Here is a 57,671-nt window from a genome sequence, read left to right as displayed (position 1 = left end):
TTCTCTGCAATGTCTTCAAACCACTGGATGATCTTGTTTGCTCCGGTGATATGAGGAAAGAATTTCCCGATAGTCCATAAGACCAGTTTTTCCAGCTGTGGAACTTCCTGTCTCGCGGCCAGCATTTCAAAATTTCCGAAACGGAGAAAACTCGGTGCGGTGCGCATTACGATAGCTCCTTTCTCGTAGGCACTGCGGCCATCATAAAAAAGATCACGCATGACCTGATCTCCCGTAGTGACCAGAGCCAGAGCCCTTGTGGTAGGGATGCCAAGGTAAAACATACTTTCGCTCATCAGGTATTCGCGGACAGATGACCTGAGAACGGCTCTGCCGTCTCCTCTGCGCGAATAAGGGGTGGGGCCTGCACCCTTGAGCTGTAGTTCATAGTCAGAAGCGCCCTGAACGCTCCATTCACCAAGAGTGATTGCCCTTCCGTCACCCAGTTGTCCTGCCCAGTTTCCAAACTGATGACCTGCATAACATGCCGCATAAGGGTACATAGAAGGGGTAGTGAGGTTACCTCCAAGGATACTGATGTCTTTTTCATCGGGCTTACTGATCTGAAGTACTGCGGCCAGTTCGTCAGACCAGGCTAATAGCTCCGGTTTTTTAACGGGGGTGGGAATGGCTTTACTATACAAAACACCCGGAGTCTGACGGGGTTGAAGGTTTCCGGTTTCATCTCCGTCAAAGGTGGTAACAAATTCGTTTTTAAAGGTTTTAGTGCTTAATCTTTCCATGCTGATCCTGATGCTGTCTGAACAAACAAAGTTAGGTTCATTTTACTATTTAATGGTTTTAATTCTGTAAAATCAGTAGTTATTCAGTTAAATTTTTTGTAAATTAATAATGTGATTTAAGTCACTAAGGAGAAATATTTTTTAACCTATATATTATTGTTGTTTTTTTAGTGTAAAAATCACAACCTGTGTGTTTTATCCGGATTCAGAATTATCGTTATAGAAAATGAATGGAATGAATGGTAACATACTCTTGTGAGTCTTCTTTCAAGAGGGTAAATTTAAGTAGATTCTCAGGTTAAATTAATTAATGATATGGACAGGGTGCACGGTCATAAAGTTATGGTAATTGCCAATGGTGACCAGAACCCGGGTCAGCGGGACAGCTTTGATGTTGAAATTGTCAGGGAACTTAAAAAACAGACTCAACAGTCTTTTAATAAGTTATATCTGAGATATGCTTCACTGCTGTTCGGGGTGATCTTAAAGCTGGTACCCTCCAGAGAGGCCGCTGAGGATATTTTACAGGAAACCTTTGTTAAGATATGGAAATCAATTGATCAGTATGATGCTGATAAAGGCAGATTATTTACCTGGATGTCCTGCCTGGCCCGTAATACTGCAAAAGATTACCTCAAGGGCAAAAATTTCGCCAAGAGCAGCAAAAATGATGATATTGACAGTGTATATGCCCAGGTTAATGATGCTCATTATTTCCGGTATAATACTGATATTATCGGTTTACGTGAGCTGATAGCGGTATTGTCTGATTCGCAGAAGCAGATTGTCAATATGGTTTATTTTCAGGGTTATACCCAGGTTGAAGTCTCTGATGAGCTTCATATTCCCCTGGGTACAGTAAAATCTAAAATCAGGCTTGCTGTAAAAGCATTGCGCTATTATTTCGTATAGGCTTAACGGTAAACTTCAATTTCCGCAATCCGCAGTAAACTGGCATTTTTGTTCTCTGAGCTGGTTTGCCCTGGCAGGGCTACTGTCTGTCCGGCTACCAGTCTTACATACCTTGCTGTGATTTTTCCGGCTAATGAAATACGCTGTAAAATAGGATTGGCTTTGATATTCGAAAATTCGCCACTGGTTACCGACTTCCAGTTCTGGCCATCCTCACTGGTAAATAACTCATATTTTTCTATAGCACCGGCGCTGGTGTCATCCTGTGCAGGCAGATATCCAAGGCCGGAAAAGGTAAGAGGCCGGGAGAAATCCAGATCAATATAGTTGCTGGTTTTGGTCTCAAAAATGGTAGATGGATTATTATCTGTTAAATTTTTCAGCTGAAGTGCTTCTATAGCTGGTAATGCAGAATTTATTGCTTTCCAGTTTGTTTTAGGGTAGCTGTTTCCAGTGGATTTTGTCTCTGCTGATTGAATTTGCGGTTCCAGATACAAACCGATTTCGCTTAAGGCAATGGCTACAGGAGCGTAGATACGGATGCGGATCTTTGCAGCTGTCTCCGGCTCCGGAAGACGGATAATTCTGTTTGCACCGATACTGGTTGCCCGGGCCAGCTCCTGCCAGGTGTTATTTTTAAAGATATCGATACCTACGCTGTCTATCCGTTGTCCGAGTTTAATGTTTTCCCGCAGCTGGATAATGCTGAAATGTGCAGGCTTTTTAAAATCAAGTATAGCAGTGGCCTGATGAACATTGTCATCCGTAGCCCAATAACTGTATCTGCTGACGTCTGTCAGGTTGGGTGATCCGAATGCTTGCTGCTGTTTATTTCTGACGTTAGAGAGGCTTATTTTAGCTTCTTTAGCCAGGTTGTGTGCAAATACCTGTTTAAGCAGTTTTCCAAATGCGGCCAGGGTGTTTACGTCTTTGGGGTGTAGTATGCCTTCGGTAGTTGGTGAAAGGCCAAGATCCAGCGATCCGCCATGGCCTACTGATTTACAGTAAATGTTGAATAATTCAGCAACGGTTTTTACTTGTCCGTCCTGATCAGGATGATAAAACCATCCCGGACGGAGAGAAACATCACCTTCAAAGGGAATCCATTGTTTGCCTCCTCTTGTACCACTGCCAAGATTCGAATCATCCATGAAACCTGGCATTGCGGGCTTATTTTCGTTTCCTCTGATGGTTATAGTCGACCAGCTTGTTTCTGGTGAAATTCCTTTTTCGTTACCTACCCAGCGTACATCCAGACCAATATCACTGAAAATACTGGCGTCCGGCTGTAGTTTCCGGGTGATTGCCCAGGTATTCATCCAGTCGTAATAACTGGACTGGTCAACTTTGCGTTTTTCTTTTTTACCGCCATAATAGCCGTCTCCGCCATTGGCTCCGTCATGCCAGCTCATAAATAAATCGCCATAATTGGTATATAATTCCCTGAGCTGATTCTGGTAAATGTTAAGATAGGCAGGTGTTCCGTAGTTGGGATTATTTCTATCCCATGGAGAACAGTAAATTCCAAATTTCAGTCCTGTTTGTCTGGCTGCCAGCTGAAATTCTCTGACCATATCTCCTTTACCTTCTTTCCAGGGGCTTTCACTAATGTTATAAGCAGCAGTTTTGGTTGGCCAGAGGGCAAAACCATCATGATGTTTAGTCACAAATATGATCCCTTTAAATCCGCCGGATTTAGCTGCACTGACAATCTGTAGAGCATCAAATTTTGTAGGGTTGAACAGAGAAGGGGCTGCATCTCCATAACCCCATTCTTTATTTTGAAAGGTGGTGGGAGTAAAATGAATGAGACAATACATTTCTATTTCATGCCATTTGAGCTGTCTTTCTGTAGGAATTGCCCCATAGGGCTGAGGAGCATCAGTTAAATGCTGGGCATAGGTAACTGTTGAGCATAGCAGAGCTGATAAAATTAAGTAGTGCTGTCTGTTGAATAATTTCATTGGTTGGTTAGATTGATAGCGGTAAAATACAGTTTTTTTATGTTTACCAAAGCTGATCAGGAAAAATCAATTGTCTGGTTTTCTGTAAAAAACACGCTACAATCTGATGCTGATCAGCAGGTTAATGGATCAGATTATCATTATTGTGTCAGCTTTTAGTTAAAAAATAGCTGATAGAAAATAAGGTTAATCCTTTTGATTTGCTGAAAGTCATAGAGTCAAATATATTGAAATGAAAACTTCAAATTTTAAATCGTTAATAGTTGTAGCTGTTATATTGATATTTAGTGGTTTTACAACAAGTGTTTTTGCACAAAGAGGCGGGCGTGGTGGCGGAAGGTCTTTTCATGGTCCCTCAAGAGGTTCTTTTGGAGGCGGAACCTCAGTGCATATCGGCGTTCGTGCCGGTTATCATTACCGTCCGGTTGGTTGGGGGTTTAGAAGACCATATTATTCATACCGCAGTTTTTACAGACCTTATCTGGGTTTTGGTATCAGTGTACTGCCTTTTGGTTATTACCCGTTCTTTTACGGAGCTGATCAGTTTTATTATTCAGGTGGCTTGTTTTACAGACAATATGATGATCAGTATAAGGTAGTAGTGCCGCCAATCGGGGCTTCTGTTCCGAGTCTTCCTTCAGACGCACAGCAGGTTGTGATTAACGGTCAGACTTATTATGAGTATAAAGGAGTTTATTACAGTGAATCGCAGAATGCAGATGGAAAAACTGTTTATATCGTTGCCGGGAAAGATGGGGTGCTGAATACGGATAACGGAAATGATAATCAGGCTGATAATGGTCCCCAGATTGGAGATGTGGTGAGTCAGCTACCTGAAAACTATAAGGAGGTAATGGTTAAAGGAAATAAATATTATGTTTCTGATTATGGAGTTTATTATGAACAGATTTTTGATGGAGGAAAGGTTTCCTATAAAGTGATAGGGAAATAGTGTCTGATCAGCTCATGAAGGAGTGGAGGATGCTTAATTAATTTTTCATGCCCTGCTCCTTTATAATTTTCTGATTTTATCCAGGGTCTGTCTTTTAAAAAGGCAAGGAGATAGGTCGAATCCACAACGCTGTCATCTTCATCATAGGCAATCCAGTGATTCAGATCCTGATCAAAATTATAATAGGTATCCAGGTCATAATCTGAAGCAGGCCGGTTAAAAACAGCTTCAAATGATTTGAAGAAGTCTGCCTGCAGGTGTTCAGGGACACTGACGCTGTTCATCATATTACAGAACAGGGCTTTCAGTCTGATCACCGGTGCAATACTGATAAGCAGGTCTGGTTTGATACCGGCCTGCTGCAAAGCGATTACATTTGCCATTGCTCCTAAAGAGTGTCCTATAACTATTGCTGGTCTTCCATATTGATTGATAATCTCTCTGATAGCTTCTATATAAAGGATCAGATTTGATAATTCTGCAGGTGAACTTCCGTTTCCCGGGGCGTCAAATGCTGTAATTTCGACATCATCGAGCTTGAGCAGTTCTTCAATAACAGCAGAAAAATCGGCTGCTTTTGAACTCCATCCATGGGTTAACAGGATCTTCTTTTTGCCGTTACCCCATTTAAATCCGTTAAAAACGAGTTGCTTTTTACTGAAATAGGTGTCGGTAACGGTAAGCTGAAATGGAGTGGCCTTATTTAATAATTCTTCCTGTGCCAGTCTTAAGGGCAGTTTTGGTGCATAACAAATCAGTTTCCAGAGTAAATCATTAATCGCTGCGCTGTCCAGTTGTGTAAGGTCTTTTGCCTGCTGATAGATTTGTCTGTAGTGTTTCATCCTGAATTTATTGAATGATGGCAATATAGGGGTTCTGGCTGACCGGCAATTCAAGTGAATGTCAAAATTGAGGTAAACTGCTACCTTTGCAGCAATGGAATATTTCAAAAAACTTCTTGATTTACTCAAAACTGAACGTGAAGAAGATCAAAACGCTTATCTAAAACTGACTGAATCTTCTTCTGTAGCAGATCGCCGGGAAAATGGTTTAACCTGGTATCCTATTGCAATCAGAGGATCTGAAATGAGCCGGGGGGATTATCTGACCGTGGAAATGGAGCGGACTTCTCATCAGGATGTCAGTCATCAGCTTCGGTTTGGAGCATCGGTAGTCTTGTTTTCTAATCATGACCCTAAAGCAGACCGGATAGAAGGAGTGGTTTCTCACCAGTCTGGAAATAAAATTAAAGTTACCTTAAAAACGGATGAGCTACCGGACTGGTCGCGGGACGGAAAGCTGGGTTTGGATGTGCTTTTTGATAACAATAGTTATGATGAAATGCAAAATGCACTGAAAACGGCTGCTGCACCTTTCGAGAAAGAAGAGGACGGCCGTATAGTTCGGATCCTCACCGGGGCTTTATCACCATCGTTCAATAATCAGGAATATCGTTATACGATTCCTTCTTTAAATACTGTGCAGCAGGCTGCAGTGGATAAAATTCTTTCTGCAACTGATCTGGCAATTGTTCACGGCCCTCCCGGTACGGGCAAAACAACTACGCTGGTTCAGGCCATTAAAGCCCTGATTAAGCAGGATCATCATCAGATTTTAGTGGTTGCACCTAGTAATACGGCAGTGGATTTACTGAGTGAAAAACTGGCGGATGAAGGGTTGAATGTATTGCGTGTGGGCAACCCGGCCAGGGTTTCTGAAAGACTGACTGCTTTAACGCTGGATAGTAAGATGGCTGAACATAGCAGTATGAAGGAGATGAAGAATCTCAAAAAGCAGGCTAATGAGTACAAAAATCTGGCGCATAAATATAAAAGGAATTTTGGCAGGGCTGAACAGGAACAGCGTAAGGCTCTTTTTACTGAGGCGCATAAGATCATGAAAGAGGTAGGCAATACTGAACAGTATATTATTGATGATCTGGTTACAAAGGCTCAGGTCATAACTGCTACGCTGGTTGGTTCTAATCATTATACAGTCAGAAACCGTAAGTTTCATACCGTTGTGGTGGATGAGGCGGGGCAGGCCATGGAACCTGCTTGCTGGATACCTGTTCTGAAAGCTAAAAAGGTGATTTTTGCGGGGGATCATTGTCAGTTGTCGCCCACTATAAAGTCTAATGCTGCGGCCAGAAACGGGTTAAGCACTACTCTGCTGGAGAAATGTGTAAATCTGCATCCTGATGCTGTCGTGCTTTTAGAAGAGCAGTACAGAATGAATGAACTGATTATGGGTTATTCATCGAAGGTATTCTATGAGAATAAAATGAAGGCTCATGATTCGGTAGCGAACCGTGTTTTGATGGAAGGGGAAGCTCCGGTAGAGTTTGTAGATACTGCTGGCTGTGGTTTTGAAGAGAAAACTGAAGGTACCAGTACAACCAATCCTGAAGAAGGAGTATTTTTAATCCGGCATCTGACCGGGCTGGCAGATAAGGTCAGAGAAAGTGGAGTGGCAGTAGCTGATTTTCCTACGATAGCGGTTATCTCACCTTATAAACAACAGGTTTATCTTTTGAAAGAGCTTTTACTGAACTCTACAGAGTTGCAGCAGTATGCTGATAAGATATCCGTGAATACTATTGATAGTTTCCAGGGACAGGAAAGAGATGTTGTATATATCAGTCTGACCAGGAGTAATCATGATGGAGTGATAGGTTTTCTTGCTGATGTGAGACGGATGAATGTGGCTATTACAAGGGCGAAGAAGAAACTGGTAGTGATAGGCGACAGCGCAACGCTGGCAAGATCCCCGTTTTACGGTGATTTTATAACTTACGCGGAAGCGTGCGGTGGTTATCACAGTGCATGGGAGTTTAGTGAAGGTTAAGGTTTGCAAAATTGTTTTAGTTTATATTCTACTATGTTTTTCTTAAAATATCCTCAAAAGATAATTTTTTGATGATTTCTTTTTATTGCCTTTTATAATTCCATATATTAGACCTGATTGTTTGGTAATCTTGTCTTGTTGCTGAGGCTATGCTTTGAGCCTGAAAATATATTTATATGGGATTATTCGATTTTTTAAATACCAATGAAAATAATGCTGGCGAACGCGGAGATGAACGTTCTAATTATTCTAAAGGTACTGACATGGGATTTATAGAGAACCTGGTTAGTTTGTTTACGACCAAGCCAGCTGTGTTAAAAGCTTATTTTGGTTTGTTGTATGATGAAGAAAAGGATGGTAATGATCTGTTTTTAGCAATTGACTATATGGGAGAGGTTAATGGCCTTAAAAAAATGACTCATTTTATCAAAGAGACTTTTTTACCTGATATTCCAATGTATTATACTTCTACTGATGACCAGCCGGAATTACTGCACTTTATTGAAGAAACTAATTTTCCCTTCTATATAAAAGAAAAACCACAGCCTTTAAATATACTGGTCATGAAACAGTGGTTTGACCCTACTTTTAAAAAGAGTTTTGTAGAGCAGATTAAAACCTCCAAAGTAACCTCACTTTTTAAGGATTTTGATCCGCTGGGCAGGGGATTCGATTTCCAGACTTTTGTGAGGGATGGCAAAGAGTTTATTCCTTTGTTTTCCGGTAAGGAAATGGTCTTTAAAAGTGGAATGACCGAAGTGCCCAGCGATCTAACTGTTGCTGAGTTTGACTGGCAGAAAATTGATGATGCCATTGACGGGAGCCTGAAAGAGCATTTCTATGTGCTTAATCCCGGAACTTCTTTCGAAGTTGAGTTTCATGCCTGAAAGGGCCGGTTATTTTTGTGATCAGGTATAATCAGATTCTGATCTGACATAGCTATGATACCTTTTCGTTTTGAACAAAAAAATAGATATGTATCTTTAAAAAATATTGGAGTCTGCTTGATTTTATCTGATAAATTTCAAGCAGGCTCTTTTTAGTCTAACCTCTAATCAACATTACGTTTATTCAAAAATGAATAGAATTGAAAGTTATATTGAAGTGTTTTCTGATAAAATTATCAGTGGTTTACCCAACTTCATCCTCGCTGTAATAACCCTTCTGGGTGGAATATGGCTAATCAAGTGGTTCCTTGGTTTTATTCACCGCCGGTTTCAGCGCAATACTGTAGATGTTTCTCTGAGTGAATTCCTGATCAGTATTATCAGGGTTGTCCTTTATATATTGCTGATTATCTCGTGCGCTTCAATGATCGGGATTCAAACCAGTTCATTTGTTGCGGTTCTGGGTGCCGGTGGTCTTGCTGTTGGTCTGGCGCTGCAGGGAAGTCTTTCTAATTTTGCTGGTGGGGTATTGATTTTGCTTTTTAAGCCTTTTAAGGTTGGGCATTTTATCAGCTCGGCCAACAATGTATCGGGTACTGTATTGAAGATAGATATTTTATATACTACCTTAAAGGCGGGTAATGGTACAACTATTTATGCGCCTAACGGGCCGCTGGCAAATGCCGTAATTAATAATACATCTGATAATGAAAACCGCCAGGCAGAATATAAAATAAGTATCTCTTTTGATACCAATATTGATACGGCGCGTAAGGTGATACTTGCTGTGCTGGAAAGTGATGAGCAGATACTTAAAGATCCTAAGCCTGTGATATTGGTGTCATCACTGGAGGACAGTGCAGTTGTATTATTGGTCAGAGCCTGGGTAGCCAACGGGAATTTCTGGCCTGTTTATCATGCTAATTATCAAAAAATAAAAGAGGCACTGGAAAAAAATCAAATAATTTTATCAAAAAAAGCGGAAATATATGTGATGGCAAATCGCGTATCTTAAACATTTTAAAATCCATCTATAATGAACGAAGAATTTTATCTTCATATCTACAACAAACAAAGCCAGATTGAAGCCATACCGTCTAATCTTGAAATAGCAGAATGGGCAGTTAGCCTCCTGAATCTGCTTTATCCTGAGCGATTGACTAATCCGGCGCATACTTTAGACGAAATCAAAGCTTATTTTGCGCATTCGGAGCAGGAGTTGCTGAATATTCTGCAAAAAACAAAGGCCTGCAAAACTTTTAATCATCATTTAATTGCCGAGGCTTTTTATAATGAACTGCCTGAATTGCTGCGCCAGATGAATACGGATATTACTGCTACTTTAAGTGGCGATCCGGCAGCAAAAAGTGAATTTGAGATTATCAGAAGTTACCCTGGTTTTCTGGCTATATCTATATACAGAATCGCCCATAAATTATTGAAACTTGGTATTCCGCTGATTCCACGGGTACTGACCGAGTATGCACATTCGGCAACCGGTATTGATATTCATCCCGGTGCTGAAATTGGTGAATATTTATTCATTGATCATGGTACAGGTCTGGTTATCGGTGAAACAACAAAAATCGGAGATCATGTAAAGTTATACCAGGGAGTAACTCTTGGTGCTTTAAGTGTAGAGAAGTATATGGCAAATACCAAAAGACATCCTACAATTGGTGATTATGTAATTATCTATTCGGGAGCAACAATTTTAGGTGGTGATACACTGATTGGTGAAAATAGTGTGATAGGTGGAAATGTCTGGCTGACAAAAAGTGTTCCGGCAAATTCAACGGTTTATCATCAGTCGGCAATGAAAGTTATAGAAACTAAAAGCAAAATTTAAAATGGGAACACTGATAGATTGTATAGGAAATACACCTTTAGTTGAAATTACAAAACTCAATCCTAATCCGGCAGTCCGGATTTTTGCTAAACTGGAAGGTAATAACCCCGGGGGTAGTGTAAAAGACCGTGCTGCTTTAAATATGATCCGCAGTGCGATGGAGCGGGGCGAGGTGACAAAGGAAACGAAACTCGTAGAGGCTACCAGTGGAAATACCGGAATTGCACTGGCCATGATAGCTTCAATTTATGGACTCGATATTGAATTGGTCATGCCTTCAAATTCTACGCAGGAGCGTACTTTGACGATGGAGGCTTTTGGTGCAAAAGTTACCTTGCTTGAATCTATAGAGAAATGCAGGGACTATGCGGAAGAAAAAGGAGTTAAACCTGGATATTTTCTGCTGAATCAATTTGCAAATCCGGATAATTATCTGGCGCATTATAAAACTACAGGACCAGAAATCTGGACTGATACGGCACATCAGATTACTCATTTTGTAAGCTCAATGGGAACTACCGGAAGTATTATGGGGAATTCCATGTATTTAAAGGAACAGAATCCTGAAATTCAGATTGTAGGGTGTCAGCCTACTGAAGAATCTTCAATCCCTGGAATCAGAAGATGGCCGAAAGAGTATCTGCCTAAAATATTTGATGCCTCAAGAGTTGACAGGGTGATGGATGTTTCGCAGAATGAAGCTTCGGAAGCAACCAGGAAAATGGCAAAGGCAGAAGGTATTTTTGCCGGCATGAGCAGTGGTGGAGCGCTGGCCTGTTCGCTTAGGTTAGCTGCTGAGTTAAGTTCAGGGGTAATCGTTTTTATTGCTTGCGACAGGGGAGACCGGTATCTGAGCAGTGACTTGTTCTTAAATAAATAGCCGTTTAAAAGAGAACAATGAAAAGCCTCAGCAGAAATTAATCTGCTGAGGCTTTTTTTATGATTTAAATTGATCTTATTGTGCGTCTACGACAGCAATGGTGATCATGTTCACGATTTCTCTGACAGAACTATCCATTTGTAAAACGTGTACCGGTTTGTTCAGACCAAGGAGAATAGGACCTACGGCTTCAACATTTCCCAGTTCCTGTAATAATTTATAGGCAACGTTTCCTGATTCCAGGTTAGGGAAGATCAGTGTGTTAGCCGGATTTCCTTTCAGACTGGAGAACGGATAATTACTTTGCAGTAATTCTGCATTCATTGCAAAATTGGCCTGCATTTCACCGTCAACAATCATATCAGGATACTTCTCTTTCAACAGTGCAGTTGCAGTTCTCATCTTTTCAGGAACCGGACCACTGTTGGAACCGAAATTAGAATAAGATAATAAAGCGATTCTCGGCGTAATATTGAACCCTTTGACGGTTTCATTAATCATTCCTGTGATATCTACCATATCTTGTGCTGTAGGATCAGGATTAACGGTAGTATCACCCAAAAATACAGGTCCTTTTTTAGTCAGCATCATATACATACCAGCGATTTTTTTAACACCTGGTTTTGTACCGATAACCTGTAATGCAGGTTTTAAAGTAGATTTGTAGTTTTTAGTTAATCCTGAAATCAGTGCATCTGCCTGTCCGAATTCTACCATACTTGCACCGTAATAGTTACGGTCACGCACCAGTTTTTTAGCTTCGTAAAGGGTAATACCACGTCTCTGGCGTCTCTGATATAAATGTTCCGCAAATTTATCAGACAGTTCTGTTCCCTGCCATGGATCAATGATTTCTACTTCACCGAATTCAATTCCATGTTCCTGGATGATTTTCTCGATTCTGGCAACGTTTCCTAATAATATAGGAGTAGCGATACCTTCGTCTTTAACGATCTGAGCCGCTTTTAATATTTTATAGTTATCGGCTTCTGCAAATACCACACGCTTAGGTGCCGATTTTGCTTTGTTAGCCAGATTTCTTAAGATCTTATCATCAGCACCTAATCTGACTTGCAATTCTTCCTGGTAAGCATTCCAGTCTGTAATCTGTTTACGGGCAACACCAGATTCCATCGCCGCTTTGGCAACAGCTGTTGAAACACTGCAGATTAATCTAGAATCAATTGGTTTTGGAATAATATAGTCTTTTCCGAATTTCAGGTTCTTGGCTTTGTAGGCAAGGTTTACGATTTCAGGTACGGGAAGTTTAGTCAGCTCGGCAATAGCTCTTACTGCAGCGATCTTCATTTCTTCATTAATCGATGTAGCACGTACATCAAGGGCACCTCTAAAGATATACGGGAACCCTAATACATTATTTACCTGGTTAGGAAAATCTGAACGTCCTGTAGCCATAATGATATCTTTACGACTGTTAATTGCCAGATCATAAGCAATTTCAGGGTCAGGATTAGCCAGTGCAAATACGATTGGATTTTTAGCCATCGACTGTACCATTTCTACTGATACCACATTGGCAGCTGAAAGACCTAAAAATACATCCGCACCTTTCATTGCTTCGGCCAGTGTACTGATGTCTTTTCTTGGTGTAGCGAACTCCATACGCATTGGATCAAGGTCAGTACGATCAATATTGACGATACCATCCTTATCAAATACCAGCATGTTTTCTTTTTTCACACCTAACTTAAGGTATAGTTTGATACAGGATACTGCTGCAGCACCGGCTCCACTTACCACAAGCTTTATTTTTTCTATTTTTTTATGCTGTAACTCACAGGCATTCAGTAATGCTGCACTGGTAATGATAGCTGTTCCATGCTGATCATCATGCATTACCGGGATATTCATTTCTTCTTTTAAGCGACGTTCGATTTCAAAACACATCGGCGCTGCTATATCTTCCAGGTTAACACCTCCGAAAGTTGGTTCCAGTGCTTTAACCACATTGACAAACTCATCGGCAGTAGTGGCATTGATTTCTAAATCAAAAACATCAATATCGGCAAAGATTTTGAATAACAGACCTTTACCTTCCATTACTGGTTTACTCGCTGCAGGACCGATATTTCCTAAACCTAAAACAGCGGTTCCGTTACTGATTACTGCTACTAAATTACCTTTAGCAGTATATTTATATACATCCTCAGGGTTTCTGTATATTTCCATGCAGGGTTCTGCTACCCCTGGTGAATAGGCAAGTGCTAAATCTCGTTGTGAATTTGTGGGCTTGGAAGGGACTACTTCAATCTTACCTGGCCGGCCATCAGAGTGATAATCTAATGCGTCCTGTTTACGGTTTGTTGCTTTGTTCATCTTGTGTGTGTATCCTTGATCTTTGTTATGCTGCAGGAGTAGAATACTCCTGGTAGCTAATAAGTGGTCGAAAGTAGGTATATGTTTAAAATAATACTAGAAAATAATGGGGAAATTACCTGAAAGTGACCATTAGATGCAATATTTTTTTATATAGTAGCTGATATGTAAAAAATCCAACGTACTTTCACTGAAAAAACTAAATACAGTCTATGGCATTTTTGAGTATAGTATTGGACCCTCCGGCTTATGGATGGGCTGATACTAATGGTAATCTATCGAAGCCGACGACTGGGCAGTTGTTGCAGGAATTCTTTAAACGTCTGAATATTTTTAAAACCCGGAAAAACTGGCTGCCATTAATGAGCTGGTCCAAAGTTGTTCTGACCATCCCTTTTCTCTATTTTTTTATTTTCGAGTATTTTAGCTGGAGCTTATTAATTGTTGCTTTCTTATATAGTATGATAGTCATGGGAACGCATGGGACTATATGGCATCACCGGTTTTGTACACATAATGCTTATGTGTTTCGTAATAAATTCTGGAGGTTCTTTACACAGAACCTGACTATATCTATGATTCCGGAAGAAATTTATGTGGTTTCGCACCATGTGCACCATGCTAAATCTGATGCTCCGGGTGATCCCTATAATGCTTCAGGCGGATTTCTATATTGTTTTCTTGCAGATGTCAATCATCAGCCGATTGCGAAAGATCTGTGTGAGCGGAATTATCACCGGGCCACAAGACTGATGAAACATACGGGTGTACAGCCTAATACTTATGAGCAGTACCTGAACTGGGGATCTATTGCTAACCCGGCCAGAACTTTAATGGCCTGGACTTTAAACTGGGGATTCTGGTATGTTGTATTATTCTTTATTGGTGGTCATGCACTGGCCTGTACGGTTTTTGGAGCAGCGGGTATCTGGGCAGTAGGGGTGAGAACTTTCAATTACGAAGGACATGGTAAGGGAAAGGATATGCGCCGGGATAATTATGATTTTTCGAGAGAAGATATGTCTATTAATCAGTTATGGCCGGGTATAGTGGCCGGTGAATGGCATAATAATCATCATTTATATCCGAAAAGTGCCAGAACAGGATTTTTACCACATCAGGTAGATATTGCCTGGTATTATATCCGTTTTATGTATGCTATCGGAACGGTTAAGTCTTTCAAAGATTCTAAAACCGATTTTCTGGAGACACATTATAATAAGGTTGCTATAGAGGAAGATGAAATTGATCTTTTACAGGTGGAGGATTTACTGATTCTGCAGGAGGAAAAGATTTAAAACTATAATAAAACGAATAATAAGGATTTTTAATGTATTCTAAAGATCAGGCTTCAAAATTGAAGCAGGCCTTCTGGACAGCCTTTGGCCAGTATATTGCACCTCAGCTTTCTGCTGAGGGTTTAAGAGTGAACTGGGTAAACTATAAAACAGGAATTAAACATCTGCATTTTAAGTTGCACGCAGACAAAAAATCAGCTTTTATCGGAATTGAGCTTTCTCATCCGGATACTGGTGTACAGGAACTCTTATTTGAACAGTTTAAGGAATTCAGAAATATCTTGAATGGTTATTTAAATGAGGATTGGGAATGGCAGTTGCACATGACTGATGAAAATCATAAAATAGTAAGCCGGATTTTTACAACTTTACCTGATGTCAGTGTTTTTAAAGAAGAGGACTGGCCAAAGCTGATTTCTTTTTTTAAACCAAGGATCATTGCTCTTGATGAATTCTGGTGTGATGCAGCACAGAGTTTCGAAGTGTTTAAATAAAATTACATATACAAATTAAATCATTTGATACATTTGCCCTTTGTCAGCGGTTAGGCTGATCAGTTTTTTTATTAAAAAAGGTATATGTACGATATTTGTTGTATAGGTCATATTACGCTTGACAGAGTGGTTACACCCACAACGGAAAAGCATATGGCAGGAGGAACGTCATTTTATTTCTCAAATGCTATTCGTAAAATGGGAGTAAATTATGGTCTGGTAACGGCTGTAGGACAAAGTGAAATGCCATTTGTACTGGAGTTACGTGCAATGGGTGCAGAGGTTAATGTTTTTCCAAGTGCAAAAACCGTTTATTTCGAGAATATCTACTCTGGAAATCTGGATCACCGTACACAAAGGGTTTTACAGGAAGCTGATCCTTTTACTGTAGAACAGCTTAAGCCTGTTCAGGCGAAAATATTTCATTTGGGGCCTCTATTATCAAATGATATTTCTGTTGAGCTCATACGTGACCTGGCAGGCAGGAGTAAGGTTTCACTGGATGTACAAGGTTACCTGCGTGAAGTAAGGGGAGAGTGCGTCTGTGCAGTAGACTGGCCACAGAAAATGGAAGCGTTGCAGTATGTTCATACTGTAAAGGCTGATGAGGCTGAGCTGGAGGTTCTGACGGGCGTTACTGGTATTCCTGAGGGGGTAAAGATTCTAAGCGACTGGGGAGTTCAGGAAATTGTAATTACCCGGGCAAGTTTAGGGTCTGTGATTTACGCTGATGGTGTTTTCTATGATATTCCTGCTTTCAGACCTTCTGCCGAAGTTGATGCTACAGGTTGTGGCGATACCTATATGGCCGGATATTTATATCAGAGAGTAAAAGGAGCAGGTATACAACAGGCGGGTGAGTTTGGTGCGGCCATGGCGAGTTTGAAAATGGAATCTTACGGACCTTTTGATGGTACAGAAGATGATATATTTCAATTATTAGTAGCTGATAGAGGCTGATCTGAAATTTTTTAATGTTTATTTCCTGATTAATATGGCTGTTTTTGTCGATAAATCGTCATAGAAGTGTTTTATTTAAAATATTTGTTAGTGTAATTTGTACACTATACAAAAGTTGTATATATTTGTATCAGAAAATAAGTCATAAATATTTTCCGGATCAAGGATGAGTCATCAGAGGTGACAGCAACCTACTGGAAATTTAAAGAGAAAACCCGTTCATACAGGTTTATATTTGGTTAGAATAGGGATGTGTCTGGATGGAACAACCCTTTCTTTTTTTAAGACCTTTTGTAAACCAGGTTATCAGGTTCTTTTCACAGATCAATCGTTTTTAATTCAGTTATCCAGTTTTATCTTAAAGATACGTATTCACGATATTTTCAGTGTTTTTTATTTTTCAGCAGCTGAACTTCATTTTTAAGTATATTCATTTCTTTTTCCTGTTTGATCAGATGTAAAGTCAGTTCTTCAATTTTCTTTAACAGTTTTGCGTTCATTTCACTAATGGCAATCCCTTCTTCTTTTACTTGTGCAGCTGAGGGTATTTCAATTCTCAGGCCTTTGTAATTGTAACGATTCATTGATGATTTTGTGAGATGATTAATTTGATCAGGGCACTATTACCGGTTATCTGTCAATGCAACTTTAATCCCCAAACCGATTAATGTTAACCCGCATATCTTATTGATATAGTTTGATACCTTTTTATTCCCTTTTAACCTTTTTAGTATAGTGTATGAAAAGAAAGCCAGTATCAGACACCAGATTGTTCCGGTTGTAATAAAGGTTAACCCAAGAGTAAGAAATGGCAGGACGGTATCTTTCGAAGATTTCTCAATGAACTGAGGCAGAAATGCGATGAAAAACAAAGCCACCTTAGGATTTAAGACATTGGTGATAATTGCGTCCCTGAAAATCTTCTTATAGTCTGCAGCTTTATTCTCTTCGGCAAGGTCTGTATTGAGTTCTGTCTGATTGGTTAACATCTTGTAACCGATATAAAGTATATAAACTGCTCCTGCGTACTTTATAATATTAAATAGGAGTAATGATCTGGCTATGATAACAGAAAGACCAAATGCAGCTAAAACTGTATGTATTATACTCCCGGTTCCTATGCCCAATGCTGAAACGATTCCGGCCATTTTACCTTGTCCCATACTTTTGGAAAGAATAAAAATAGTATCGTTGCCCGGAGTAAGATTTAGTAAGATTGAAGCAAGTAAAAAGGTTTCAAAATGTATAATTCCAGTCATGATGAGGCCAAACATTTGTTTGGTACTGCAATTTAGCGAATTTAAAGCTGGATTGTTTGATCAGATGACCGTACCGGTGATTTAATTATCAATGTTGAAATCTGATTTCATAGATTTTATAACCAGAAGACCTATAAGTCCAATCAATATTACCATAATTACTTCTCCTATGTTGAGTACCAAATGGGAAAGAGGGAACATTGCACCAGTGAATTTAACAAAGAATGATAATAAAAGCAGAGCAACTTCTATAATGGCTGTAATTAAGATAGCTTTTGATAGATTTCCCATGTTCAGTATCCGTTAGGTATGCACTGTTATAATTAATAGGCTTAAATTATTTGGTTTTTAATCGGATATTATCAGTGTTTAACAGTATCTGAATACCCGATGTCTTCCTTAATAATAAGTATATAATATAATTTGTGCGATTTTATTACGTGAACAAACGTTTTATCAATGTGAATTTGGGTTTGCAAGGGTATTTAAAAAATGAAAATATATACCGTGGTGTATTGCAAAGGCTATAAGTACTGGTAAGAGACGACCTGTTTTAAATGATGTTCCAGGTGCTGGACGTAATCATTAAATATAAAAGCCAGTGTTACACTTTCATCGCCACCGGCAAAACATCTTCTCATTAATAACTCCTGTGGTATTAACCGGATTAATTCCAGAAGCTGTTTGTTGTAAACTGTCCAGAAGGAGATCACCTGATTCGAATCAATCTGATTATAATAGTTGAATGTGTTACAGTTGTTCTGATCGTAGGTTATTTTAGGCGTGTCTTCAAACTGCGCCCTGACAAAACGCTGATGATTAGCAATCGCACTGTCAATCAGATGCCCGATAATTTCTTTTTTACTCCATTGATGAGCGGCAGGTTTTAAAGAAAATATATGATCATCAATCTCATTTAAAAGCTGGGGTATGGTTTCGCATAAAAAATGTAATCTCTGAATAGATTGGGCAATCATATATTTTCTGTTTTATTCTTGATTAGGGTTTAAACCGGATCTTGTTTCTCCGGGTTATCTTTTTGTATTCCTTTAATTTTGATTCTTTTGGCACTTTTAAGGCTATGATTCAACATCCATTCAATCTGTCCATTAACACTACGAAATTCATCAGCAGCCCATTTCTCTATAGCCTTCATTGTTTCTGAATCTATCCTTAACGCAAATGATTTCTTTTCTGACATATTTATTGATTTAATGTCCCGGTATTGATAACGGGTTTTGTTTCGCTATCTCCACAAAGGACAACCATTAAATTACTTACCATAGTTGCTTTTCTGTCATCATCAAATTCAATGATTTTTTTATCAGCCAAAAGCTGAAGTGCACTCTCCACCATTCCAACTGCCCCTTCAACTATTTTATGACGGGCAGCAACTACGGCTGACGCCTGTTGTCTTCTCAACATAGAATGAGCAATTTCCGGAGCATAAGCTAAATAGCCAATCCTGGATTCTATAACTTCTATACCTGCAATTTCCAGTCTTTCTGCCAGCTCTTGTTCCAATGCGATGTTCACATCATCAAAGTTGGTGCTTAAAGTGATTGTAGCAGTCTCGTCTTCAAAATGATCATAAGGGAAAGAGCCAGCAAGTTTCCTGACTGCTGAGTCTGTTTGGATTTTGATAAAAGTTGTATAATTATCTACTTCAAAGGCAACTTTAAATGTATCTTTCACTCTCCAGACCAGGATTACGCTAATCAGAATAGGATTCCCCATTTTATCATTTACTTTGATCTTTTCACTTTCAAAGTTCCTGGCACGCAGGGAGTAAGTGAATCGGGTATATAATGGGTTGACCCAGAACATTCCGTTTTGTTTGATCGTTCCTTTATATTTCCCGAAAAGTAAAAGCACTTTTGAGCTGTTGGGGCTGACGATGATCAGACCTTTCCCTAAAATGATGAAAACGGGGATACAGGTAATGATTAAAATGATTTGCTGTGCGCTAACGGCAAAGGCTAATACGGCTGCGGTAACGACTAAAAGGAAAATAACCAGATAACCATTAAAGGGCGTAACAATCTTTTCTACTTTCATATGTATAGTATTTAAATGATATTAAATTGATATCATAAATTTAGCTATAAAAGAATGGTAATACCAAATATTCCGGCTTATTTTCTGACAGTTAATAAAGATTGTCTTATGCTTGTTTTTTAATCACGTTTAAATGATCAATTTTTTCAGGAAGTGAATTTGCTGAACAGGGTTGATGTAAAAACATCCCGGTAACCTAATTAATCATTCTAATAATCAGAAATACGGAAAATGTGATTGCTCCGATAACAAGCATTGTTTTCCCGTTTTTTCTGTCAAATTCTTCATAGTGATAGATTTTTCCACCATCTGGCAAGAGTTTTTTGTAGGTGTAAATATGCCATCCTATCAATATCCCAAATAATCCTCCCAGTATGGCACTTATATACCCTATATATATCCATCCTTTTTCTAATTTCAATGGTTTGCTTAGTTCTATCAGATTTTGTTTTTTTAATTCTTCAATTGTCTCTGGTCTGATTTCTGCACCTCTCTCTTTTAATAATTTTTGTGCGAGCTGAAAATCAAATTCATTCCATTCATTTTGTTTTGCGATCACATTGTAGAGCTCTTCATTAGTGAAATGGACTAAATAATAATCTTCACCTATTGTTCGTGGATTTTCGGTCGGGTTTTGAAGCAGGAGATTGTCTGCTTTTATAAACTCATCCGGTTTGATTTTGATGCTGTATTCTTTAGCTGGTTCATTACTTGAGAAAAATGAGTCAAACTGAAGAGAAGTATCTTCAATGATATAATCGATCTGGTTATCTTTAAATAAAGTGCCAAATTCAGAAGCTGTGGTGTAATCACTAAATTTCTGATAAGTTATGTATTGATTTTTAGTCATATTTGTGAGTTGAAATCCATTACACTATCTAACCCTCTTTTTAAACCGGTAAAAGAATCTACTTTCCGGATGGCCAGTAAAGCACCTTGTACATAAGGTTTTGCACTGCCTCCGGCTTCATGTTTGATGATCAGTTTTTCATCGGTCATACCAAAAATCGTTTCCAGAGAAATGATAAACCCGGGTAATCTTACTGCATGTACCTGCATGCCATTAATGTCTGCACCTCTTGTTTCTTTAATTCCTTTAGTCTCTTCTACAGGAATTGTTTTAACTGATTCTCTCACCTTTGATAATCTGTTGGCCAGCTCCAGTGCACTTCCGCTCGGTGAATCAATTTTACGGTCACTTGCATAATCTATAATCTCCCACTGAGGCATATAGCCCGCAGCCATTTCTGCAAATTTATTCAGGAGTACAACGCTGATTGCAAAGTTTCCGACAGCGAGTACAGATTGTTGTTTTTGTTCAGCTATTGATCCGATCTCCTGATAATCTGCGTCTGAAAGACCTGATGTACCAACTACTACATTTACTCCTTTATGGATTGCGGTAATTACCTGGTGTTTGGCGATATCTGGTTTTGTATAATCGACTAAAACATCACAAGGCACAGCTAAAGCTTCTTCTATTGTTCCAAAAACCGGTATGTTATTATCCTGAGATAAGTTTAGGAGAACATTCAGATCTTTGTTGGCATTGGTGCGCGAAACCGCAGAAACCAATTCCAGATCCTCTGTTAAAACAATTCCTCTGCAGAGTTCAGAGCCGGCCCAGCCAGTTGCCCCTGCAACGCATATCTGTATTTTTTTTGTTTTCGTCATCTTTAAGGATTATTAATTAATAAGGAAAAATTATTTACCCCAATCTAATGTTTTTTTTCAGTCGATGTGATCATGTTTAAGTCAAAAATATGTTAGCTTTGATTTAAACGCCAGATAAATTTCATGAAAAAAATTACCTTATTACTCTTTGTATTGTTGTGCTCAAACTTTTGTTTTTCACAGGATATTATTAAATTATTTAACCGCTCGAGTGACTTTTTTGATTTATTGGATCAGAAGAAATTTACTGAAGCGCAGGCTTATTTTGATGCAAGTGTGTCATCAAAGATTTCTGCCGGAGATCTGCAGAAAATGTGGGAGAACTTCAATGATAAGCTGGGTAAGTTTGAATCTGCAAGTGGCGTTGAAAGCAAGACTAAAGGTGATTTTTTTGTAGTCACAGTTGATGGGAAATTTGCAAAAACTACACAGTCATTTTTACTGGCTTATAATAAAGCCGGGAATATGGTTGGTTTTTTTGTTGCACCAAATAAATCGGCTTCTGCTTATCAGAATCCTGTTTATGCTGATACGACATTGTATACAGAAAAAGAGGTTTATATTAAAACTCAGGGACATAGTCTGGTTGGAAAACTAACTATACCAAAAAATGTAAAAAACTTCCCTGTGGTTGTACTCGTACATGGTTCCGGACCAGCAGATATGGATGAAACTGTTGGGCCTAATAAGACCTTCAAAGATCTTGCCGCTGGCTTTGCTGCTAAAGGAGTAGCCAGCATCCGTTATGTAAAAAGAACAATGGTTTATAGTGGTGAATTTGGAGGTGCTTTTACCGTGAAAGAGGAGGTGACTGATGATGCACTGGCAGCTATTGCTTTAGCCGGTACTATTCCTGATGCTGATAAGAAACAGATTTATTTAATGGGACATAGTCTGGGAGGGATGCTGGCTCCAAGGATCGCCGCTTTAGCACCTGAATTAAACGGGATGATATTGGCTGCCGCACCAGCAAGAACTTTAACCGATATTCTTATTGAACAAAATAAATACATGTTTGATTTGGCAAAAGATACTACACAGTCAATTAAAAGCCAGTTTGATGCACGTATTAAAGAGCTCGATAGAAGTAAACTGACCGCTGCCGGGAATATGAAGCCAGATTCTGTGATTCTGGGGTTGCCGGTTTCATACTGGGTGGACCTTAATAAGTACAATCAGGTAGAGGTTGCGAAAAAGAACAGTAAACAACGTATGCTGATTATACAGGGAGGAAATGATTTCCAGGTATCAACCCATGATTATGAGCTTTGGAGTGCCGCATTGAATAAAAAACGTAATGTCACTTTGAAATTATATCCTGATTTGAATCACCTGTTAAGTTCTCAGGTCGAAAAAGGCCCTGTAAGTCAGTACGATGTTCCTTCTAACGTATCTGAAACATTAATTAATGATCTGGTAGCCTGGATAAAAAGCAAATCTTAATGACAAAATTTAAAGCACTCCTTTTTGATTTAGACGGTACTCTTGTTGATTCAGAACACTTTCATTATAGTGTATGGAACGAAATCCTGGCAGAATCTGATGTTCAGCTGGAATACACTGATTTTCTTAAAAATTTTGCCGGTGTTCCTTTGCCTGGAAACGCTAAAAGGTTAAAGGAATTATATGAGATAGCATCGCCTCTTGAGATCTTAATTTCAAAAAAAGAAGAACTGACCAACCAGCGGCTGATTACCAGTACGATTGAACTGATGCCATATGCTGAAGAAATATTGGACTACTTTTTTTCTAAAGGAATTGCAATGGCTCTGGTTACGGCAAGTAAAAGAGCTGATGTAGATGAATTATTCAGGAAAAACGGGCTGGGAAAATACTTTAAATTACTCGTAACCAGGAGCGATGTGACAAAAAGTAAACCTGACCCTGAATCTTATGATCTCGCCGTTAAGGGTATAGGTTTCCAGAAGAATGAATGCCTGGTATTTGAAGATACTTTGAATGGCTTGCTTGCTGCGAAAAATGCTGGTCTAACTTGTTTTGCCATTCAGGGCGATAGGGAAAGTCACGCTAAATTAGCTGGTGCAGATCATATTTTTACTGATTTCCGGGAAGCAAGGGATTACATGGAAGAAAACAAACTCATCTGATAAAGGCCGTCTGAGTTAGGGAGCCTGATAATGTCCGGTAATGAGTGTAAGCAGATCTTCGTTTATTCCTGTGCCATTGTCAGCTTTCCATTTGTTGTCTTTAGTCATTCTGATCTCGAAATTTTCATAGTCGTCTATAGAAACTATATGGTTTGTTTCCTCGCCATCTGTTACTGCATGTACAGCAACAGCAACAGGTTTTCCTTCAAAAACCAGATCAAATTTGGTTACTTTATAACTCATTGAACAAATATAATAAATTTAGAATCATGTGCGCACGCTATACGCTGACTAAGGCCCAGAAAGAATTACTGATCCGTTACCAGGTGAAATTACCAGCAGACTATAAGCCGAATTATAATCTTGCACCTACACAGAAGGGTTTAGTCATTACTGCGGACGAACCTGATATAGCACAGCTGATGCATTTTGGACTTGTCCCATACTGGGCGCAGAGTACGAAACTTGATTTTTCTACGCTCAATGCCCGTTCTGAAGAAATTATGGGGAAGAAAACTTTTGCTCCTTTAATTACGCACCGCAAAACCTGTCTGGTACTGGCTGATGGATTTTATGAATGGGATAAAAAAACAGGAGATACGCTGCCTTACCGTTTTGTGTTAAAAGACAGAGATTTATTTGCCTTTGCTGGTCTGTGGAGCCAGTGGAAGGATCAGTTTTCCGGAGATGTATATCGCTCCTTTACCATTATGACTACCCAGGCCAATGAAATAGTTGGTAAAGTTCATGCACCGAAATTCAGAATGCCTGTCATACTAAACAGGGAAGAAGAAGCACTATGGCTAAGCAAGGATTTGGGGACTCCTGATTTACTTAATCTGTGCAAAGCTTATCCTGATGAACTGATGGATTGTTACAGGGTAGATAAGGCCGTAAATGCGACGGTAGTGAAAGGTGTGGCTAATAACAGGCCGGAGTTAATGCAGGCCATAAATTAACAGAGGACACAGATCTTTGTCTGATCTCCGTCCTCCTGATTATTTCTAGCCTTTTTTATTTTTCAGATATACTGTTAAAATACTTTTTAAATATAGCTCAGGTTTAGGCATGGTAATCACCGTGCCGGGTTCTTTATCCTGCGACTGTTTGATATAGTTAGCTTTGATTTTTCCCCAGTCTTTTGAATAAAGCTGGATGAAAGTTTCCACAAACTGTTCATCGGTATAATCTTTTGGAAGCTTACTTAGCACAACTTCTATTTTCTCTTCTTTTCTATGTAATACTGCCATAATAAATTTTAAATCTCTGCAAAGCTATGAACTAAAAGCAATTTATGTAAACTTTTCTCAGTTCTGATTGTTTTAATCCTGTTATTCCTTACGGGGACGTTCCTTCAAGAAATTAAATCATCGCCTTATGGTGGATCAACTCAGAGAGCAAGGCTTATTAGATTTCTTTGTCCAGTGTTTGCAGGATTTATATATAGCAGAAAAAAAACTGGTCAATTGTGCAGCAGCATTGTCTATTGCCGCATTTACGGAAGAATTACAACGTGCATTAATTTCACAATCGGATGTAGCGGCCAGGCATGTACGGCAGTTAGATGCTGTATTTGATATGATGAATAAGCAGCCTGGAAAAGGGAAATGTAATATTATCGAAATCTTAAGTGATAAAGCTGCTTCTATAGTAAAAACTGTGGAAACAGGTACTGCATTGCGTGATGCGGCTATAATCTATGCAGTACAGCTCATAGCGCATTATAAAATTGCAAGTTATGGAAGTTTGATTTCATTGCTCGCCGAGCTGGATCATTCTAAGGCCAAGTTTATTTTGAAACAGAATCTTGCCGATGAAAGAGCTGCAGATACTTATCTTACGCAGATTGCGGTAGACTTTATTAATCCGGCAGCACAAAGAGAATCTGAATAATCGATTTAACTGATAGACCTAGGGCTTTTCTTTCTTATAGTTATCTGCTACTTTCTCCGCTAAATCCAGAAATCTGGAGCGCCAGTAATTTCTGTCTTTTTCCATTTCTTCGAATGTCGTAATTTCACGGGTATCATTAACTCTGGAGGATCTTATTTCCGGATACTCATCAGAGAAATCGTGATGCAGTACTTCGCCATATTTAGCGATTACCTTATAAGGTAGATGAGGGTCCATAATATGATGATAATAGGTAGTCCGGTCAAATCCTGCAGATGCAGTTAATGCCTTAATCGTTATCCCGGTTTTACGGACAACGGAGTCTAAATATTCACCTTTATGTTTCTTAAAATCCTCTTTTTTCACTAAAAACAAGGTAAATCAATAATGTTTAAAAATATTCTACATTTTATTAGTATTATTCTACAATAATGTTGATATTAGTGTTTATAATGTAGAATATTAATAGAATTTGAATAATTAATCAACATATTTGTTCACTTGATGCCAATAATTATTATGCTATAAAAAAATAGATTTAAACAAAATTTTTAATTTAGCAGTTCTTCAACTCGACATGAAGCACTGCTTGATGAGCCTCGTAACAGAAATCTGGTAAATTTCAATAATACCCTACGAGATAAGTCAAGCAGCCTGAACTCATAAATATGGGGTCGGTTGCTTGCTTAAGTTTATTGTAGGGTATATTTTGAAAAAAATATTGGGTTTACCAGAACCACTGTTACATTAGACGAGCAAGTAGCCGACCCTATTTCTTTTAGATCCAGCCTATTTGTTTTCGCAGCTCCATATTAACACAAACCACCAATTGGGAAAATGGTATGTGCGGCCGGCGAATTTTCCTGGTCAACGCATAATGCTGGCCGCCATGCCTTTCCTTTTTAGTTTATTCCTAAATTAAAAATGTGCTTATGAATATTTATGCAGGATCTAAGAAAACCAAATGGGATATTGGGATGGCAGAAACAGTTTTTCATATCAGGGGAGCTATAGTTGTTACTGATGATCTTTCCTTGCCAGTTAAAACAACCAGGAGAATGTGGGTGAACGGAATTGAAATATTCCCTGAGCAGGCTGGTGTAGTACGCCCATTTTATGAATGTAATTTTGAATGGGGTGAACTGGGGCAAAACGCTTCCTATACCACAGCTTTATCTATATGTTTAGCCATATTCAAGAGTGAGAGACTAGCGGAAAATTTATTTGTATGCTTTAAGGAAGAGTTTGTTCAGAATTTTCCCGATGGAAATTTTGAACTTGTGCTGGAAATCACCAGATTTTTAAATAAACACAATAACAGATTGCATCCTGATTTATATAGTCGGTTCTGTTTTTCTGCGATAACCAGTTCCAGGGAGATTCTTTTATATAAGAACCCTAAAACGGGATTAATTACAGCGAATCTGGCTGAAAATTACGCGATGCATAGAGAAACTATGCCTAATATCAAGCTTCGTAAATTAAATGAACGTAAACAGAGATTGTTATTCAGACTGTTTGCAAAAGATAATTACTTGATTACAGGATATGAATTTACGGAAGTTATGTCAAGGGCAGAAGATCTGATGACCAGATTTTACTGGAGATCTGTTGAGAAAATTATTACCAGCCAGATCGAAGATAAATATGAGGAATAAGTATTTAGAACTTATTCCTCATCCAGTTTAGCGTGTATTGGAGGCCTTTCTTTACATCAAATAATGGTTCATAATCAAGATCGTGGCGGATTCTGCTGATGTCTGCCAGTGAGTCATGAATATCTCCTGTCCTGGAGGGGCCGTAAGTTTGTCCCGGATCTGTGCCATTTAGTTCTTTTATGCTGGCCCATAACTGGTTTAACGAGATACGTTCACTACAGGCAACATTGTAGATTGAATGTGGTGAATTGCCAGTAAATAAAAGCGCTTTGATGTTGGCCTGTATTACATTTTCTATGAAAGTGAAATCACGCGTCTGACTTCCGTCACCATTGATTACGGGCGGCAGACCAGCTAAGGCAGCTTTCATAAATAGTGGGATAACTGCTGCATAAGCTCCCTCTGGATCCTGATTGGGGCCAAAAACATTAAAATATCTTAAACCTATGCTATCTGTTCCATAAGTTTTTCTAAAAACATCCGCATATAATTCATTAACCAGTTTGGTTACCGCATATGGGGAAAGGGGAGTACCGATACGATCTTCTGTTTTGGGTAATTCCTTGCTGTCTCCATAAGTGGAAGAAGAAGCTGCATAAACTATTCTTTTGACCTGCTGATCTTTGACAGCAATAAGCATATTTAAAAAACCTTCTATGTTTACCTGACTGGTTGTTGAAGGATCATTAACAGAGCGTGGAACCGAACCTAAAGCAGCCTGATGAGAAACATAGTCTATGTCTTTACAGGCAGTCAGACAGGTATCAGCATCACGGATATCGCCTTGGATAAACTCAAAAGCAGGATTAGATTCAAATTCCTGTATATTCTTTAAAAAACCCGTTGACAAATTATCCAGTACCCGGACTTTCGCAGCACCATATTTCAATAAGTACTGAACCAGGTTGGATCCGATAAAACCGGCTCCCCCGGTTATCAGAAAAGATGATTTACTTAAATCCTGGTTATGGTAAGGTTTAAGATACAGTTGATTTTTAAAGTCTTCCATGAGTAAGTTCTTCAGGTAACATACCTTTTATATCATATACTACAGTGTTTTCTTTACAAAGCTGCTGAATATCAAGATCTTCAAATTCTGTGTGGGCAACAGCTGCGATTACAGCGTCAAATTTGCGGTCTGTGATCTGTTCATTCTGACAGGTAATGCCATATTCCTGATATACATGTTCGGGATCTGCCCATGGATCAAGGATACATACATTAACGTGGTATTCTTTCAACCGGGTCACAATATCAATTACCCTGGTATTACGTACATCGGGACAATTTTCCTTGAAGGTGAAACCCAGAATCAGAACTTCGCTGGCAGTTACCTGTATTTGTTTACGAACCATCAGTTTAATTACTTCATCAGCAATATATTGTCCCATACCATCATTTAAACGTCTTCCTGCAAGGATAATTTCAGGATGATAACCTGCTTCCTGCGCCTTTTGGGCAAGGTAGTAGGGATCTACGCCAATACAATGTCCACCTACAAGACCAGGTTTGAAATTCAGGAAATTCCATTTAGTCCCGGCTGCTTCAAGTATCTCGAGAGTATTTAAACCGATCAGGTTAAATATCTTAGCCAGTTCATTGACAAAGGCGATATTTATATCTCTCTGTGCATTTTCTATGACCTTGGCAGCTTCAGCTATTTTAATGCTTGGAGCTCTGTAAGTTCCGGCTGTAATGATTGTACGGTACAACTCGTCAACACGATCTGCAGTTTCTGGTGTTGAACCTGACGTGATTTTTAAGATTTTAGTTAGTGTATGCTCTTTATCACCCGGATTTATTCGCTCAGGTGAATAACCGCAAAAGAAATCCTCATTAAACCTGAGTCCGGATGCACGTTCCAGTACTGGGGCACATTCTTCTTCTGTAACACCAGGATATACCGTTGATTCATAAATTACAATGTCGCCGTGCTTCAGATACCTGCCAACAGTTTCGCTTGCTTTATATAAAGCAGACAGGTCAGGATGATTAAACTTGTCAATCGGAGTTGGAACAGTAATGATATAAATACGTGCCTGCTGTAAGTCATCAGCATTATAAGTGAACGATAGGCTTGGTTTCACTTTGAGTAAATGACTTTCAGTGATTTCAAGCGTATTATCGTGTCCGGTATTTAGTTCCTCTATACGTTTTTGTTTAGTATCGAAGCCTGTTACTTTGAAATATCTGGCAAAAGCTACTGCCAGTGGTAAGCCAACGTAACCCAGGCCAATAACAGCTATAGGTGTGTCTTTATCAATCCTTGTCATCTATAATCTTCTATTCTGCAATCTTTTTCAAGCAGGGCGCAATTTATTGAAATAAAACTGAGAAGCATAAACAAATTATCAGATGGATTATAAACGGCTGCCTATTCTTAGTAGATTTGGTTAAACTAAAGAATAAGATATGAATAATTTAAAACTCTCATTGGGTGTGCCATTGATAGCGGGTTCCCTGCTGATCAGTGTAGCATTCCATTCGTTTCGTTCGACAGACGATCCTAAATCGGGGATAATTCTCGAAAATATGGATAAACAGGTTCTTCCGGGAAACAACTTCATGGAGTATGTGAATGGTAGCTGGATTAAAAAGACCGAAATTCCGTCAGATAAGCCTTCAGCAAGTGTAGGTTCGATGGTGAACGATAAGGCACAGGAAGATGTTAAAGAGATTATAGAAAAAGCAGCTGCAGGAAAGTTTGCAGATGGTTCAGAAGAACAGAAGATTGGTGATTTGTATGGCTCCTATATGAATATGACTGCAAGGGATGCAGTAGGAGTGAAACCACTTGCCGGAGAGTTTAAGAAGATTGATGCAATCAAAAATCAGAAAGAACTTGCCGCTTACTTTGCTTATGCAAGTAAAATAGGGAATGCGGCTCCTTTTAGTGTGGCAGTTACAGAGGACTTTAAGGATCCTAAAAATTATATGTTGTTAAGCTGGCAGGGTGGTCTGGGGCTACCTGACAGAGAATATTATTTTACAGACAATGCTAAGTCCAAAGAAATCAGAACTAAATATGTAGCACATATTGAAAAAATGCTGATCCTGGCAGGTGTTGCTGCTGCAAAACCCAAAGCAGCAGAAATAATGGCTTTGGAAACCCTGATGGCTTCTAAACAAATGAAAAAAGAAGAAACCAGAAATATGGCTGGTTTATATAATAAATATGCAGTAAACAAGCTGAATACTTTAATGCCTGATTTTGACTGGCAGGCTATGCTGAATGAAGCTGGGGTGAAAAACGTAGATAGCGTTGTTGTTGCGCAGGTGAATTATACCAAAGATCTGAATGCTGTTATAAAAAACACTCCGCTTACTACCTGGAAGACTTATCTGAAATGGAGTTTGGTTAATGGAGCTGCCGGTTCGCTGAATACTGCACTGGATGAAGAAAACTTTAATTTCAACGGAACTATTCTGAATGGGGTGCCTAAACAGCGTCCGCAATGGCGCAGAGCTGTAGGTGTAGTCAATAGCTCTTTGGGAGAGATGGTAGGAAAACTATATGTAGAGAAACATTTTTCACCGGAAGCAAAGGCAAGGATGCTTGTACTGGTAGGAAATCTGCTTAAAGCTTATGAAGCAAGTATTCAGAATCTGGAATGGATGAGTCCGGAAACCAAAACAGAGGCATTGAAAAAGATCAGCAAGTTTACACCTAAAATTGGTTATCCTGATAAATGGAGAGATTATTCAACACTTAAAATAGTTAAGGATGATCTTTATGGAAACATGACCCGTTCAACAGCTTTTGAATACAATCGGATGATGAAAAAACTAGGTACTCCGGTTGACCGTTCAGAATGGGGAATGACTCCGCAGACGGTTAATGCTTATTATAATCCGCCATTGAATGAAATTGTATTTCCAGCAGCTATTCTGCAGCCACCATTTTTTGATATGAATGCAGATGATGCTGTTAATTATGGTGGTATTGGTGCAGTAATCGGTCACGAAATCGGACATGGCTTTGATGATCAGGGCAGTACTTTTGATGGTGATGGGGTAATGCGTAACTGGTGGACAAAAAATGACCTGAGCGAATTTAAGAAAAGAACAGGTGCTTTGGCAGCACAGTACAGTGGATTTAAAGTTTTGAGCGATCTGAATGTAAATGGTGAATTTACTTTAGGGGAGAATATTGGTGACCTTGGCGGACTGACTATCGCCCTGAAAGCTTATCACGCCAGTCTTAATGGTAAAACTGCTCCGGTTCTGGATGGCTTTAATGGTGATCAGCGTGTGTTTATTGGCTGGGGACAGGTTTGGTTAAACAAGTCAAGAGAACAGGCACTGAGAAAACAGGTAGGAACAGATCCGCATTCTCCTGCAAGATTCCGTGTGAATGGAGTGGTAAGAAATATCCCTGAATTTTACACAGCTTTTAATGTGAAATCTGGTGATTCATTATACCTTGCTCCTGATAAAAGAGTGAAAATCTGGTAAACATATACCAGTTTAAATGAAAAAGCCACTGTCCCTTAAGGAGCAGTGGCTTTTTCTATTCAGTCAGGTCTGCCTGAAATAATATCTTTACTAGTTTTTAACAAACTCAGTATTTGCGTTAAGTGTGATTTCATCGCTTAACATTGCACTTGGATATTTTGAACCTAAAGCAAAATCAGCTCTTTTAATTGTTCCGGTTACTTTGAAGCCAGCAGTAGCTTTTTTAGACATTGGGTTAGTAGTTACACCTCTTAAGGTAGCATCTAAAGTAACTGGTTTAGTTACACCATGTAAACTTAACAGACCACTTACTTTGAATTTATTACCAGCTAATTTTTTTACTGAAGTACTTTTGAAAGTTAATTTAGGGAATTTCTCTGCGTCAAAGAAATCTGCACTTTTCAGGTGACCATCTCTTTTGTCATCTTCTGTATTTACTGAATTTACATCAGCTGTTAAAGTAACAACTGCATCAGAGAAGTCATCTTTAGAAGCAACAATTGTTGATTCAAAGTTTTTGAAGGAACCTTCAACGTCAGTAATCATCAGGTGGGTAATAACAAATCCTAATTTTGAGTGCGCTTTATCTGCAGTCCACGTATTGGCCGCCGGCTTAAAAGCAAATAGTGCAGCAGAGGCTGCAAATAATAATACAAGTAGTTTTTTCATGTCTGTAATTTTTTTATACGACAAATATGGTATAATTAAATTGTTGTTGTATTGATGTATGGTAAGAAAAACAAAGGGAAGGCAAGAATATAAAAAGATTAAAAGATCTTACAATCTTAAAATAGGTATTTAACACAGAACTTTCAGGTGTTTATACTGATGGTTAGTTGAAAAATCGTCTTAATTTTGATTTAAAATTAATCTCTCCTCAATATTATGAAACAGAATATGGGTATGGCACCAAAGAATTTGCTTTGTTTCTCGCATCTTCGCTGGGACTTTCTATTGCAGCGGCCGCAGCAGCTATTACTGCGGTTTGCTAATGATACCAATGTGTTTTTTGTCGAAAACCCTGTTTTTGATGCAAAGGAAGGCCCTTATTTATCTTTTGGAACCAGATCTGAAACACTGTGGAAACTGGTACCTCATTTAAGACCAGGATTAAGTTCTGGTCAGATCACCAAATGTATGACCCGGTTAATCGATGAATTTCTCGTAAATGCAGATCTGGATAACTGGACATTCTGGTATTATACTTCTTCGGCTCTGGCCTTTACTAAAAAACACAAACCTAAACTAACCATATTTGACTGCATGGATGAAGTTTCCATGTTCAGGCGTTCACCAGAGGAGATGACCATCTTAGAAAAGAAACTGGTCGAAAAGGCTGATCTTGTTTTTACACAAGGATATTCACAGCATGATAACAGGAAAACTTTTCATGCCAATGTACATTCGTTTCCATGTGTGGATCCCTATACTGATACTGTCCGGACTTTATCCTGGGATGACACTTACACTGCTATGTTTCGCCTGATCAGGCATGCTGCAACCGGCAAGAGTAATCACCGCAAACTTCTCCATACCATATCTTATAGTGATCAATCAACAATGCTTTCCAAAGGAAATTAAATCTTACGATTAAGTAATCTGTTGTTATATTATTTTTTTCATCCGGGTGGATACCTGTTTGTATTTCCTGTCAGAGATAAATTTCACAAAAAAAAGAGCAGGATTCACCCGATGTCAATTGACAGAATAATAACGATTTAGCGATGATTCATGCAAAATTGATTTAATAAGTTTATCTTTTAATATATTTTTGTAACCGGAAACTAGCAACTTTATTTTAGCTTTATAAGATTTATTGAGAGAAAAATAATGATTCCACAAACATCCAAATCAAAAACAACCGAACAAAATAAATCATCTTTCCCAATCATCGGGATGGGTGGGTCTGCAGGTTCATTTCATGCTTTTGAAAAGTTCTTTTTACATATGCCGGTCAAAAGCGGGATGGCATTTGTGATTATTATGCACCTCGATAATTCCCATCATATTAATGTGGCAGCCATGCTTCGGCCGGTGTCATCTATGATTATCGATGAAGCAACAGATGGTACGCAGGTTGAACCGGATCATATTTATGTTATTCCTCCGGGTAAAGATATGGGTATACACAACGGACGTTTATTGTTAATGGAAGCTTCCCGTTATAAAGGTGCACACATGTCTATTGATTATTTTTTGCAGAGTCTTGCCGAAGACCAGTGGGGCAATGCTGTTTCTATTATTTTTTCGGGAATGGGTGCCGATGGAGAAACCGGTGTGAGAATGATCAAGGAAAAGTTAGGGATGGCAATGGTACAGGATCCGGCGACAGCTGAATATCCGAGTATGCCTAATGCAGCTATAAAATCCAACATGGTGGATTATGTACTTGCTCCTGAAGATATGCCCGTAAAACTGATACAGTATATTAATCATCCGGCATTAATGGACGCTAAGTCGGCTGATGATATTGCGATGAATAATACTAACCAGACACATCTGCAAAAGATATTAATGCTGTTGCGTTCCCATACAGGTCATGATTTTACATTGTATAAGAAAAATACAATTATCAGAAGAATTGAAAGGAGAATAGCCATTAATCAATTACATGATTATGTAGACTATATCAATTACCTGAGAGAAAATCCTAACGAAATAGCTTTATTATTTAATGAATTACTAATAGGTGTAACCAAGTTTTTCAGAGATCACAGTGCATTCGAAGTTTTAAAAAGTAAATTATATGCCCACCTGGCTAACAGAGGTATCGGTGATCCTATTCGTGTCTGGGTAGCAGGTTGTTCTACAGGTGAAGAAGCTTATTCTATTGCGATATTACTAATAGAATATTTCGAATCAGCAAAGATAGACAGAGTACCAAAACTGCAGATCTTTGCCACAGATCTTGATCCTATTGCTATTGATCATGCCCGGTCTGGAAATTACTTTGCCAATATAAGTTCAGAAGTATCTCCTGAAAGACTGGAACGATTTTTTGTTAAGGTGAATGACGGATATATTGTAAAAAAAGAGGTTCGGGAAATGATTGTATTTGCCCAGCATAACCTCATTAAGGATGCACCATTCACACGCCTGGATTTATTATGCTGCAGAAATGTGATGATATATCTTACTTCAGAGCTGCAGAAAAAAATCATTCCTGTTTTTCATTATTCTCTGAATCCTAATGGGCTTTTATTCCTTGGCCCGGCAGAATCTGTAGGGACTTTTCATGATAGCTTTACTAACTTAGATACGAAATGGAAGCTTTTCCAGCGTAAAGAAGGTGCTTCTCTCGGGAATATGCTTGATTTTCCATTTCATGTTGCCAATCAGCATAATAAAAATGTGAAGATGCAGCTGCCGGTTAAAAACATTAAGAATCCTTTAGTAGAAACTTTTCATAAAGTCCTGCTGGAAAACTATACGCCAACATCGTTATTATTGAATGAACGTGGCGATATCCTTTATATTAATGGTAAAACCTCAAAGTTTATGCAGATTAACTCTGGTGAGGCCATATTCAATATTCACAGGCTGGCCAGAGAAGAACTTAAATATGCCCTGGGGAATGCTCTGCATCAGGTTTGGGAGCAAAAAGAGAATATAGAGGTTTCTGATATAAAGATTAAGGAAGAAAACGGGGTTTACCTGGTGCGTTTTAAGGTCACCTACATGACAGAGTTGCCGTTGCAGGATTTGCTGCTGGTAACCTTTTATGATCTGGGACCGCTCAAGAAAAAGAGAGTGACCAAAGGCCTTAATATAGATCCATCAAGAGAGGGAGCGGTAGAGGAGCTGGAAAAAGAGCTGATTTATACCAAACAACAGTTACACAGTACTATTGAGCAGATGGAAACCTCGCTGGAAGAATTGAAATCTACCAATGAAGAGCTGCAGAGTACCAATGAAGAATTACAGAGTACTAACGAAGAAGCCCTGACTACCAAAGAGGAAATGCAGTCGCTGAATGAAGAGCTCATGACCATCAATCTCCAGTATCAGAATAAAGCAGAGGAATTAACTCAGCTGAATAATGATATGAAAAACCTGCTGGATAATACTGAAATCGGGACTATATTTCTGGATAACCAGCTTAATATTGTTCGTTTTACTCCTCAGGTCACTAAACTGTTTAATGTTATTCCAAGTGATGTAGGCAGATCTATTACCCATATCGTTTCCAATTTTGATTATCCTTCCCTGGAAGATTCAATCAAAGAAGTAATTGAAAAACTGGCCGGGAAAGAGCTGGAGGTTACAACGAAAAAAGACGAGTGGTATAATTTAAGGATCATGCCTTACCGCACAATGGATAATTTTATAAGCGGCGCTGTAGTTACTTTTACTAAAATTACCCCGGTAAAAGCAATGGAGAACAGATTAATATCTTTACTTAACTATGCAAAAGGTATGATCAACCTGAATTCTGAAGCTGCGGTAGTACTGGACAGAGACCGAAAAGTTCTGGTTGCCAATAACCAGTTTTTACAGAAATTTAATTTAAAGGAAGATGAAATTCTAGAACAATCTTTCATGGAGATTGTTCACAACAAATGGAAAACAAATAAGCTCGATAAGCTGCTGTTGGAGACCGAAGCGACAGAAATGTTTATTCAGCATAGTTTTCAGGGTTTAGGGCTAAAAGATATGTTTGTAAAGAGTCAGCCGGTCAATAAGGCCGAATCAGAAGTAGGTTTGATATCATTAATCACTTTTAGAAATCAAAGCAGTGGATAAAGATCATAGTTCAGAAAGAGAAAATAGTATATCATTAATCAGTAAGTTATCAGGAAAGCTTAAATATAAGAATGAAGATTTTTCTGCGAAGACAAGACTGACTCCTGATGATGTTAATGTTTTGCTTAATGAACTTCAGGTCTATCAGCTGGAGCTGGAGATGCAGAATGATGAACTGAAAGCTTCCTATGCAACGCTGGATCGGGAAAGAGCTAAATTTGTTGGTCTGTATAACCTGGCACCCGTAAGTTATTTTATTCTGGATTATCTGGGCATAGTAGAAGAAGTTAACCAGAATGCGGTAGACCTGCTTAATATACCCAGACAAACCATTCTTCATAAAAGATTTCAGAGTTTTATTTCGCCGCAGTCCTGGGAAGATTTTTATAATTTTCTTCACAGGCTGCAATACAATGATCATAAACAAACTGCTGAAGTTAAGTTAAAACTTATTGATGATCAGTTTATTTACGCCCGTATGGAAGGACGTGCGGTATCAAGTATAATTGTAACTGAAGTCAAATACTATATTGCAATTATTGATATTACTGAAAGCCGTAATGCCCAGCAGGTTTTAAAAGAAACAAAAGACCGGTTGGAAATGACCCTTAAGGCTTCAGCTACAGGTACCTGGACTATTGGTTGTGCATCCAATACTGTTTTCCTGGATACACATAGTTTTAATATTATGGGGGTAAGTAGTACATCATTCAACGGAACAATTACCGGATTGATCGAACTTATTCATCCTGATGACCAGAAGCAGGTAGGTAACCAGCTGATCAGCGCTGTGCATGGCATAAAAGATATAGATCTGGAATTCAGAATCGGGGACATTGATAATAGTTTCAGATATATAGCTGTAAAAGGGCATGAGATTAAAATACCGGAAGAGTCAGGGTATTTTGCAGGGATCTTAACCGATATTACAGAACGAAAACGATTGGAACAGGAGGCTGCCATTTTAAAGAATGATCAGCAGAAACTGGTTCTTTCGGCAACGCTCACCGCACAGGAGAAAGAACGTAACAGCATCAGCAGCGCTTTGCATGACAGTGTCTGTCAATTACTTTATGGAATAAAGTTAAATCTGGAAAGTGTAGAAAGAAGTAATTCGCTGAAGGGTGAGTTTAAGAATGTTAAACAGCTTCTTGATCAGGCAATTAAAGAGACAAGACAGATTTCCTATGAACTAACTCCATCAGTACTGAAAGATTTTGGTTTTGTTGCAGGAATAAAGGAAATGGCGCAGCGTACCAGTACAGTTCATTTTCAGATTGATACCTATATCGATAGAACTGCAGATACTCTACACCCTGACGTACAATTGTATATTTTCAGAATGATACAGGAATTAGTCAATAACTGTATTAAACATTCAAAAGCAAGTCATGCAGAGATCAGTGTCTGTTTAAAAAACAATAGAGTATCTATCCGGGTATCTGATAATGGAACAGGTCTCAGTCAGCCGCACGATCAGGAAAATAACACGGGTTCGGGATTAAGCGGGATCAGAAACAGAGTATACCTGTTAAATGGAAAGATTAAGTTTGAGAATTCAAAAAAAGGCCTGACAGTAACTATTACATTTGACAATACTCCTGAACTCTCAGTATAAAAATTCAATTCAAAGCGTATGGAGACAGAAGTGAAAAATATCATTACTATAGGAACTTCCGCTGGCGGACTTTCTGCAGTTTCAAAATTGGTGTCTACTTTTAAAAAAGACCTGGACGCAGCAGTTTTTATTGTGATTCATTTATCCAGGAGTTCGATGACTGAAGTACTTTTGGGGGCAATTCAGAAACATACTGAATTGGAGTGTATAATTCCTGAAAATGGGCAGTCAATAGAGAACAGGACAATTTATCTGGCCAAAGCAGATCACCATATGTTGCTGGTAAAGGGACAGATTCTGATTACAAGAGGTGCTTTTGAAAATCACTGGAGACCTGCTATAGATGTGCTTTTCAGATCTGCAGCTGCAGCTTATGGAGATTGTGTGGCAGCTATTATTCTGACTGGTCTGCTTGATGATGGTACTTCAGGCATGTTTGCTGTCAAAAGAAGCGGAGGACTCTGTATTGTTCAGGACCCTGAAGAAGCAGAATTCCGCGATATGCCTGACAATGTATTAAGGAGTGTTGAAGTCGATTACAAAGTGTCTGTAAATGAAATGGGTTATATTCTGACTGATAGATTCCTGCATACTGTCTGCGAAAATAAAGAAGCACCTGCTGATGTAAAACTGGAGGCTGATATTACCAGAAGAATGACAAGTAGTATGGAAGATCTGGCTAAATTAGGAGAATTCAGTCATCTTACCTGTCCGGACTGTGGAGGTGCATTGGTTAAAATAAACAATGATGCTATAAACCGTTATCGCTGTTATACCGGGCATTCCTTCACTGAAAAGATACTGGAGAATGAACAGATGAAAAGAATAGAGGAGTCGCTTTGGGTTGCTATAAGGATGATGGAAGAAAGAAAAAATCTATTGCTGAATATGAAAAGAGATGATCCGGGCAAAATAAATTTGCACGCTGATTCTAAAAATAATGAAAGAATTGAAGAAATTCAGCTACATACTGACAGACTGAAAAAAATGTTAAAGGATCTGGGCGGATTGTCTTAGCTATGACAGGAATTTTTGTGATAAAACAATGTTCAAAAAAATAAGTAGTATTTATGTTAAGTTTAATATTAGCAGAAGATCATAATATTGTACGTAATGGAATTCGTATGCTATTGGAGGCAGATAAGGAGATTAGTATAGCAGGGGAGGCTACAAATGGAAAGCAGGTGCTGGATATAATTAGTGAGGGGCTTAAAGTAGATATTGTGCTTGCAGATATTAATATGCCCGAAATGGATGGGATTTCTCTGATTAAAGAACTTAAATTAAACAGTCCGGATACACAGATTGTCATGCTTTCTATGCTGGACAATGAGAAGTATGTTTCTCAGGCTTTCTCAGAAGGAGCATCTGGTTACCTGCTGAAAAATGTTAGCTCCGATGAACTTATTTTTTCCTTAAAACATGTTCATTCAGGAGGCAAATATTTATGTGCTGAACTGGCTATACGTCTGTTGGATAAGGCTATCCGTGCACCGGCTTTAAGTCACCATGATGCTGAAATTGAATTTTCCATGCGCGAAATTGAGATCCTGGATCTGATAGCAGAAGGACTGACCAATAATCAGATGTCGGCTAAGCTGTTTATCAGTAAAAGAACAATTGAAGGACACCGTCAGAGTCTGATAGAAAAGACGGGCGTGAAAAATACTGCTTCATTGATTAAATTCGCAGTGTTAAGAGGGATTATTCACTAAATTATAAAAGGCTAAGTAACTTATAACCCAGTTTCTGTGTTTTAAATTTGACCTGGGCTTTGCCTTCCTGATTAAAATTCAGCATTCCCTTTTCAGAAAGATCTCTGATGTCATCATACTCCAGGTTTATCTGGAAAGGGTATTTTCCAGACCGGTCCGGGCATTTAGCTATAGATGACACCGTACCCGGAATATTGAAATCCTCTCCATATCTTTCCACAGATACCTGAACCTTGTCGCCGATACTCAGTTTTGATATATCAAATTCATCAGCATCTGCAGTACAGTAGATTTCGTTTTTGTTTTTAATATCAGGCATGATATAAAACAGCGTATCGTTTTTACTTACATAGGTTTTATTCCTGAATTTAATTTTATAAGGCATATAATATCCTGATTCTTTGGCGTATACAGAAGTTTCCTTTTGTGCTGATAAGTCAAAAATCGTAAACAGGAAAGTATTGGGTGTAATTGCATCATTAATATCAAAAACATCTCTTTTGATAATTCCGTTATAAGGACTGATGACCGGAACTATTTTGTGCTGCGTACGGAATCTTGCATTAAAAGACATGCTGTCTTTATAAGGAATCATAAATGCCAGTGGAATTAAGGAACTCAGGATAAGTGCACTCAGGACAGCACCCCAGCTGAAAATCCATTTTTCAGATCTGTTGGTTACATCATTTTTCTTAGTCTCTGTCAACTGTATTTCTTTTTCCATTTCAACGTAAGCCAGCAAAAAAATAAAACAAGCCAGAAAGCTAGACCTCTTCCTGACTTGTTTTTTTCATAGGTAGAAAAGATAAATCTTCCTGAAATTATTGATATAGTCCGGCTTAGAAAAATAATTTGGGTTAAAGTAAGTATTTGGGAGGTAAACGGAATTTTTAGGAGGGTTAAAAAATTAAGCAAATGAAATATTGATTTAGCAGTTTATAATAGTACATTCATCTATCTGTATTTTACCTATGATTAACCTAGAATTTACCAATGAATATAACGTGCTATATTGTTGACGACGAATATCATGTAATCAGTACTTTAAGAGAATACATCAGTGAGGTTCCTTATCTGGAGCTTGCGGGGTTTAACAGTAATCCGGAAAAAGGGCTCGAAGAGGTAAACAAATTAGCACCGGATTTAGTATTTCTCGATGTAAACATGCCTATGCTTGATGGAATGGATTTCTGTCAGCTGATCACTACTGCCACTAAGGTTGTATTTGTGAGCGGTTACCGGGATTATGCTTTTGATGCTTTTAGTCATAACGCGGTCGATTATCTGCTTAAACCAGTATCCCATAAAAGATTCATGCAGGCTATCCATAAAGTGATCAGTTTTGTCCCTATGTTAGGGAAACCTTCGACGGTAAATACATTCTCAGAGATCACTTATATTTACATTAAGCATGGGGTGAAGGGAAGGCTTATTAAGATAGAATTTGATGATATCTATTATATAGAATCGAATGATAATCATGTAATTATTAATCTGGAGAATGAGAATTATGTAGCTTATATTCCCTTGAAAAATGTGCTTCCTCAGTTGCCTGAAACCAGTTTTCTCCGCATTCATAAATCTTTTGTGGTAAATCACAAAAAAATCAGTCATATAGAGGGGAATATGATCATTCTTAAGAACAAAACCATTCTGCAGCTGGGGAATACCTATAAAGATTCTTTCTTTAAATATGTGGGTTTGAGTGTGTTGAAGACCAATAAATAAAATTCCTGTTATATTCACTATTTTATTGTGTACTGGATTTATTATCAGTCCATTAGGAACTATTTGCATTTTTATTTGTAATTATTCTAAATAACTCCTTATACTTGCAGTGTTATTTAAAATAATTCTAAATAGTTTTTTTAATGAGAATTGGTTTACTCCTGGTTATAATAATTATATTCACTGCAACAGCTAATGCGCAGAAGAAAAGTGCTGTTAGTAAACAGAAAAAAGATACAGTTGCGAACAACTTAAAAGAAGTTGTCGTTACGGGGGAGTATCAGCCGCAATCATTAAAAAATTCAGTTTACCGCACACGTATAATCAACGCAGAGCGGATACGCCTCAAAGCAGCTGCTAATATTCAGCAGGTCCTGAATACCGAACTGGGTTTCAGATTTACCAATGATCTTACTGTAGGTACCAGTGATGTACAGATGATGGGGATGTCGGGCAGGAGCGTAAAGATTCTTTTGGATGGCGTACCGGTAATTGACAGAAGTGATGCCCGGGAAAGTTTAAATCAGATAGACATCAATACGGTAGAGCGGATCGAGATAGTTGAAGGGCCGCTTTCAGTTTCCTATGGTTCAGATGCGCTGATAGGGGTAATCAATATCATTACCAAAAGACCAGGTAAAGAATCCCTGAATATCAATGCAAGAGTGCAGGAAGAAACCGTAGGCAAAGAATATTCCCCTTTTGGGAAAACAGGATCACATATGCAGCATATAGGCGGTGGATGGGGGAATAAAGGCTGGAGTGTACTGGCTGGCCTGACCCGTGATGATTTCAGAGGTTTTCATGTACCGGCAATACTCGCTACACCGGAACAGATTGTTGCGGACGCAAACCGATGGAAACCCAAGAGAAAATGGATGGCCAACGGGAAAATTGGCTATAGGGATGATAATTTTAATATTTGGTACAGACTGGATTACCTGGATGAAAATATTGATAACAGAGGCGGATATATAGTCAATGCCAATAAATCAATCAATCAGCAATATATCACTAACCGTTATATTCATCAGGTACAAAGTGAGTATCGTTTTAACGACAGACTTTTCTTAAGCGGATCTCTGGCCTACAATAACCTGACCCGTTCAACTCAAACAACAGAACACGATTTTGCTACAGGAACCGATAGAATAACTGATGGACAGGGGCAGCAGGATGTTGCTAAATTCAAATCAGGTGCTTTACGTTCTACACTGGTTTATAAACTATCTGATCAGATTTCTTTTCAGCCGGGTATAGAAATTAATATTGACGGAGCCTCCGGACAAAGAATCAAAGGGAATCCAACCATCACTGATTATGCATTTTTTATCTCTTCAGAACTGAATGTAATTCGCGGCTTAACCCTTCGTCCGGGATTCAGGTTTATTAAAAACTCTGTTTATGATGCACCACCGGTTGTTCCATCCCTGAATGCGAAAATCATTTTAACTGATAAAATGGATCTGCGTCTTGGCTATGCAAGTGGCTTCCGTGCTCCGGCTTTACGTGAACTTTATTTTGACTTCATAGATGCAAACCATAAGATTTTAGGAAATGAAAATCTGAAAGCTGAGCAGTCGAATAACTTTACAGCCTCTTTGTCCTTAACTACGGCAGAAGGCGAAGGTTTCAGTGCGAAAACTGTATGGAGTGGTTTCTATAACAATATCAAAAACCAGATTGATTTTTTAAGCTCAGCAACAGATCCAACGTTATCAGAATTAATCAATCTCGAAAGATTTAAAACTACCGGCGGAACACTGGAGAACACGCTGATCTGGCGGAATTTCCAGGCCACTCTTGGTTTTTCCATGATTGGTACCTATAACCGGTTGAGTGAACAGGCAGAAACTTTTGGCGAGTCGCCGGAATTTGTCTGGTCACCTGAAGTGAATACCAATCTGACTTATAGTCTTCCTGAGTGGGGAACCACGGTTAACTTATCCGCTAAATTCAATGGGACCAGAAGACGGTATGAGAATTATTCAGATAATAACGTACAAAAGCTGAGACTGGCAAAAATTGGTTCGTCCACTTTTGCAGATCTGATGATTACCAAAAGACTGTTTAAATCTCTCAACTTAAATGCAGGAGTAAATAACCTGTTTAATATCACCACATTAAGCAATAGTGCTTCGGGAGGTACAGGTGCGCATAATGTTGGCGGGCAGCCGGTTCCGGCAAGTTATGGCCGCTCTTATATCGTGGGATTAAGCTATAACTGGTCAAAAAAATAATGAATATCAATTAAAATAACATACACAAGATGAACAAATTTACTCAACTGATTACTTTACTATGTTTGGCAACAGCATTTGCAGCTTGCAAAAAAGATAGTGACCCTATTATTGAAACACCTGCTTCTACAGGCAGTACGCTGACATTAAACGGACTGATCGGTTCCGAACCGGGCCCGTCAGCAGGAAACAGCGTTTTTGTAGATTTCAGTGCTGATAAACAGACTGCTGTTGCGCGTAATTCCTGGGATCTTGGATTTTATTCAGGTGCAGATTTTAAAGTGATTCTGAATCATACCGTAGGTGCGACAGCAATTGAGCTGGCAGAGACCGATTTAACTAAGATTACAGCGGCTGATACGGTTGCTCTGGCAACTGCCGGAACTTTAAGTCTTGGTCAGGGTGAAGGAGGTTTTAAATATATAGACCCGGTAGATGGTGATGCTTCAGCTTATTTAGCTGGTACTGTAATCAAAACTATTTCTGCTACAGATGCAGAGAATAAAGTTTATATCGTTAACCGTGGCGGAACAACAGGATGGCAAAAAATCCGTGTAATCCGTGCCGGTGCCGGTTATACTTTGCAATATGCTAAAATCACGGATAATACCTTCAAAACACTGAACATCAATAAAGATGCTGCTTTCAATTTTAGATATGTATCCTTTAAAACAGGAGCGGTTGATGTTGAACCAGCTAAAGCAAACTGGGATATTGAATGGACACTGGCAACTTATAAAGCCAATGCCACTATACCCTATACATTCTCTGATTTTGTACTGATCAATTTTGTTGGCGGTGTAACTGCAGCCGAGGTGATTGTTGCAGATAGTAAAGTGAGTTTTGCAGACTTTGCTGAAGCTAATTTATCGGGAAAAGTATTTTTAGGTAAAAGAGAAGTAATTGCAGGTAACTGGAGAATTACTTCAGGTACGCCGGTAGGTGTAAAAACAGATCGTTTCTACCTCGTTAAAGATGGCGCAGGTAATATCTATAAATTGAAATTTGTGAGTTTCCATGCAAATGATGCAGGAGTTCGCGGTAAACCGGTTATCGAATATAAACTGGTTAAAAAGGCATAAACTTGGTTAGTTTAGGTTGCAAAGGCCGGCTTTCATGGATATGAAAGCGGCCTTTGGTTATTTTAAATAGTAGAAAAACAATAAATCATAAACAGATGAAATTTACCCTATTAGCAGCATCACTGGCCGTACTTAGTCTGGGGGCCTGTCATACAAATCAAGAGACAACGTCTGCAGGTTTTGCAGATAGTACTAAAATCGTATCCCTGAGCGGCGCCATCAGTGAAGTACTGGCAGGTGCCGGTTTAGAAAAAAATATTGCAGGTACAGATATTACCAGTAATTATCCTGAAGCATTAAAAGTAAAACCAAAAGTGGGGCATAACAGGAATATCAATGCCGAAGGTATCCTTGCTTTACGTCCTGATCTTATTATTGGTCTTAAAAAAGACTTTAATCCTGCACTTACTGCACAATTTAAAACCGCTGGTGTGAAACTTTTATTAGTCGATCAGGAATATTCTGTCAAAGGAACCAAACAACTGATCCGTACCTTGACAGATAGTCTGCATGTATCAGCCAAAGGCGATTCTCTGATCAGCATAGTAGATACAGAACTGGCAAAGGTTAAGCCTGCAACCCATAAACCTAAGGTGTTATTTATTTATGCCAGAGGTGCCGGAACAATCATGGTTGGTGGTACAGGTACACAGGTAGAAACAGCCATTTCGCTGGCCGGAGGTCAGAATGCGGTAACAGAATTTGCTGATTATAAACCACTGACTGCCGAAGCTTTAGTCAAAGCCAATCCGGATATTATTCTGCTTTTTGATTCAGGTTTACAAAGTCTGGGTGGTCCTGAGGGAGTAGCTAAAATTCAGGGAATCAAAGAAACAAATGCAGGTAAAAATAAAAAGATTATCAGCATGGATGGGGAGTTATTAGGCAGTTTTGGTCCGCGTCTGGGAATTGCAATTCAGGAATTAGCCGCTAAAATAAATTGAATAAAAGAACAAAAATAATATTGTTATTGCTCCTGTTGGTATTGCTGGCTGTTATTATACTGTCTTCATGCATAGGAGCGGTATCTATTACCGTGGCAGAGCTTTGGTCTGTCATTGCCTGCAAAACCGGAATACTGGATGTAGCGAACTTTAAACCACAACAGGCAGCAGTACTGATGAATATCAGATTGCCGAGAGTAGTTTTAAGTGTTTTAATCGGTGCCGGACTGGGTATTTCAGGGGCAGCCATACAAGGTTTGTTCAGGAATCCGCTGGCAGAACCCGGTTTGATTGGAGTGTCGGCCGGTGCTACATTATTTGCTGTAATTGTGATTGTGCTGGAAACCAGTGTATTATCCAGGCTGAATGGAGTTGCAGGTTTTTATGCAATTTCATTTGCTGCTTTTGCCGGAGCATGTCTGATCACCTTTATCGTTTACCGTATGTCTACAAGAAATGGTAAAACTGAAATTACCACATTGCTGCTATCGGGTATTGCAATTAATTCTTTAGCAGCAGGTTTTGTGGGTCTGTTAACCTATATGGCTACTAATGAACAGCTGCCGGCAATTACTTTCTGGAGTCTGGGTAGTCTGGGGGGTGCCAGCTGGCAAACTGTAAATGGTATTCTGCCATTTATCATTATACCTGTTGCGATACTTCCATTCCTGGCTAAGTCTTTAAATACATTAGCTCTGGGCGATGCACAGGCGCTTCATATGGGGGTAGATGTGGTCATGATGAAAAGGATCATTATTATCCTGGCAACTATGGCAGTGGGTGCATCTGTTGCAGTTGCCGGAATAATCGGGTTTATCGGGCTGGTCATTCCTCATATTTTGAGAATGCTGTTTACGGCAGATAACAGATTGGTTATTCCGGGTGCAGCTATCCTGGGAGCCGCTTTACTGGCAGCTGCTGATTTAGCTGCCCGAACGATTGTTGCACCTGCAGAATTGCCTATTGGTATTCTGACTGCATTAATCGGGACGCCTGTATTTATGTACATTATCGTTACAGAACGAAATAAAAATAAATTGTAGTTATGATTCAGGTAAAAAATATTACTTATAAAATTGGGAAAAAGGAACTGGTCAAAGACTTGAGTTTTGAAGTGAAATCTGGCGAATTATTAGCTGTGCTGGGGGCTAACGGGGCGGGGAAGAGTACACTGATGAAATTGTTGTGCAGGGAAATTTCTCCTGTTTATGGTAATATTCTCTTGCGCGGGCAGGATCTGAAACAGTATAAACTACCTGAACTGGCCAGGCAACGAGCAGTGCTTGCACAGCAAAATACCATTTCCATTTCTTTTATCGTCAGTGAGCTGGTGATGATGGGCAGATATCCTCATTTTGAACATCAGCCGGGTCCACATGACGCAGAAGTCGTAAAAAAAGTCATGGAACAAACCGGGATTACACATCTTTCGGGCAGAGATTATAATACCCTTTCAGGTGGAGAGCAGCAGCGTGTACAGTTATCCCGCATACTGGCTCAGATTTATGATTGTCCGGATGCCTGTTTGTTTCTGGATGAGCCGACCAATGGTCTGGATCTGCTTTATCAGCAGCAGGTTATGGAGCTGGCGCGCAGGCTTGCAGACAGTGGCTACTGTGTAATCTGTATCTTGCATGACATCAATTTTGCCTCTCGTTTTGCAGATCAGATCCTCATGCTGAAAGATGGTCAGAAAGTTGCCCTGGGGACACCTCTGGAAGTAATTAATTGTGAAAATATACATGAAACCTTTAGTATTAACGTTAAGTTAATGGCCTGTGAGGGATATAATTGTCCGCTGGTTATTCCGGCGACTATACAAACATAAAATTTAATAACAATGGAAAAAGTTATAGACTTAAAGAGTCAATGGGAAGTTTTTAAAACAGAAAACCCTAAAATAAGAATCAGAGATGCAGCTAAACAATTAGATACTACAGAGGCCGAATTACTGGCTACCGCTGTTGGTGATACCGTTATCCGGCTGGAAAGCGATTTTCAGGAAATCCTGAAAACGGTGGAGTCCTTAGGTAAAGTAATGGCACTGACCCGTAATGATTATTGTGTGCATGAACGTAAGGGTGTTTATAAAAATGTAACCTTTTCTGGTCCTATGGGACTGGCAGTAAACCCTGATATAGATCTAAGATTGTTTATGATGCAGTGGGCGTCTGCCTTTGCAGTAGATGAAAATGGCAGGAAAAGTTTGCAGTTTTTTGGTAAAGACGGTGCGGCTATTCATAAAATTTACCTCACAGAAACCAGTGAGGTGGAGGCCTATGAGGCACTGGTCAGTAAATTTACCGCTGCCAGTCAAAATGAAGCGCTGGTTATTAATAAAGATAAAAAAGTAGTCACAGAGAAACCAGATGCAGAGATTGATGCTGCGGGTTTTAAAGAAACCTGGCTTACTTTACAGGATACACATGACTTTCATGGCATGTTAAGGAAGTTCGGCGTAACCAGGACACAAGGTTTAAGACTTGCTCCACAGGGGCATGCAGTGACTATCACCAAAGAATCGCTGAAAGCAGTCATAGAAAAAGCGGCTGAAACCGATCTGGAAATCATGGTCTTTACCGGAAGTGCCGGCTGTATACAGATTCATACCGGCCTGGTAAAGAAATTACTGCAAACCGGCCCGTGGTTTAATGTACTGGACCCTGATTTTAATATGCATTTACGTGAAGATGCTATTGATTCAGTATGGCTGGTTAAAAAGCCTACTGCTGATGGTATTGTAACCAGTATTGAAGTATTTGATCAGTCCGGTGAGATCATTGTTCAGTTTTTTGGTAAACGTAAACCAGGTATACCTGAAAATGAGCATTGGAGATTAATGGTTAATGAAATAGCTGTAATCGCTGAATAATACACTCGATTTTTTTTGCTTTAATTGAGTTTGTACCAGGAAGCCCGGCCGTCATGGCCGGGCTTTTCTGTTGGTTTTGATTAGTATTTATAAATTAATGTTTATTAATACTTAAAAGCAACTATGATGCGTTAATATGATGTGGTTATAGACCAGTCATTATTTATCTAAAAAAAATATTTTATGATTACAGTAAAAGAGGCAGTTTTTAATTTGTTACGCAAACATGGTTTAACCACAGTTTTTGGAAATCCGGGTTCTACAGAAATGGCATTTCTTTCAGACTGGCCTTCAGATTTTGAATATATTTCCGGATTGCATGAGGGGAGTGTACTGGCTATGGCAGATGGTTATGCCCGTGCAACACGCAAACCTGCAGTTGTGGTATTGCATACAGCTGCAGGAACAGGTAATGCTATGGGTTCACTGGTTAATGCTTATGCAGCAAAATGTCCGCTGATTATTATAGCTGGCCAGCAGTCCAGATCACTTATTAAAGCCGAACCTATTCTGAGTAATACAAACAGCAGTCAGCTTACTCAACCCTATATTAAGTTCAGTTATGAACCGGCCAGAGCACAGGATGTACCGGACGCTATAGCCCGTGCCATTCATACTGCATCTCTATTGCCGCAGGGACCTGCTTTTATTTCTGTTCCTCAGGATGACTGGGATAAAGAGGTAGATGATTCCCGAAATGCAGAGCTGATCGGAAACCGTAAAGTATCAGGTCGTTTTGCACCTAATCCTGAATCGCTGGAACTGGTTATTAAGCAATTGTCTGAAGCTAAAAATCCTTTGCTGATAGTCGGAGACAGTGTAGATGCAATGGATGCTACTGCGGAGGCTATCACTTTTGCTGAAGCTTATCGTATACCGGTTATGATGGGGCCTATGCCTTCCAGGTGGGCCTTCCCGTCAGATCATAAGTATTTTAGAGGCGTACTCCCGTCTGGTGTGCGTACACTTGCTGAAAAACTGACAGGCTATGACTTTGTTCTTTCTATAGGTACTTCCGTCTTCAGGTATATGGAAGATATTCCTGGTCAGTTTATTCCGGACGGTACTAATTTTACAGCAGTTGTAGATGATCCTGCCGAAGCAGCGAGAGCTAGTTTTGGTCATGCGATCGTTGCTGACCCGGGGATCACTTTGCAGCAGCTGATAGCAAAAATACCTGTTATATCCAGAGCGGAACCCCAGCATACTCAGCCTGTCGCTCCATTGAAAGAAGAGCTTAGTGCTCCTTTTAGTCCAGCTGCTGTTTTTGAAGTTATCCGCAAATCTGTGCCAACGGGAACTGCATTCGTTAATGAATCAACATCCAATGTATTTCCTTTCTGGCAGCACGCTCCTTTAGTAGTGCCGGGTGGTTATTATTTTCCGGGTGCCGGTGGATTAGGTTTTGGACTTTCAGGGGCCGTTGGTGTGCAGATGGCTCATCCGGAAAGACCAGTGGTTGCTGTTATCGGAGATGGTGCAGCACATTATGGTATTACCGGTTTATGGACTGCTGCTCAATATAATGTTCCGGTAACCTGGATAATTATGCGTAACGGAACCTATGGTGCATTGAATAATCTGGAGGGATTAATGCACCTGAAAAATATACCGGGACTTGATCTGCCGCATTTAGAAAGTACAGAGATAGCTAAGGGTTATGGAGTACGTGCTATAAAAGTCAATACTTTAAAAGAGCTTGCAGATGAGCTGCGGAACATCGGTGAAGACCGTTTCAATCGTAAGCCATTATTAATCGAAATACCGGTTACCACTACAAGTCCGTATTAAAAACTATTGCGATCAGTTTATTTCAATAAGCTGTATTTTATAAAAAGACAAAGAAGCTGTATCCTGAACCGGGGTCGGATTTTTTGTCTTTTTATAGATTTGCTCTGTTTAATCTGATTTGCCGCCATCTGTTTTTTTAGCTAATTTTAGCCTGAATTTAACGTCATCAGTTACATTTTAAATCTTTATATCTTGGACAAGCAATCAATTGATAACAGAGATCTTGAAAAACAGATCGCAGCCAGAGAAGCCGTTAAATTTATCCGGCAGAATGATATTGTTGGATTGGGTACCGGATCTACCGCCTTTTTTGCCATTCAGGAAATAGCCCTGTTAGTTAAAAACGGGTTGAAGATCAAAGGCGTGCCTACTTCAGAAAATACGGCAGCACTGGCTGTTTCTCTGGGCATTGAATTATTACCGTTGGAAGAAGTCAAAGGCATTGATATCACTATTGACGGGGCTGATGAATTTGATGAACAGTTGAACCTGGTTAAAGGTGGTGGTGGTGCATTATTCAGAGAAAAGATTGTAGCCTCGCTAACTAAAAATGAAATTATCATTGCAGACTCCGGAAAGCTGGTTAAACAGCTGGGTAAATTTAAAGTTCCGGTTGAAGTAGTACCTCTTGCGTTAAATTATGTATTGCAGCAACTGGCTGAGTTAAATGGTAAAGGGGAGGTCAGGATGAAAGATAATGCCCGTTTTATTACCGATAATCATAATATTATTGTCGATGCTGATTTTGGACTCATCACTGATGCAACCGGATTAGCCGAAAGTCTGAACAGGATAGAAGGTGTTCTTGCGCATGGTCTGTTTGTACAGCTCGCTTCTAAAGTAATTATGGGGAAAGGAACCCAAACTATTATATATGCTAAAAATTAACTTTGATCCTTTTCCTGTACTGGAATCGGAACGTTTAGTCTTAAGAGAAGTTGTGCCGGCTGACGTGGAAGAAGTATTTGCGATGAGATCTGATGCAGAGATAATGAAATATATTCCAAGACCGCTGGTTAAAAATACGGAAGATGCACTGGAATATATTAGTACCACGGACAAATCCAGGAAAGAAAACACATTGATCAACTGGGGGATTTCATTTAAAAATGAACCTAAACTGCTTGGGATGATCTGTCTGATCAGAATGCAGCCCGAGAATTACAGATCAGAAGTCGGTTATATCCTGCATCCTGATGCTCAGGGAAAGGGAATAATCAATGAAGCACTAGGAGCATTGATTGATTATTCGTTTAACGTATTGAAATTTCATTCGCTTGAAGCTGTAATTGATCCGGATAATCATGCTTCTGAAAAAGTATTGCTCAGACGAAACTTTGTTAAGGAAGGACATTTTAAAGAAAACTGCTTTTACGAAGGCAAGTTCCTGGATTCAGTTATTTATTCCCTGATTAAACCCTAAATAATTTCAAAATCAGACAATTACAGGCGGAGATATTACTCCGCCCGGCTTTGCGTGCCTTGCTATCTGATAGGAGTAAACTATACGGCTGTTATTGTACATGACAGGAATTTAAGTTACGGATAGGTAAGAGATCGGAGTTGGTATAGGGTTGGTATACCCCAGGGGTATACCAACCCTATACCAACTCCGATGACTAACAGTTCTCAGACTTGCCCGTAAAAGGCCTTGTCTGTTCAGCATTCAGTCTGAACTGATTATATTACTTTATAATTATGATGTATATCTTGTTTTTGTATTATATTTGTAATACTATGGTTAATCTCGAGTGGTACAGAACTTTTAAGGCTATTTATGAAACAGGTACGCTTACAGGAGCAGCAGAAGCTCTTTTTGTCTCTCAGCCAGGTGTGAGTTTACATTTAAGTTCATTGGAATCTTATGTAGGATATAAACTTTTTGACAGAACATCCAGGAAAATGGTTCCTACTGAGCGTGGTAAGGTCATGTATAATTTTGTACTGGAACCTTTGCTTAAACTTGAAGAAGCAGAGAAACATTTTCACAGAAGTACGGAAAAAGAAAAGCCTACATTGAGTCTGGGTATGTGTTTTGAGACTTTTCAGCTGATGCTTGAGCCTTATTTATCAGGTCTGTCATTTAATGTCATTGTGAAATTCGGAGATTATCCGCAGATGCTGAATGATCTGGATAACGGGATTCTGGATATGGTTATTACCCCTCATATGGAGAGCACAATGAAAAATATTGCTTATAAAGCTTATTCAAAAGAGAGAATAGTGCTTGTGGCAGGATCAAAAAATAATACGGCAGATTTTGAGCTGATGCGTAAGGACGGAAACCTGAAAGGGATGCAGGAGTGGCTGAAACATCAGATCTGGTATGGTACTTCTGGTGATATGGAACATCTGATGAAATTCTGGCATCTTAATTTTAATAAAAGACTGGATTTTAAACCTAATTATATCGTTCCCAATATGAGCTCTATTGTAAGATGTATCAGGGGAATGGAGGGATTTGCAGTATTACCTGACTTTTTATGCCGGAATGAAGTGCTTAACGGAAGCGTGAAAGTAGTTTGGGAGGGGACCCGGGTTATGGAAAATACACTTCACTTCGCCATGCGGAAAAAAACGATATATGCTGCAGAAATAAAAATAATCCAGGATATTTTTGAGAAAGAAATGGTTCCGCTGGATCAGGAAAGTGCTACGCTGGTTTCCTGATTATCGTGAGCAATCATAAAAGAATTAAATAGGAAGGGACATTTGCCTCATTTTTTAATTTATTTCCCTGAATGCAGCATAAAAACTTACCTTTGTATCCGGAAATCACCTTGTAAGTGATTGGATACCAAAATTCATTAAATTCACATATAAATCATAGTTGTAGATGATTAACATTACACTCCCGGATGGCTCAGTACGTCCGTATGAAAAAGGAACAAGTGCCCACCAGATTGCATTATCAATATCTGAAGGTCTTGCCCGTAACGTTTTAGCAGCCGAAGTTAACGGCGAGGTCTGGGATTCTTCCCGGCCAATTGAAAAAGATTCAGCAGTTAAATTATTAACCTGGAATGATACAGCGGGTAAAGCGACCTTCTGGCACTCTTCTGCGCATATCATGGCCGAAGCGCTGGAAGCTTTATATCCTGGTACTAAATTCGGTATTGGTCCTGCTATTGAAACAGGTTTCTATTATGATGTTGACTTTGGCGATCAGGAATTCTCTTCAGATCACTTTAAAGCGATAGAAACGAAATTCATGGAACTGGCCAAACAAAAAGAAGTTTTTGTGCGGGAGGATGTCTCTAAAGCAGATGCAATTAAATATTTTACTGAAAAGGATGATGAATATAAGTTAGATCTTATCCAGGGACTTGAAGATGGTAAAATTACTTTTTACAAACAAGGTGCTTTTACTGATTTATGCCGTGGGCCACATCTTCCGAATACAGGATTTATCAAAGCTGTAAAGCTGATGAACGTTGCCGGTGCTTACTGGAGAGGTGATGAAACCAAAAAACAATTAACCCGTATTTATGGGGTTACTTTCCCTAAAGCCAGTGAACTGACAGAATATCTGTTGATGATTGAAGAGGCTAAAAGACGTGACCACAGAAAACTCGGAAAAGAGCTTGAGCTTTTTGCTTTCTCTGAAAAAGTAGGAATGGGACTGCCGTTGTGGTTGCCTAAAGGAACTGCTTTGCGTGAGCGTTTAGTTAACTTTTTAACTAAAGCACAGGCTAAATCAGGCTACGAACAGGTAATTACACCTCATATCGGTCATAAAAATCTGTATGTGACTTCGGGTCACTGGGATAAATATGGTGCAGATTCTTTTCAGGGTATAAAAACACCTCAGGAAGGGGAGGAGTTCATGTTAAAACCAATGAACTGCCCTCATCACTGTGAGATCTATAAAGTTAAACCAAGATCCTATAAAGATCTTCCATTACGTTTAGCTGAATTCGGTACAGTTTACCGTTATGAGCAAAGCGGGGAGTTACATGGTTTAACAAGGGTTAGGGGCTTTACTCAGGATGATGCGCATTTATTCTGTCGTCCGGATCAGGTGAAAGAGGAATTCATGAAAGTGATTGACCTGGTACTGTATGTCTTTAAATCCCTGGGATTTGAAAATTATACTGCCCAGATTTCCTTAAGAGATCCGGAAAACAAGACCAAATATATCGGTACTGATGAAAACTGGAAACTTGCTGAAGATGCGATTACAGAAGCAGCTGCAGAAAAAGGTTTAAATACAGTAACTGAGTATGGCGAGGCTGCGTTTTATGGTCCGAAACTGGATTTCATGGTGAAAGATGCACTGGGTAGAAAATGGCAGTTGGGAACTATACAGGTAGATTATAATTTACCTGAGAGATTTGAACTGGAATATACCGGCAGTGATAACCTGAAACACAGACCGGTTATGATACACCGTGCTCCATTCGGTTCTCTGGAACGTTTTATAGCAGTTTTGATTGAACATTGTGCCGGAAATTTCCCATTATGGCTTTCTCCTGAACAATTTATAATCCTTCCAATTTCAGAAAAGTATGAAGATTATGCTAAAAAAGTTTCAGATGAACTAAATAATTCCGATATTCGCGGTTTGATTGACTTTCGTGATGAGAAAATCGGAAGAAAAATCAGGGACGCTGAGGTGAAAAAAATCCCTTATATGCTGATTATCGGTGAAAAAGAGATGGCAGAAGGCAAGGTATCAGTAAGAAAGCACGGAGAAGGAGATTTAGGTGAAATGAGCATCCAGGCGTTCAGTGAATTATTAATTAAAGAAATAACAGTTTAAATAGTATATAAATTTGGCATTAGGCAGACCAGGATTTAACAGGGGACCACGTCCTCCTTTTAAGAAAAAAGAAGCAGAACATAATATTAATCAGTTTATCAGAGCCCAGGAGGTTAGATTAGCTGGCGATAATGTTGAACCGGGGATTTATCCTTTGGCAAAAGCTTTAGCCCTTGCCGATGAACTGGAGTTGGACCTGGTAGAAATATCACCAAATGCAGTTCCACCGGTTTGTAGAATAATCGATTACAGCAAGTTTGTTTACGAACAAAAGAAAAAGCAGAAAGAGATTAAGGCTAATGCAAAACAAACCATTATTAAGGAGATCCGTTTCGGACCTAATACTAATGATCATGATTTTCAGTTTAAACTGAAACATGCAGTTAGTTTCCTTGAAAATGGAGAGAAAGTAAGAGCTTATGTACATTTCAAAGGTAGAGCGATCGTTTACAAAGAGCAGGGAGAGATCTTATTGCTTAAGTTCGCACAGGCTTTGGAAGATATAGGAAAAGTTGAGCTTTTACCTAAATTAGAGGGTAAACGTATGTTTTTAACGCTTGCTCCAAAAGTTGCAAAAAAATAAATAAATTACATAAATAAGAACAGGTTATGCCAAAAATGAAAACCAATTCCAGTGCTAAAAAGCGTTTTTCGCTTACTGGAACAGGTAAAATCGCTAGAAAAAACGCATACAAAAGTCACATTTTAACAAAAATGTCTACTAAACGTAAGCGTAATTTGGGTCACACCTCAATGGTGTCAGCTGCTGATATGGGCAACGTTAAGCGTATGCTTGCTATCGGTAAATAATAATTTTTTTTAACCAGGTACCCGGTAGTAAGTTTGCTGAAATACGCAACACCGTTTATCAAAAAACAACAAAACTATGCCACGTTCGGTAAACGCAGTAGCTTCGAGAAGAAGACGGAAAAAAGTCCTTAATATGGCCAAAGGCTATTGGGGATCAAGAAGTAAAGTATTCACTGTTGCCAAAAACACGGTTGAAAAAGGTTTGCAATATGCATACCGTGACCGTAAAGTTAAGAAAAGAGAATTCCGCGGTTTGTGGATTCAACGTATTAACGCTGGTGCTCGTCAGTACGGAATTTCTTACTCTCAGTTCATTGGTAAATTAGCAGCTAAAAATGTTGGTTTAAACCGTAAGGTTTTAGCTGATTTAGCTATGAATCATCCAGAAGCTTTCAAAGCAGTAATTGATACAGTTAAATAGAAATATATAACATCAAAAAAAAAGGGAGCAATTTTGCTCCCTTTTTTTTTGATTAAGATTTCGGAGGCCGGGGCCTCCTTTATTATTCCTGTATTTTATCAGACGGTTTAGGTCCTTTGTTATTATCTTTTCTGTCTTGTGCTTTAGTTTTTCTTGCTGCACGTAAATCTGCAAGTTTTTTCTTTTGATCAGCAGTTAGTACCTGATCGATTTTAGCATCAGTTTCTTTTTTAGAAGCTATATGCTGATCTTTTTGTGCTTTCCTGTCTGCGTGGCTTTGTTTATGCCATGCTTCTGTTTGTTTGTACTTATCCAGCTCTACTGCATAGATCTTTTGTTTCTGATCTGCAGTCAGTGTCAGTTCCTTTTCCAGTTTAGCAGTACTCTTCTCTGCTTTTTGTTCTGCGGTCATTTTTTGTTTAACGGCAGTCTGTGTAGTTTGAGCATAAGCGGAAGTGAATCCGATTGCAGCTATGGCTAATGTTAAAACGATTCTTTTCATTTGTATGTTGTTTTTAAACATAGAGTACAAAAAACAGAAAGGGTTTAAAAGCGCTTTAGTTTTTGTTCATCTGAGAAAGTGATTTCTGCATCTGAGACATCATATTAGTCAGGGTCTCCATAGTGGGTTCCGGCGTGGCATCAGGCAGTGAAGAGCTGATATAAGCCTTTGCTTTCCAGATTTCAAGTATATCTTCGGCAGGAACCTGGTAAGGGTCATACAGCTTGTTATCCGAGATCAGTTTCAATTCCTTATTTTCTTTAAAACGGTTTCCTGCACGTTTATAAACCACACCTTCGTTTTTGCTGACAATTACATAGGTTTCCCCTGTTTTCACGTCATTCCAGTTATCCATGTATTCACCGATAATTATACTTCCCGGCTGAATAGGCAGCATAGAATCTCCTACAATTTCAAAAGCTCTGAAAGTTCCGTGTTTTAAAGCGGGGAGGGGCAGCTGGAATTTAGGCAGATCCTTAATGTATTCCGGGTCAGCGAAACCATTCAGATAACCCGCGCTGGCTTTTACCGGAACCATTTCGATATTCTCATTGTCACTCTGATCAACTGAAATACTAAGTATTCTTAAATTCGAACCCTGGCTTTTTAGTTTAGGTTTCCAGTTATCATTGATGATCTCGTTAATGAATTCATCCATGGTTAATTCATAGTGTTCTGCTATTTTTTTTAGCAAATCATATTTCGGTTCTGCGCGGTCTTCTTCATAAGCTCCCACCAGTGATCTTTTAATTCCCATCAAATCAGCAAATTGCTGTTGTGTATGGCCTTTTTTCTTTCTGAGGTATTTGAGGTTTATGGAAATATTCGACATAAAATAAAAGATTAGAAATAATTTGTTTTTACTAAAATAGTTAGTATTATTGTACCAATAAAGTTAGTAATATTTATTCGTGCTGCAAATATATATACTAATTTAATTAGTGGTAAAAATTTAAACTACAAGCAATGAGAAAATTTGTCTACATCGTGACCGATAGAAACCGTACCAGTTTACATGTTGGAATGAGCGCTGATTTAATTAAGACGCTTGATTTTTATAAGCAAATGCCAAGTCTGTTTTTTGACAGCGGGCAGCAACTTACCCGATTGGTTTATTTTGAAGAGTTCAAAACAGAAGCGCAGGCGCTTAGCCGTTTTAAGCTGATCAGCCGATTTACCAGAATGCAGAAGGAACGGTTGGTCCGCTCCTGTAAT

The 57,671-nt window shown here is 39.0% G+C and carries 58 protein-coding genes (2 of these 58 cut by a window edge); 38 read left to right on the top strand and 20 right to left on the bottom strand.

Annotated elements, in window-relative coordinates; translation table 11 throughout:
* Positions 1-743, bottom strand: partial view of a protein adenylyltransferase SelO gene (locus tag PL_RS06625; protein ID WP_041881785.1) — the 5' end (the start) only. Its footprint begins 814 nt before the window's first position; the window shows 743 of its 1,557 coding nt (coding positions 1-743); its start codon is at positions 741-743; its stop codon lies beyond the left edge, outside the window.
* A gap of 315 nt (positions 744-1,058) precedes the next feature.
* Between PL_RS06625 and PL_RS06620 the strand changes: the two genes are divergently transcribed.
* A complete protein-coding gene (locus PL_RS06620) occupies positions 1,059-1,655 on the top strand; it encodes an RNA polymerase sigma factor (RefSeq protein WP_052496262.1) in 597 nt (198 codons plus the stop codon).
* A gap of 2 nt (positions 1,656-1,657) precedes the next feature.
* Here the strand turns inward: PL_RS06620 and PL_RS06615 are convergent, their stop codons facing one another.
* Complete coding sequence (locus PL_RS06615) at positions 1,658-3,619, bottom strand: alpha-L-fucosidase (protein WP_082035914.1); 1,962 nt, start codon at positions 3,617-3,619, stop codon at positions 1,658-1,660.
* Between the two features lie 232 nt (positions 3,620-3,851).
* Between PL_RS06615 and PL_RS06610 the strand changes: the two genes are divergently transcribed.
* Positions 3,852-4,571: a DUF6515 family protein gene (locus PL_RS06610; protein WP_235324522.1), complete on the top strand. Its 720-nt coding sequence runs from the start codon at positions 3,852-3,854 to the stop codon at positions 4,569-4,571.
* Here PL_RS06610 and PL_RS06605 read toward each other — a convergent pair.
* Positions 4,550-5,413, bottom strand: a complete 864-nt coding sequence (locus PL_RS06605; protein ID WP_041881911.1) for an alpha/beta fold hydrolase — start codon at positions 5,411-5,413, stop codon at positions 4,550-4,552. The two genes, PL_RS06610 and PL_RS06605, sit on opposite strands and share 22 nt — an antisense overlap.
* 94 nt (positions 5,414-5,507) lie before the next feature.
* Between PL_RS06605 and PL_RS06600 the strand changes: the two genes are divergently transcribed.
* The 5 genes from PL_RS06600 to cysM all read left to right on the top strand — a co-directional run bounded on the left by PL_RS06600 (position 5,508) and on the right by cysM (position 11,034).
* A complete protein-coding gene (locus tag PL_RS06600; RefSeq protein ID WP_041881788.1) occupies positions 5,508-7,418 on the top strand; it encodes an AAA domain-containing protein in 1,911 nt (636 codons plus the stop codon).
* Positions 7,419-7,594: 176 nt separating this feature from the next.
* Positions 7,595-8,305: an enhanced serine sensitivity protein SseB C-terminal domain-containing protein gene (locus PL_RS06595; RefSeq protein ID WP_041881790.1), complete on the top strand. Its 711-nt coding sequence runs from the start codon at positions 7,595-7,597 to the stop codon at positions 8,303-8,305.
* Between the two features lie 190 nt (positions 8,306-8,495).
* On the top strand, positions 8,496-9,320 hold the full coding sequence (locus PL_RS06590; RefSeq protein ID WP_052496264.1) for a mechanosensitive ion channel family protein: 825 nt from the start codon (positions 8,496-8,498) through the stop codon (positions 9,318-9,320).
* A gap of 21 nt (positions 9,321-9,341) precedes the next feature.
* The gene (gene epsC / locus PL_RS06585) at positions 9,342-10,154 is read left to right on the top strand and encodes a serine O-acetyltransferase EpsC (RefSeq protein ID WP_041881792.1); all 813 of its coding nucleotides are present in this window, start codon (positions 9,342-9,344) and stop codon (positions 10,152-10,154) included.
* A 1-nt stretch (position 10,155) separates the two neighbouring features.
* Positions 10,156-11,034 carry a cysteine synthase CysM gene (cysM, locus tag PL_RS06580; protein ID WP_041881795.1) on the top strand — a complete coding sequence of 293 codons (879 nt, stop codon included), beginning with the start codon at positions 10,156-10,158 and terminating at the stop codon, positions 11,032-11,034.
* Positions 11,035-11,109: 75 nt separating this feature from the next.
* Here the strand turns inward: cysM and PL_RS06575 are convergent, their stop codons facing one another.
* Complete coding sequence (locus PL_RS06575) at positions 11,110-13,371, bottom strand: NADP-dependent malic enzyme (protein ID WP_041881797.1); 2,262 nt, start codon at positions 13,369-13,371, stop codon at positions 11,110-11,112.
* 212 nt (positions 13,372-13,583) lie between these two features.
* On the opposite strand from PL_RS06575, the gene PL_RS06570 reads away from it, so the two are divergent.
* The 3 genes from PL_RS06570 (at position 13,584) to PL_RS06560 (ending at position 16,123) form a co-directional block, all read left to right on the top strand.
* Complete coding sequence (locus tag PL_RS06570) at positions 13,584-14,669, top strand: fatty acid desaturase (RefSeq protein ID WP_041881799.1); 1,086 nt, start codon at positions 13,584-13,586, stop codon at positions 14,667-14,669.
* A 32-nt stretch (positions 14,670-14,701) separates the two neighbouring features.
* Positions 14,702-15,163, top strand: coding sequence for a DUF4268 domain-containing protein (locus tag PL_RS06565; RefSeq protein WP_041881801.1), 462 nt, complete (start codon positions 14,702-14,704; stop codon positions 15,161-15,163).
* A gap of 84 nt (positions 15,164-15,247) precedes the next feature.
* Positions 15,248-16,123 carry a PfkB family carbohydrate kinase gene (locus tag PL_RS06560; protein WP_041881804.1) on the top strand — a complete coding sequence of 292 codons (876 nt, stop codon included), beginning with the start codon at positions 15,248-15,250 and terminating at the stop codon, positions 16,121-16,123.
* A 383-nt stretch (positions 16,124-16,506) separates the two neighbouring features.
* Here the strand turns inward: PL_RS06560 and PL_RS06555 are convergent, their stop codons facing one another.
* Together PL_RS06555 and PL_RS06550 are read right to left on the bottom strand one after the other, a co-directional pair.
* A complete protein-coding gene (locus tag PL_RS06555) occupies positions 16,507-16,707 on the bottom strand; it encodes a hypothetical protein (protein ID WP_041881807.1) in 201 nt (66 codons plus the stop codon).
* 39 nt (positions 16,708-16,746) lie between these two features.
* On the bottom strand, positions 16,747-17,382 hold the full coding sequence (locus PL_RS06550) for a LysE family translocator (RefSeq protein WP_041881916.1): 636 nt from the start codon (positions 17,380-17,382) through the stop codon (positions 16,747-16,749).
* 91 nt (positions 17,383-17,473) lie between these two features.
* On the opposite strand from PL_RS06550, the gene PL_RS06545 reads away from it, so the two are divergent.
* Positions 17,474-17,689, top strand: coding sequence for a hypothetical protein (locus tag PL_RS06545; RefSeq protein WP_041881809.1), 216 nt, complete (start codon positions 17,474-17,476; stop codon positions 17,687-17,689).
* Positions 17,690-17,906: 217 nt separating this feature from the next.
* Here the strand turns inward: PL_RS06545 and PL_RS06540 are convergent, their stop codons facing one another.
* From PL_RS06540 to dapB, 5 genes are all read right to left on the bottom strand, one after another.
* Positions 17,907-18,359 carry a DinB family protein gene (locus PL_RS06540; protein ID WP_041881811.1) on the bottom strand — a complete coding sequence of 151 codons (453 nt, stop codon included), beginning with the start codon at positions 18,357-18,359 and terminating at the stop codon, positions 17,907-17,909.
* A 29-nt stretch (positions 18,360-18,388) separates the two neighbouring features.
* Positions 18,389-18,583, bottom strand: a complete 195-nt coding sequence (locus PL_RS06535; protein ID WP_041881814.1) for a hypothetical protein — start codon at positions 18,581-18,583, stop codon at positions 18,389-18,391.
* Between the two features lie 2 nt (positions 18,584-18,585).
* Entirely contained in the window at positions 18,586-19,440 is an 855-nt protein-coding gene (locus tag PL_RS06530; RefSeq protein ID WP_041881816.1) for an SPFH domain-containing protein, read from the bottom strand.
* 196 nt (positions 19,441-19,636) lie between these two features.
* A complete protein-coding gene (locus PL_RS06525; protein WP_041881820.1) occupies positions 19,637-20,290 on the bottom strand; it encodes a hypothetical protein in 654 nt (217 codons plus the stop codon).
* On the bottom strand, positions 20,287-21,114 hold the full coding sequence (dapB, locus tag PL_RS06520; protein WP_041881822.1) for a 4-hydroxy-tetrahydrodipicolinate reductase: 828 nt from the start codon (positions 21,112-21,114) through the stop codon (positions 20,287-20,289). The genes PL_RS06525 and dapB overlap by 4 nt, the downstream gene beginning before the upstream one ends.
* Positions 21,115-21,237: 123 nt before the next feature.
* Between dapB and PL_RS06515 the strand changes: the two genes are divergently transcribed.
* Both PL_RS06515 and PL_RS06510 read left to right on the top strand, forming a co-directional pair.
* Positions 21,238-22,557, top strand: coding sequence for an alpha/beta fold hydrolase (locus PL_RS06515; protein WP_041881824.1), 1,320 nt, complete (start codon positions 21,238-21,240; stop codon positions 22,555-22,557).
* Entirely contained in the window at positions 22,557-23,222 is a 666-nt protein-coding gene (locus tag PL_RS06510; RefSeq protein ID WP_041881826.1) for an HAD family hydrolase, read from the top strand. The genes PL_RS06515 and PL_RS06510 overlap by 1 nt, the downstream gene beginning before the upstream one ends.
* 15 nt (positions 23,223-23,237) lie before the next feature.
* Here PL_RS06510 and PL_RS06505 read toward each other — a convergent pair whose 3' ends face one another.
* Entirely contained in the window at positions 23,238-23,465 is a 228-nt protein-coding gene (locus PL_RS06505) for a hypothetical protein (RefSeq protein ID WP_041881829.1), read from the bottom strand.
* Between the two features lie 26 nt (positions 23,466-23,491).
* Here PL_RS06505 and PL_RS06500 point away from each other — a divergent pair, with 26 nt between their 5' ends.
* Positions 23,492-24,181: an SOS response-associated peptidase gene (locus PL_RS06500; RefSeq protein WP_041881831.1), complete on the top strand. Its 690-nt coding sequence runs from the start codon at positions 23,492-23,494 to the stop codon at positions 24,179-24,181.
* A 45-nt stretch (positions 24,182-24,226) separates the two neighbouring features.
* Here the strand turns inward: PL_RS06500 and PL_RS06495 are convergent, their stop codons facing one another.
* The gene (locus PL_RS06495) at positions 24,227-24,472 is read right to left on the bottom strand and encodes a hypothetical protein (protein ID WP_041881832.1); all 246 of its coding nucleotides are present in this window, start codon (positions 24,470-24,472) and stop codon (positions 24,227-24,229) included.
* A gap of 127 nt (positions 24,473-24,599) precedes the next feature.
* Here PL_RS06495 and PL_RS06490 point away from each other — a divergent pair, with 127 nt between their 5' ends.
* Complete coding sequence (locus PL_RS06490; RefSeq protein WP_348621268.1) at positions 24,600-25,115, top strand: DUF892 family protein; 516 nt, start codon at positions 24,600-24,602, stop codon at positions 25,113-25,115.
* An 18-nt stretch (positions 25,116-25,133) separates the two neighbouring features.
* On the opposite strand, the gene PL_RS06485 is transcribed toward PL_RS06490, so the two are convergent.
* Complete coding sequence (locus tag PL_RS06485) at positions 25,134-25,481, bottom strand: hypothetical protein (RefSeq protein ID WP_152620309.1); 348 nt, start codon at positions 25,479-25,481, stop codon at positions 25,134-25,136.
* 566 nt (positions 25,482-26,047) lie between these two features.
* On the opposite strand from PL_RS06485, the gene PL_RS06480 reads away from it, so the two are divergent.
* A complete protein-coding gene (locus tag PL_RS06480) occupies positions 26,048-26,773 on the top strand; it encodes a hypothetical protein (protein ID WP_041881840.1) in 726 nt (241 codons plus the stop codon).
* A gap of 4 nt (positions 26,774-26,777) precedes the next feature.
* Here the strand turns inward: PL_RS06480 and PL_RS06475 are convergent, their stop codons facing one another.
* On the bottom strand, positions 26,778-27,782 hold the full coding sequence (locus PL_RS06475) for an SDR family oxidoreductase (protein WP_152620310.1): 1,005 nt from the start codon (positions 27,780-27,782) through the stop codon (positions 26,778-26,780).
* Positions 27,769-29,046, bottom strand: a complete 1,278-nt coding sequence (locus PL_RS06470) for a nucleotide sugar dehydrogenase (RefSeq protein ID WP_041881842.1) — start codon at positions 29,044-29,046, stop codon at positions 27,769-27,771. The genes PL_RS06475 and PL_RS06470 overlap by 14 nt, the downstream gene beginning before the upstream one ends.
* 139 nt (positions 29,047-29,185) lie before the next feature.
* Here PL_RS06470 and PL_RS06465 point away from each other — a divergent pair, with 139 nt between their 5' ends.
* On the top strand, positions 29,186-31,228 hold the full coding sequence (locus tag PL_RS06465; RefSeq protein WP_041881845.1) for a M13 family metallopeptidase: 2,043 nt from the start codon (positions 29,186-29,188) through the stop codon (positions 31,226-31,228).
* Positions 31,229-31,318: 90 nt separating this feature from the next.
* On the opposite strand, the gene PL_RS06460 is transcribed toward PL_RS06465, so the two are convergent.
* Positions 31,319-31,897, bottom strand: coding sequence for a YceI family protein (locus PL_RS06460; protein ID WP_041881847.1), 579 nt, complete (start codon positions 31,895-31,897; stop codon positions 31,319-31,321).
* Between the two features lie 216 nt (positions 31,898-32,113).
* Between PL_RS06460 and PL_RS06455 the strand changes: the two genes are divergently transcribed.
* The 5 genes from PL_RS06455 to PL_RS06435 all read left to right on the top strand — a co-directional run bounded on the left by PL_RS06455 (position 32,114) and on the right by PL_RS06435 (position 39,304).
* Positions 32,114-32,809: a hypothetical protein gene (locus tag PL_RS06455; protein ID WP_052496265.1), complete on the top strand. Its 696-nt coding sequence runs from the start codon at positions 32,114-32,116 to the stop codon at positions 32,807-32,809.
* Positions 32,810-33,058: 249 nt separating this feature from the next.
* On the top strand, positions 33,059-35,971 hold the full coding sequence (locus tag PL_RS06450; RefSeq protein ID WP_052496266.1) for a CheR family methyltransferase: 2,913 nt from the start codon (positions 33,059-33,061) through the stop codon (positions 35,969-35,971).
* The gene (locus tag PL_RS06445) at positions 35,964-37,589 is read left to right on the top strand and encodes a PAS domain-containing sensor histidine kinase (RefSeq protein WP_041881850.1); all 1,626 of its coding nucleotides are present in this window, start codon (positions 35,964-35,966) and stop codon (positions 37,587-37,589) included. The genes PL_RS06450 and PL_RS06445 overlap by 8 nt, the downstream gene beginning before the upstream one ends.
* An 18-nt stretch (positions 37,590-37,607) precedes the next feature.
* Positions 37,608-38,606, top strand: coding sequence for a chemotaxis protein CheB (locus tag PL_RS06440; protein WP_041881853.1), 999 nt, complete (start codon positions 37,608-37,610; stop codon positions 38,604-38,606).
* A gap of 53 nt (positions 38,607-38,659) precedes the next feature.
* Positions 38,660-39,304 carry a response regulator transcription factor gene (locus PL_RS06435; RefSeq protein ID WP_041881855.1) on the top strand — a complete coding sequence of 215 codons (645 nt, stop codon included), beginning with the start codon at positions 38,660-38,662 and terminating at the stop codon, positions 39,302-39,304.
* A 1-nt stretch (position 39,305) separates the two neighbouring features.
* Here the strand turns inward: PL_RS06435 and PL_RS06430 are convergent, their stop codons facing one another.
* Positions 39,306-40,028, bottom strand: a complete 723-nt coding sequence (locus PL_RS06430; protein ID WP_041881859.1) for an HlyD family secretion protein — start codon at positions 40,026-40,028, stop codon at positions 39,306-39,308.
* Between the two features lie 269 nt (positions 40,029-40,297).
* On the opposite strand from PL_RS06430, the gene PL_RS06425 reads away from it, so the two are divergent.
* The 15 genes from PL_RS06425 (at position 40,298) to rplT (ending at position 55,954) form a co-directional block, all read left to right on the top strand.
* Positions 40,298-41,032: a LytR/AlgR family response regulator transcription factor gene (locus PL_RS06425; protein WP_041881861.1), complete on the top strand. Its 735-nt coding sequence runs from the start codon at positions 40,298-40,300 to the stop codon at positions 41,030-41,032.
* Positions 41,033-41,175: 143 nt separating this feature from the next.
* Positions 41,176-43,272, top strand: coding sequence for a TonB-dependent receptor plug domain-containing protein (locus PL_RS06420; protein ID WP_041881863.1), 2,097 nt, complete (start codon positions 41,176-41,178; stop codon positions 43,270-43,272).
* Between the two features lie 29 nt (positions 43,273-43,301).
* Entirely contained in the window at positions 43,302-44,354 is a 1,053-nt protein-coding gene (locus PL_RS06415; RefSeq protein WP_348621254.1) for an HmuY family protein, read from the top strand.
* 95 nt (positions 44,355-44,449) lie between these two features.
* Positions 44,450-45,298 (top strand): heme/hemin ABC transporter substrate-binding protein, encoded by an 849-nt coding sequence (locus tag PL_RS06410; protein WP_041886746.1) that lies wholly within the window; start codon positions 44,450-44,452, stop codon positions 45,296-45,298.
* Positions 45,295-46,341, top strand: a complete 1,047-nt coding sequence (locus tag PL_RS06405) for a FecCD family ABC transporter permease (protein WP_041886748.1) — start codon at positions 45,295-45,297, stop codon at positions 46,339-46,341. The genes PL_RS06410 and PL_RS06405 overlap by 4 nt, the downstream gene beginning before the upstream one ends.
* A 2-nt stretch (positions 46,342-46,343) precedes the next feature.
* Positions 46,344-47,126: a heme ABC transporter ATP-binding protein gene (locus PL_RS06400; protein WP_041886749.1), complete on the top strand. Its 783-nt coding sequence runs from the start codon at positions 46,344-46,346 to the stop codon at positions 47,124-47,126.
* Positions 47,127-47,138: 12 nt separating this feature from the next.
* Positions 47,139-48,170: a hemin-degrading factor gene (locus PL_RS06395; protein WP_041886751.1), complete on the top strand. Its 1,032-nt coding sequence runs from the start codon at positions 47,139-47,141 to the stop codon at positions 48,168-48,170.
* Between the two features lie 183 nt (positions 48,171-48,353).
* On the top strand, positions 48,354-49,961 hold the full coding sequence (gene mdlC / locus PL_RS06390; RefSeq protein ID WP_041886752.1) for a benzoylformate decarboxylase: 1,608 nt from the start codon (positions 48,354-48,356) through the stop codon (positions 49,959-49,961).
* A 192-nt stretch (positions 49,962-50,153) separates the two neighbouring features.
* Positions 50,154-50,849 (top strand): ribose-5-phosphate isomerase RpiA, encoded by a 696-nt coding sequence (gene rpiA / locus PL_RS06385; protein ID WP_235324713.1) that lies wholly within the window; start codon positions 50,154-50,156, stop codon positions 50,847-50,849.
* Positions 50,836-51,384 carry a GNAT family N-acetyltransferase gene (locus tag PL_RS06380; protein WP_041886755.1) on the top strand — a complete coding sequence of 183 codons (549 nt, stop codon included), beginning with the start codon at positions 50,836-50,838 and terminating at the stop codon, positions 51,382-51,384. The genes rpiA and PL_RS06380 overlap by 14 nt, the downstream gene beginning before the upstream one ends.
* A gap of 314 nt (positions 51,385-51,698) precedes the next feature.
* Entirely contained in the window at positions 51,699-52,631 is a 933-nt protein-coding gene (locus PL_RS06375) for a LysR family transcriptional regulator (protein WP_041887183.1), read from the top strand.
* A 166-nt stretch (positions 52,632-52,797) separates the two neighbouring features.
* A complete protein-coding gene (thrS, locus tag PL_RS06370; protein WP_348621251.1) occupies positions 52,798-54,723 on the top strand; it encodes a threonine--tRNA ligase in 1,926 nt (641 codons plus the stop codon).
* A 13-nt stretch (positions 54,724-54,736) separates the two neighbouring features.
* Entirely contained in the window at positions 54,737-55,306 is a 570-nt protein-coding gene (gene infC / locus PL_RS06365) for a translation initiation factor IF-3 (RefSeq protein ID WP_051759761.1), read from the top strand.
* Between the two features lie 26 nt (positions 55,307-55,332).
* Complete coding sequence (rpmI, locus tag PL_RS06360) at positions 55,333-55,533, top strand: 50S ribosomal protein L35 (RefSeq protein WP_041887185.1); 201 nt, start codon at positions 55,333-55,335, stop codon at positions 55,531-55,533.
* A gap of 76 nt (positions 55,534-55,609) precedes the next feature.
* A complete protein-coding gene (gene rplT, locus PL_RS06355) occupies positions 55,610-55,954 on the top strand; it encodes a 50S ribosomal protein L20 (RefSeq protein ID WP_041887187.1) in 345 nt (114 codons plus the stop codon).
* Between the two features lie 82 nt (positions 55,955-56,036).
* On the opposite strand, the gene PL_RS06350 is transcribed toward rplT, so the two are convergent.
* Together PL_RS06350 and PL_RS06345 are read right to left on the bottom strand one after the other, a co-directional pair.
* On the bottom strand, positions 56,037-56,456 hold the full coding sequence (locus PL_RS06350; protein ID WP_041884222.1) for a hypothetical protein: 420 nt from the start codon (positions 56,454-56,456) through the stop codon (positions 56,037-56,039).
* 55 nt (positions 56,457-56,511) lie between these two features.
* The gene (locus tag PL_RS06345) at positions 56,512-57,288 is read right to left on the bottom strand and encodes an XRE family transcriptional regulator (RefSeq protein ID WP_041884223.1); all 777 of its coding nucleotides are present in this window, start codon (positions 57,286-57,288) and stop codon (positions 56,512-56,514) included.
* A gap of 134 nt (positions 57,289-57,422) precedes the next feature.
* Between PL_RS06345 and PL_RS06340 the strand changes: the two genes are divergently transcribed.
* Positions 57,423-57,671 carry the 5' portion of a GIY-YIG nuclease family protein gene (locus tag PL_RS06340; RefSeq protein ID WP_041884225.1) on the top strand. It continues 102 nt past the right edge of the window, so the window shows 249 of its 351 coding nt (coding positions 1-249); the start codon lies at positions 57,423-57,425; its stop codon lies beyond the right edge, outside the window.

This window comes from Pedobacter lusitanus (assembly GCF_040026395.1).
Lineage (GTDB): Bacteria > Bacteroidota > Bacteroidia > Sphingobacteriales > Sphingobacteriaceae > Pedobacter > Pedobacter lusitanus.
The sequence above is the reverse complement of the archived record's forward strand: the minus strand, read 5'-3'. Positions and strand labels throughout refer to the sequence as shown.

Bases quoted from the DNA above. Each gene is read 5' to 3' on its own strand.
- PL_RS06415 (WP_348621254.1), top strand. From the start codon at position 43,302: ATGAACAAATTTACTCAACTGATTACTTTACTATGTTTGGCAACAGCA.
- PL_RS06555 (WP_041881807.1), bottom strand. From the start codon at position 16,707: ATGAATCGTTACAATTACAAAGGCCTGAGAATTGAAATACCCTCAGCT.
- PL_RS06455 (WP_052496265.1), top strand. From the start codon at position 32,114: ATGAAACAGAATATGGGTATGGCACCAAAGAATTTGCTTTGTTTCTCG.
- PL_RS06510 (WP_041881826.1), top strand. From the start codon at position 22,557: ATGACAAAATTTAAAGCACTCCTTTTTGATTTAGACGGTACTCTTGTT.
- PL_RS06395 (WP_041886751.1), top strand. From the start codon at position 47,139: ATGGAAAAAGTTATAGACTTAAAGAGTCAATGGGAAGTTTTTAAAACA.
- PL_RS06570 (WP_041881799.1), top strand. From the start codon at position 13,584: ATGGCATTTTTGAGTATAGTATTGGACCCTCCGGCTTATGGATGGGCT.
- PL_RS06500 (WP_041881831.1), top strand. From the start codon at position 23,492: ATGTGCGCACGCTATACGCTGACTAAGGCCCAGAAAGAATTACTGATC.
- PL_RS06400 (WP_041886749.1), top strand. From the start codon at position 46,344: ATGATTCAGGTAAAAAATATTACTTATAAAATTGGGAAAAAGGAACTG.
- mdlC (WP_041886752.1), top strand. From the start codon at position 48,354: ATGATTACAGTAAAAGAGGCAGTTTTTAATTTGTTACGCAAACATGGT.
- PL_RS06575 (WP_041881797.1), bottom strand. From the start codon at position 13,371: ATGAACAAAGCAACAAACCGTAAACAGGACGCATTAGATTATCACTCT.
- rpmI (WP_041887185.1), top strand. From the start codon at position 55,333: ATGCCAAAAATGAAAACCAATTCCAGTGCTAAAAAGCGTTTTTCGCTT.
- PL_RS06380 (WP_041886755.1), top strand. From the start codon at position 50,836: ATGCTAAAAATTAACTTTGATCCTTTTCCTGTACTGGAATCGGAACGT.
- PL_RS06350 (WP_041884222.1), bottom strand. From the start codon at position 56,456: ATGAAAAGAATCGTTTTAACATTAGCCATAGCTGCAATCGGATTCACT.
- PL_RS06440 (WP_041881853.1), top strand. From the start codon at position 37,608: ATGGAGACAGAAGTGAAAAATATCATTACTATAGGAACTTCCGCTGGC.
- PL_RS06550 (WP_041881916.1), bottom strand. From the start codon at position 17,382: ATGACTGGAATTATACATTTTGAAACCTTTTTACTTGCTTCAATCTTA.
- PL_RS06535 (WP_041881814.1), bottom strand. From the start codon at position 18,583: ATGTCAGAAAAGAAATCATTTGCGTTAAGGATAGATTCAGAAACAATG.
- thrS (WP_348621251.1), top strand. From the start codon at position 52,798: ATGATTAACATTACACTCCCGGATGGCTCAGTACGTCCGTATGAAAAA.
- PL_RS06345 (WP_041884223.1), bottom strand. From the start codon at position 57,288: ATGTCGAATATTTCCATAAACCTCAAATACCTCAGAAAGAAAAAAGGC.
- PL_RS06490 (WP_348621268.1), top strand. From the start codon at position 24,600: ATGGTGGATCAACTCAGAGAGCAAGGCTTATTAGATTTCTTTGTCCAG.
- PL_RS06425 (WP_041881861.1), top strand. From the start codon at position 40,298: ATGAATATAACGTGCTATATTGTTGACGACGAATATCATGTAATCAGT.
- PL_RS06450 (WP_052496266.1), top strand. From the start codon at position 33,059: ATGATTCCACAAACATCCAAATCAAAAACAACCGAACAAAATAAATCA.
- PL_RS06465 (WP_041881845.1), top strand. From the start codon at position 29,186: ATGAATAATTTAAAACTCTCATTGGGTGTGCCATTGATAGCGGGTTCC.
- PL_RS06505 (WP_041881829.1), bottom strand. From the start codon at position 23,465: ATGAGTTATAAAGTAACCAAATTTGATCTGGTTTTTGAAGGAAAACCT.
- PL_RS06530 (WP_041881816.1), bottom strand. From the start codon at position 19,440: ATGAAAGTAGAAAAGATTGTTACGCCCTTTAATGGTTATCTGGTTATT.
- PL_RS06560 (WP_041881804.1), top strand. From the start codon at position 15,248: ATGTACGATATTTGTTGTATAGGTCATATTACGCTTGACAGAGTGGTT.
- PL_RS06480 (WP_041881840.1), top strand. From the start codon at position 26,048: ATGAATATTTATGCAGGATCTAAGAAAACCAAATGGGATATTGGGATG.
- PL_RS06470 (WP_041881842.1), bottom strand. From the start codon at position 29,046: ATGACAAGGATTGATAAAGACACACCTATAGCTGTTATTGGCCTGGGT.
- PL_RS06460 (WP_041881847.1), bottom strand. From the start codon at position 31,897: ATGAAAAAACTACTTGTATTATTATTTGCAGCCTCTGCTGCACTATTT.
- PL_RS06595 (WP_041881790.1), top strand. From the start codon at position 7,595: ATGGGATTATTCGATTTTTTAAATACCAATGAAAATAATGCTGGCGAA.
- PL_RS06515 (WP_041881824.1), top strand. From the start codon at position 21,238: ATGAAAAAAATTACCTTATTACTCTTTGTATTGTTGTGCTCAAACTTT.
- PL_RS06495 (WP_041881832.1), bottom strand. From the start codon at position 24,472: ATGGCAGTATTACATAGAAAAGAAGAGAAAATAGAAGTTGTGCTAAGT.
- PL_RS06620 (WP_052496262.1), top strand. From the start codon at position 1,059: ATGGACAGGGTGCACGGTCATAAAGTTATGGTAATTGCCAATGGTGAC.
- cysM (WP_041881795.1), top strand. From the start codon at position 10,156: ATGGGAACACTGATAGATTGTATAGGAAATACACCTTTAGTTGAAATT.
- PL_RS06525 (WP_041881820.1), bottom strand. From the start codon at position 20,290: ATGACTAAAAATCAATACATAACTTATCAGAAATTTAGTGATTACACC.
- PL_RS06420 (WP_041881863.1), top strand. From the start codon at position 41,176: ATGAGAATTGGTTTACTCCTGGTTATAATAATTATATTCACTGCAACA.
- PL_RS06600 (WP_041881788.1), top strand. From the start codon at position 5,508: ATGGAATATTTCAAAAAACTTCTTGATTTACTCAAAACTGAACGTGAA.
- PL_RS06590 (WP_052496264.1), top strand. From the start codon at position 8,496: ATGAATAGAATTGAAAGTTATATTGAAGTGTTTTCTGATAAAATTATC.
- PL_RS06540 (WP_041881811.1), bottom strand. From the start codon at position 18,359: ATGATTGCCCAATCTATTCAGAGATTACATTTTTTATGCGAAACCATA.
- PL_RS06605 (WP_041881911.1), bottom strand. From the start codon at position 5,413: ATGAAACACTACAGACAAATCTATCAGCAGGCAAAAGACCTTACACAA.
- PL_RS06615 (WP_082035914.1), bottom strand. From the start codon at position 3,619: ATGAAATTATTCAACAGACAGCACTACTTAATTTTATCAGCTCTGCTA.
- PL_RS06410 (WP_041886746.1), top strand. From the start codon at position 44,450: ATGAAATTTACCCTATTAGCAGCATCACTGGCCGTACTTAGTCTGGGG.
- PL_RS06545 (WP_041881809.1), top strand. From the start codon at position 17,474: ATGTTGAAATCTGATTTCATAGATTTTATAACCAGAAGACCTATAAGT.
- PL_RS06435 (WP_041881855.1), top strand. From the start codon at position 38,660: ATGTTAAGTTTAATATTAGCAGAAGATCATAATATTGTACGTAATGGA.
- rplT (WP_041887187.1), top strand. From the start codon at position 55,610: ATGCCACGTTCGGTAAACGCAGTAGCTTCGAGAAGAAGACGGAAAAAA.
- PL_RS06375 (WP_041887183.1), top strand. From the start codon at position 51,699: ATGGTTAATCTCGAGTGGTACAGAACTTTTAAGGCTATTTATGAAACA.
- PL_RS06565 (WP_041881801.1), top strand. From the start codon at position 14,702: ATGTATTCTAAAGATCAGGCTTCAAAATTGAAGCAGGCCTTCTGGACA.
- PL_RS06430 (WP_041881859.1), bottom strand. From the start codon at position 40,028: ATGGAAAAAGAAATACAGTTGACAGAGACTAAGAAAAATGATGTAACC.
- PL_RS06475 (WP_152620310.1), bottom strand. From the start codon at position 27,782: ATGGAAGACTTTAAAAATCAACTGTATCTTAAACCTTACCATAACCAG.
- PL_RS06610 (WP_235324522.1), top strand. From the start codon at position 3,852: ATGAAAACTTCAAATTTTAAATCGTTAATAGTTGTAGCTGTTATATTG.
- epsC (WP_041881792.1), top strand. From the start codon at position 9,342: ATGAACGAAGAATTTTATCTTCATATCTACAACAAACAAAGCCAGATT.
- dapB (WP_041881822.1), bottom strand. From the start codon at position 21,114: ATGACGAAAACAAAAAAAATACAGATATGCGTTGCAGGGGCAACTGGC.